61 protein-coding genes, 2 rRNA genes, 1 pseudogene and 1 other annotated feature (2 of these 65 only partly in view) are annotated in these 55,547 nt (G+C 60.6%); of the genes and pseudogenes, 59 read left to right on the forward strand and 5 right to left on the reverse strand.

The features are described 5' to 3' along the window. From HGI30_RS02815 to HGI30_RS02855, 9 genes are all read left to right on the forward strand, one after another. Window positions 1-797: ribosomal RNA gene (locus HGI30_RS02815) — 23S ribosomal RNA — on the forward strand; it begins 2,133 nt to the left of the window's first position. 85 nt (window positions 798-882) lie between these two features. Continuing rightward, window positions 883-999: ribosomal RNA gene (rrf, locus tag HGI30_RS02820) — 5S ribosomal RNA — on the forward strand. 164 nt (window positions 1,000-1,163) lie between these two features. Next, the gene (locus HGI30_RS02825) at window positions 1,164-2,267 is read left to right on the forward strand and encodes a threonine aldolase family protein (RefSeq protein WP_168906300.1); all 1,104 of its coding nucleotides are present in this window, start codon (window positions 1,164-1,166) and stop codon (window positions 2,265-2,267) included. A gap of 191 nt (window positions 2,268-2,458) precedes the next feature. After that, window positions 2,459-3,715 carry a GNAT family N-acetyltransferase gene (locus HGI30_RS02830; protein WP_168906301.1) on the forward strand — a complete coding sequence of 419 codons (1,257 nt, stop codon included), beginning with the start codon at window positions 2,459-2,461 and terminating at the stop codon, window positions 3,713-3,715. Between the two features lie 314 nt (window positions 3,716-4,029). After that, on the forward strand, window positions 4,030-4,494 hold the full coding sequence (locus HGI30_RS02835) for a CtsR family transcriptional regulator (RefSeq protein WP_168906302.1): 465 nt from the start codon (window positions 4,030-4,032) through the stop codon (window positions 4,492-4,494). A gap of 24 nt (window positions 4,495-4,518) precedes the next feature. Continuing rightward, complete coding sequence (locus tag HGI30_RS02840; protein WP_168906303.1) at window positions 4,519-5,052, forward strand: protein-arginine kinase activator protein McsA; 534 nt, start codon at window positions 4,519-4,521, stop codon at window positions 5,050-5,052. Between the two features lie 52 nt (window positions 5,053-5,104). After that, a complete protein-coding gene (locus tag HGI30_RS02845) occupies window positions 5,105-6,190 on the forward strand; it encodes a protein-arginine kinase McsB (RefSeq protein WP_168906304.1) in 1,086 nt (361 codons plus the stop codon). After that, window positions 6,187-8,649, forward strand: a complete 2,463-nt coding sequence (gene clpC, locus HGI30_RS02850) for an ATP-dependent protease ATP-binding subunit ClpC (RefSeq protein ID WP_168906305.1) — start codon at window positions 6,187-6,189, stop codon at window positions 8,647-8,649. The genes HGI30_RS02845 and clpC overlap by 4 nt, the downstream gene beginning before the upstream one ends. A gap of 174 nt (window positions 8,650-8,823) precedes the next feature. Beyond that, window positions 8,824-9,354, forward strand: coding sequence for an antibiotic biosynthesis monooxygenase (locus HGI30_RS02855; protein WP_168906306.1), 531 nt, complete (start codon window positions 8,824-8,826; stop codon window positions 9,352-9,354). Between the two features lie 133 nt (window positions 9,355-9,487). Here the strand turns inward: HGI30_RS02855 and HGI30_RS02860 are convergent, their stop codons facing one another. Then, window positions 9,488-9,661, reverse strand: a complete 174-nt coding sequence (locus tag HGI30_RS02860; protein WP_168906307.1) for a hypothetical protein — start codon at window positions 9,659-9,661, stop codon at window positions 9,488-9,490. A gap of 352 nt (window positions 9,662-10,013) precedes the next feature. Here HGI30_RS02860 and HGI30_RS02865 point away from each other — a divergent pair, with 352 nt between their 5' ends. The 4 genes from HGI30_RS02865 (at window position 10,014) to HGI30_RS02880 (ending at window position 14,549) form a co-directional block, all read left to right on the forward strand. Continuing rightward, on the forward strand, window positions 10,014-11,123 hold the full coding sequence (locus HGI30_RS02865; protein WP_328805228.1) for an ABC transporter substrate-binding protein: 1,110 nt from the start codon (window positions 10,014-10,016) through the stop codon (window positions 11,121-11,123). Window positions 11,124-11,149: 26 nt separating this feature from the next. Then, complete coding sequence (locus tag HGI30_RS02870; RefSeq protein ID WP_235680299.1) at window positions 11,150-12,067, forward strand: ABC transporter ATP-binding protein; 918 nt, start codon at window positions 11,150-11,152, stop codon at window positions 12,065-12,067. Between the two features lie 118 nt (window positions 12,068-12,185). Then, complete coding sequence (locus tag HGI30_RS02875) at window positions 12,186-13,118, forward strand: ABC transporter permease (RefSeq protein ID WP_168906308.1); 933 nt, start codon at window positions 12,186-12,188, stop codon at window positions 13,116-13,118. A 66-nt stretch (window positions 13,119-13,184) separates the two neighbouring features. Beyond that, on the forward strand, window positions 13,185-14,549 hold the full coding sequence (locus HGI30_RS02880; protein WP_168906309.1) for an LLM class flavin-dependent oxidoreductase: 1,365 nt from the start codon (window positions 13,185-13,187) through the stop codon (window positions 14,547-14,549). A 121-nt stretch (window positions 14,550-14,670) separates the two neighbouring features. Here the strand turns inward: HGI30_RS02880 and HGI30_RS02885 are convergent, their stop codons facing one another. The 3 genes from HGI30_RS02885 to HGI30_RS02895 form a co-directional block, all read right to left on the reverse strand. Further along, window positions 14,671-14,829 (reverse strand): hypothetical protein, encoded by a 159-nt coding sequence (locus HGI30_RS02885; RefSeq protein WP_168906310.1) that lies wholly within the window; start codon window positions 14,827-14,829, stop codon window positions 14,671-14,673. An 85-nt stretch (window positions 14,830-14,914) separates the two neighbouring features. After that, the gene (locus HGI30_RS02890; protein ID WP_168906311.1) at window positions 14,915-16,087 is read right to left on the reverse strand and encodes a sensor histidine kinase; all 1,173 of its coding nucleotides are present in this window, start codon (window positions 16,085-16,087) and stop codon (window positions 14,915-14,917) included. After that, window positions 16,084-16,800 carry a response regulator transcription factor gene (locus tag HGI30_RS02895; protein ID WP_168906312.1) on the reverse strand — a complete coding sequence of 239 codons (717 nt, stop codon included), beginning with the start codon at window positions 16,798-16,800 and terminating at the stop codon, window positions 16,084-16,086. The genes HGI30_RS02890 and HGI30_RS02895 overlap by 4 nt, the downstream gene beginning before the upstream one ends. A gap of 129 nt (window positions 16,801-16,929) precedes the next feature. Between HGI30_RS02895 and radA the strand changes: the two genes are divergently transcribed. From radA to pssA, 3 genes and pseudogenes are all read left to right on the forward strand, one after another. After that, window positions 16,930-18,306 (forward strand): DNA repair protein RadA, encoded by a 1,377-nt coding sequence (gene radA / locus HGI30_RS02900; protein WP_168906313.1) that lies wholly within the window; start codon window positions 16,930-16,932, stop codon window positions 18,304-18,306. Window positions 18,307-18,322: 16 nt separating this feature from the next. Continuing rightward, a complete protein-coding gene (disA, locus tag HGI30_RS02905; RefSeq protein WP_168906314.1) occupies window positions 18,323-19,399 on the forward strand; it encodes a DNA integrity scanning diadenylate cyclase DisA in 1,077 nt (358 codons plus the stop codon). Window positions 19,400-19,508: 109 nt separating this feature from the next. Then, window positions 19,509-20,265 (forward strand): annotated as a pseudogene (gene pssA, locus HGI30_RS02910) (CDP-diacylglycerol--serine O-phosphatidyltransferase). 217 nt (window positions 20,266-20,482) lie between these two features. Here the strand turns inward: pssA and HGI30_RS02915 are convergent. Further along, window positions 20,483-20,878, reverse strand: a complete 396-nt coding sequence (locus HGI30_RS02915) for a nucleoside triphosphate pyrophosphohydrolase family protein (protein ID WP_168906315.1) — start codon at window positions 20,876-20,878, stop codon at window positions 20,483-20,485. A gap of 229 nt (window positions 20,879-21,107) precedes the next feature. On the opposite strand from HGI30_RS02915, the gene HGI30_RS02920 reads away from it, so the two are divergent. The 43 genes from HGI30_RS02920 to rplR form a co-directional block, all read left to right on the forward strand. Then, complete coding sequence (locus HGI30_RS02920) at window positions 21,108-22,217, forward strand: PIN/TRAM domain-containing protein (RefSeq protein ID WP_168906316.1); 1,110 nt, start codon at window positions 21,108-21,110, stop codon at window positions 22,215-22,217. A gap of 190 nt (window positions 22,218-22,407) precedes the next feature. After that, window positions 22,408-23,058, forward strand: a complete 651-nt coding sequence (gene ispD / locus HGI30_RS02925) for a 2-C-methyl-D-erythritol 4-phosphate cytidylyltransferase (protein ID WP_235680395.1) — start codon at window positions 22,408-22,410, stop codon at window positions 23,056-23,058. Further along, on the forward strand, window positions 23,055-23,537 hold the full coding sequence (ispF, locus tag HGI30_RS02930) for a 2-C-methyl-D-erythritol 2,4-cyclodiphosphate synthase (RefSeq protein ID WP_168906318.1): 483 nt from the start codon (window positions 23,055-23,057) through the stop codon (window positions 23,535-23,537). Before ispD ends, ispF begins: the two co-directional genes overlap by 4 nt. Before the next feature lie 98 nt (window positions 23,538-23,635). Further along, the gene (gene gltX / locus HGI30_RS02935) at window positions 23,636-25,105 is read left to right on the forward strand and encodes a glutamate--tRNA ligase (RefSeq protein ID WP_168906319.1); all 1,470 of its coding nucleotides are present in this window, start codon (window positions 23,636-23,638) and stop codon (window positions 25,103-25,105) included. Window positions 25,106-25,569: 464 nt separating this feature from the next. Beyond that, window positions 25,570-26,283, forward strand: coding sequence for a serine O-acetyltransferase (gene cysE / locus HGI30_RS02940; protein ID WP_168906320.1), 714 nt, complete (start codon window positions 25,570-25,572; stop codon window positions 26,281-26,283). After that, window positions 26,280-27,752: a cysteine--tRNA ligase gene (gene cysS, locus HGI30_RS02945; RefSeq protein ID WP_168906321.1), complete on the forward strand. Its 1,473-nt coding sequence runs from the start codon at window positions 26,280-26,282 to the stop codon at window positions 27,750-27,752. The genes cysE and cysS overlap by 4 nt, the downstream gene beginning before the upstream one ends. Continuing rightward, window positions 27,749-28,258, forward strand: a complete 510-nt coding sequence (locus HGI30_RS02950) for a Mini-ribonuclease 3 (RefSeq protein WP_407945006.1) — start codon at window positions 27,749-27,751, stop codon at window positions 28,256-28,258. The genes cysS and HGI30_RS02950 overlap by 4 nt, the downstream gene beginning before the upstream one ends. Then, window positions 28,248-29,021: a 23S rRNA (guanosine(2251)-2'-O)-methyltransferase RlmB gene (gene rlmB, locus HGI30_RS02955; protein ID WP_168906322.1), complete on the forward strand. Its 774-nt coding sequence runs from the start codon at window positions 28,248-28,250 to the stop codon at window positions 29,019-29,021. The genes HGI30_RS02950 and rlmB overlap by 11 nt, the downstream gene beginning before the upstream one ends. A gap of 6 nt (window positions 29,022-29,027) precedes the next feature. After that, the gene (locus tag HGI30_RS02960) at window positions 29,028-29,552 is read left to right on the forward strand and encodes an NYN domain-containing protein (protein WP_168906323.1); all 525 of its coding nucleotides are present in this window, start codon (window positions 29,028-29,030) and stop codon (window positions 29,550-29,552) included. A 227-nt stretch (window positions 29,553-29,779) separates the two neighbouring features. After that, window positions 29,780-30,430 (forward strand): RNA polymerase sporulation sigma factor SigH, encoded by a 651-nt coding sequence (gene sigH, locus HGI30_RS02965; RefSeq protein ID WP_168906324.1) that lies wholly within the window; start codon window positions 29,780-29,782, stop codon window positions 30,428-30,430. A gap of 338 nt (window positions 30,431-30,768) precedes the next feature. Continuing rightward, on the forward strand, window positions 30,769-30,918 hold the full coding sequence (rpmG, locus tag HGI30_RS02970; RefSeq protein WP_084136916.1) for a 50S ribosomal protein L33: 150 nt from the start codon (window positions 30,769-30,771) through the stop codon (window positions 30,916-30,918). An 18-nt stretch (window positions 30,919-30,936) separates the two neighbouring features. Continuing rightward, a complete protein-coding gene (secE, locus tag HGI30_RS02975) occupies window positions 30,937-31,146 on the forward strand; it encodes a preprotein translocase subunit SecE (RefSeq protein WP_168906325.1) in 210 nt (69 codons plus the stop codon). Between the two features lie 23 nt (window positions 31,147-31,169). Then, window positions 31,170-31,703 (forward strand): transcription termination/antitermination protein NusG, encoded by a 534-nt coding sequence (gene nusG, locus HGI30_RS02980; protein ID WP_028598185.1) that lies wholly within the window; start codon window positions 31,170-31,172, stop codon window positions 31,701-31,703. Window positions 31,704-31,797: 94 nt separating this feature from the next. Beyond that, on the forward strand, window positions 31,798-32,223 hold the full coding sequence (gene rplK, locus HGI30_RS02985) for a 50S ribosomal protein L11 (RefSeq protein ID WP_021878535.1): 426 nt from the start codon (window positions 31,798-31,800) through the stop codon (window positions 32,221-32,223). A gap of 113 nt (window positions 32,224-32,336) precedes the next feature. After that, complete coding sequence (gene rplA / locus HGI30_RS02990) at window positions 32,337-33,029, forward strand: 50S ribosomal protein L1 (protein ID WP_168906326.1); 693 nt, start codon at window positions 32,337-32,339, stop codon at window positions 33,027-33,029. A gap of 13 nt (window positions 33,030-33,042) precedes the next feature. Then, window positions 33,043-33,179: a sequence feature (ribosomal protein L10 leader region), on the forward strand. Between the two features lie 62 nt (window positions 33,180-33,241). After that, window positions 33,242-33,745 (forward strand): 50S ribosomal protein L10, encoded by a 504-nt coding sequence (gene rplJ / locus HGI30_RS02995; protein WP_168909691.1) that lies wholly within the window; start codon window positions 33,242-33,244, stop codon window positions 33,743-33,745. A gap of 73 nt (window positions 33,746-33,818) precedes the next feature. After that, window positions 33,819-34,181 (forward strand): 50S ribosomal protein L7/L12, encoded by a 363-nt coding sequence (rplL, locus tag HGI30_RS03000; protein WP_028598188.1) that lies wholly within the window; start codon window positions 33,819-33,821, stop codon window positions 34,179-34,181. Between the two features lie 87 nt (window positions 34,182-34,268). Further along, the gene (locus HGI30_RS03005; RefSeq protein WP_168909692.1) at window positions 34,269-34,889 is read left to right on the forward strand and encodes a class I SAM-dependent methyltransferase; all 621 of its coding nucleotides are present in this window, start codon (window positions 34,269-34,271) and stop codon (window positions 34,887-34,889) included. A gap of 376 nt (window positions 34,890-35,265) precedes the next feature. Further along, window positions 35,266-38,811: a DNA-directed RNA polymerase subunit beta gene (rpoB, locus tag HGI30_RS03010; RefSeq protein WP_168906327.1), complete on the forward strand. Its 3,546-nt coding sequence runs from the start codon at window positions 35,266-35,268 to the stop codon at window positions 38,809-38,811. A gap of 31 nt (window positions 38,812-38,842) precedes the next feature. After that, window positions 38,843-42,466, forward strand: a complete 3,624-nt coding sequence (rpoC, locus tag HGI30_RS03015; RefSeq protein ID WP_168906328.1) for a DNA-directed RNA polymerase subunit beta' — start codon at window positions 38,843-38,845, stop codon at window positions 42,464-42,466. 180 nt (window positions 42,467-42,646) lie between these two features. Next, a complete protein-coding gene (locus tag HGI30_RS03020; RefSeq protein WP_328805273.1) occupies window positions 42,647-42,886 on the forward strand; it encodes a ribosomal L7Ae/L30e/S12e/Gadd45 family protein in 240 nt (79 codons plus the stop codon). Between the two features lie 161 nt (window positions 42,887-43,047). Next, window positions 43,048-43,467, forward strand: a complete 420-nt coding sequence (rpsL, locus tag HGI30_RS03025; RefSeq protein ID WP_028598193.1) for a 30S ribosomal protein S12 — start codon at window positions 43,048-43,050, stop codon at window positions 43,465-43,467. A 51-nt stretch (window positions 43,468-43,518) separates the two neighbouring features. After that, the gene (gene rpsG, locus HGI30_RS03030; RefSeq protein ID WP_028598194.1) at window positions 43,519-43,989 is read left to right on the forward strand and encodes a 30S ribosomal protein S7; all 471 of its coding nucleotides are present in this window, start codon (window positions 43,519-43,521) and stop codon (window positions 43,987-43,989) included. Window positions 43,990-44,027: 38 nt separating this feature from the next. Then, complete coding sequence (gene fusA, locus HGI30_RS03035) at window positions 44,028-46,103, forward strand: elongation factor G (RefSeq protein ID WP_168906330.1); 2,076 nt, start codon at window positions 44,028-44,030, stop codon at window positions 46,101-46,103. A 103-nt stretch (window positions 46,104-46,206) separates the two neighbouring features. Then, complete coding sequence (tuf, locus tag HGI30_RS03040) at window positions 46,207-47,397, forward strand: elongation factor Tu (protein ID WP_168906331.1); 1,191 nt, start codon at window positions 46,207-46,209, stop codon at window positions 47,395-47,397. 333 nt (window positions 47,398-47,730) lie between these two features. Then, window positions 47,731-48,039, forward strand: coding sequence for a 30S ribosomal protein S10 (rpsJ, locus tag HGI30_RS03045; RefSeq protein ID WP_017692074.1), 309 nt, complete (start codon window positions 47,731-47,733; stop codon window positions 48,037-48,039). Between the two features lie 46 nt (window positions 48,040-48,085). Beyond that, complete coding sequence (rplC, locus tag HGI30_RS03050; RefSeq protein WP_168906332.1) at window positions 48,086-48,709, forward strand: 50S ribosomal protein L3; 624 nt, start codon at window positions 48,086-48,088, stop codon at window positions 48,707-48,709. A 29-nt stretch (window positions 48,710-48,738) separates the two neighbouring features. Next, window positions 48,739-49,362 (forward strand): 50S ribosomal protein L4, encoded by a 624-nt coding sequence (rplD, locus tag HGI30_RS03055; RefSeq protein ID WP_028598198.1) that lies wholly within the window; start codon window positions 48,739-48,741, stop codon window positions 49,360-49,362. Next, a complete protein-coding gene (gene rplW, locus HGI30_RS03060; protein WP_168906333.1) occupies window positions 49,362-49,652 on the forward strand; it encodes a 50S ribosomal protein L23 in 291 nt (96 codons plus the stop codon). Before rplD ends, rplW begins: the two co-directional genes overlap by 1 nt. 26 nt (window positions 49,653-49,678) lie before the next feature. Continuing rightward, window positions 49,679-50,509 carry a 50S ribosomal protein L2 gene (gene rplB / locus HGI30_RS03065; protein ID WP_168906334.1) on the forward strand — a complete coding sequence of 277 codons (831 nt, stop codon included), beginning with the start codon at window positions 49,679-49,681 and terminating at the stop codon, window positions 50,507-50,509. Between the two features lie 72 nt (window positions 50,510-50,581). Continuing rightward, complete coding sequence (gene rpsS, locus HGI30_RS03070; protein WP_021878327.1) at window positions 50,582-50,860, forward strand: 30S ribosomal protein S19; 279 nt, start codon at window positions 50,582-50,584, stop codon at window positions 50,858-50,860. 46 nt (window positions 50,861-50,906) lie between these two features. After that, complete coding sequence (gene rplV / locus HGI30_RS03075) at window positions 50,907-51,242, forward strand: 50S ribosomal protein L22 (RefSeq protein WP_168906335.1); 336 nt, start codon at window positions 50,907-50,909, stop codon at window positions 51,240-51,242. 13 nt (window positions 51,243-51,255) lie between these two features. Continuing rightward, window positions 51,256-51,921, forward strand: a complete 666-nt coding sequence (gene rpsC / locus HGI30_RS03080) for a 30S ribosomal protein S3 (protein ID WP_168906336.1) — start codon at window positions 51,256-51,258, stop codon at window positions 51,919-51,921. Between the two features lie 2 nt (window positions 51,922-51,923). After that, the gene (rplP, locus tag HGI30_RS03085) at window positions 51,924-52,358 is read left to right on the forward strand and encodes a 50S ribosomal protein L16 (RefSeq protein WP_168906337.1); all 435 of its coding nucleotides are present in this window, start codon (window positions 51,924-51,926) and stop codon (window positions 52,356-52,358) included. Then, window positions 52,348-52,548, forward strand: coding sequence for a 50S ribosomal protein L29 (gene rpmC, locus HGI30_RS03090; protein WP_168906338.1), 201 nt, complete (start codon window positions 52,348-52,350; stop codon window positions 52,546-52,548). The genes rplP and rpmC overlap by 11 nt, the downstream gene beginning before the upstream one ends. A gap of 47 nt (window positions 52,549-52,595) precedes the next feature. Then, window positions 52,596-52,859 (forward strand): 30S ribosomal protein S17, encoded by a 264-nt coding sequence (gene rpsQ / locus HGI30_RS03095; protein ID WP_028598205.1) that lies wholly within the window; start codon window positions 52,596-52,598, stop codon window positions 52,857-52,859. A 38-nt stretch (window positions 52,860-52,897) separates the two neighbouring features. Then, on the forward strand, window positions 52,898-53,266 hold the full coding sequence (gene rplN / locus HGI30_RS03100; RefSeq protein WP_048743599.1) for a 50S ribosomal protein L14: 369 nt from the start codon (window positions 52,898-52,900) through the stop codon (window positions 53,264-53,266). A 37-nt stretch (window positions 53,267-53,303) separates the two neighbouring features. Further along, window positions 53,304-53,657 (forward strand): 50S ribosomal protein L24, encoded by a 354-nt coding sequence (gene rplX / locus HGI30_RS03105; RefSeq protein WP_084136920.1) that lies wholly within the window; start codon window positions 53,304-53,306, stop codon window positions 53,655-53,657. A 31-nt stretch (window positions 53,658-53,688) separates the two neighbouring features. Next, complete coding sequence (gene rplE, locus HGI30_RS03110; RefSeq protein WP_028598208.1) at window positions 53,689-54,231, forward strand: 50S ribosomal protein L5; 543 nt, start codon at window positions 53,689-53,691, stop codon at window positions 54,229-54,231. Window positions 54,232-54,258: 27 nt separating this feature from the next. Further along, window positions 54,259-54,444, forward strand: coding sequence for a type Z 30S ribosomal protein S14 (locus tag HGI30_RS03115; protein ID WP_013312154.1), 186 nt, complete (start codon window positions 54,259-54,261; stop codon window positions 54,442-54,444). A 32-nt stretch (window positions 54,445-54,476) separates the two neighbouring features. Beyond that, window positions 54,477-54,875 carry a 30S ribosomal protein S8 gene (rpsH, locus tag HGI30_RS03120; protein WP_168906339.1) on the forward strand — a complete coding sequence of 133 codons (399 nt, stop codon included), beginning with the start codon at window positions 54,477-54,479 and terminating at the stop codon, window positions 54,873-54,875. A 30-nt stretch (window positions 54,876-54,905) separates the two neighbouring features. Further along, a complete protein-coding gene (rplF, locus tag HGI30_RS03125) occupies window positions 54,906-55,448 on the forward strand; it encodes a 50S ribosomal protein L6 (protein WP_028598210.1) in 543 nt (180 codons plus the stop codon). A 56-nt stretch (window positions 55,449-55,504) separates the two neighbouring features. After that, window positions 55,505-55,547, forward strand: the 5' end (the start) of a protein-coding gene (gene rplR, locus HGI30_RS03130; protein WP_168906340.1) for a 50S ribosomal protein L18. 326 nt of this gene lie beyond the right edge of the window; only the first 43 of its 369 coding nucleotides appear in the window; its start codon is at window positions 55,505-55,507; the stop codon falls past the right edge of the window.

A 55,547-nucleotide genomic window follows, 5' to 3' on the forward strand; every position in this document is an offset into this window, starting at 1 on the left:
CTTTGGTACGATCTGTACAGGATAGGTGGGAGCCTAGGAATCCGGAGCGCCAGCTTCGGAGGAGGCGCCGTTGGGATACCACCCTGATCGTATCGGAGTTCTAACCTGGCACCGTGAAACCGGTGCAGGGACCGTGTCAGGCGGGCAGTTTGACTGGGGCGGTCGCCTCCTAAAATGTAACGGAGGCGCCCAAAGGTTCCCTCAGAATGGTTGGAAATCATTCGCAGCGTGCAAAGGCATAAGGGAGCTTGACTGCGAGACCTACAAGTCGAGCAGGGACGAAAGTCGGGCTTAGTGATCCGGTGGTACCGAATGGAAGGGCCATCGCTCAACGGATAAAAGCTACCCTGGGGATAACAGGCTTATCTCCCCCAAGAGTCCACATCGACGGGGAGGTTTGGCACCTCGATGTCGGCTCATCGCATCCTGGGGCTGAAGTAGGTCCCAAGGGTTGGGCTGTTCGCCCATTAAAGCGGTACGCGAGCTGGGTTCAGAACGTCGTGAGACAGTTCGGTCCCTATCTGTCGTGGGCGCAGGAAATTTGAGAGGAGCTGTCCTTAGTACGAGAGGACCGGGATGGACGTACCGCTGGTGTACCAGTTGTTCCGCCAGGAGCACCGCTGGGTAGCTACGTACGGACGGGATAAGCGCTGAAAGCATCTAAGCGCGAAGCCCCCCTCAAGATGAGATTTCCCAGTATGTAAGACCCCTGGTAGACGACCAGGTTGATAGGCTCGAGGTGGAAGCGCGGCAACGTGTGCAGCTGACGAGTACTAATCGGTCGAGGGCTTATCCTATTCAAGCAAGACACAGCCGGTCAGCACGGCATTTCGTTCGATCCAGTTTTCAGGGCGCAAGCCTACGCCTTGAGCACGCATGACGTTTGGTGGCGATGGCGGAAGGGAACCACGCGTACCCATCCCGAACACGACCGTTAAGCCTTCCAGCGCCGATGGTACTTGGACCGCAGGGTCCTGGGAGAGTAGGACGTCGCCAAGCACGTGCATAGGAGCCGCCGCATCTTCGGATGCGGCGGCTTTTTGCTTTGCTCGGCATGGTGCGGCGTTCTCGGGGATGCCTTGAAGGCAATCCTTTACGCTTGCTTCTTCCCGTCCGATTCTGGTATACCTGCATAAAGGGTTCCATTCGAAAGGAGAATCGGCATGGGGATAACGAACGGCCTGGCAGAGAGCTTCGCTCAGGCCGAGCATATCGTCACCGGCAGCAGCAAGCGCTCGATGCGATTGCTGCTGCGGGCGTTCGAAGAGGTGGACGGCGATCAGGCAAGCGATATGTATGGCAAAGGTGAAGTAATCGAGGCGTTCCAGACGAAAATGGCGAAGCTGCTCGGCAAGGAAACGGCAGTCTTTTTCCCAAGCGGCACGATGGCGCAGCAAATCGCCTTGCGGATCTGGTGCGACCGCAAGGGCATCCGCAAGGCAGCTTACCATCCGCTGTGCCATCTGGAGATTCATGAGGAAAGAGGCTTGCATGAGCTGCACGGCATCCAGCCGGTGCTGCTGGGAGGCGAGGATCGGCTCATCACGCTGCAGGACGTCCAGCAGATGGGGGAGGTCGGCTGCCTGCTGCTGGAGCTCCCGCAGCGGGAGATCGGCGGACAGCTGCCGCCATTCGAGGAGCTGGAGGCGATCTCGGCCTGGTGCCGGGACAAAGGCATTCCGCTTCATCTGGACGGAGCGCGTCTATTCGAGATCGTCCCGTACTACGGGCGTTCGGAGGCTGAAATCTGCCGCTTGTTCGACAGCGTGTATGTCTCTTTCTACAAAGGTCTTGGAGGTATCGCAGGAGCGGTACTGGTCGGGGATGCGGGACTCGCGGGCGAGGCCAAGGTGTGGAAACGGCGGCATGGCGGAGATTTAATCAGCTTGTATCCCTATATCGTCAGCTCCGACTACTACCTGGACCTTCGTCGGCCGAAAATGAGCCGATATTATGATGGCGCGAAAGAGCTGGCCCGCCGGCTGAACGAAGTCGCCGGGCTGCATACCGTGCCGGAGACACCCGTATCAAACATGTTCCATCTCCATGCGGCGCTGCCGGCGGAGCAGGCGGCCCGGCTGTTCGAGCAGGCCGCCCGGGAGACGGGAGTAGCTTTGGTCGGATATGTCCAAGAAAAGACGGCCGATCGCTGCGCGAGCGAGCTGTCGATCGGGGACCGGTACGAGGATTTGCCGCCGGAAAAGCTGGAGCAGGCGCTGGTCCTGCTGGACCGGCTGTTCCGGGAGGCAGGCTGCGGGGATGAATGAGCTAAAGCAGCGAGGCAAGCAGCGAGATGAGGCTGAGCCAAAGTAACGGAGGCAGGCTGCGCGGCGGCATCCGAGGCGAAGGAACCGGCGACATGCCGTGACCGGACCTACATAGGCAGCGGTACGCAAGAGCCGGATTTAAACGAGGATCGTCGTGCAGCAGGACGTTGACCGAAAAAGGAGGAGCTGGCATGGAAATACGCAAGCTGCGGCCGGAGGAAATGGACGAGCATCTGAAGCTGAGCCAGTACGCCTTTCAATATGAAATGTCGCCGGAGGAGCTGGAGCGGGCCCATCGTACGCGCAAGCCCGAGCAGCTGTGGGTAGCGGTAGAGGAAGGCCGGATCCGCTCGCAAACCCTTGTCCTGCCCTTGACGGCGTACGTGCAGGGACGCAAATTTCCCATGGGCGGTGTCGCGGGTGTCGCGAGCTGGCCGGAAGAGCGGCGCAAGGGTCATATCTCGCAGCTTCTGCGCCGATCGCTGGAAGAAATGAAGGAGCGGGGACAGACGCTGTCGATGCTCGCTCCGTTCAGCATCGGGTTCTACCGGCGCTTCGGCTGGGAGCTGTGTGCCGACCGGATCCGGTTCACGATCCCGAAGGACAAGCTGCCCCCGCGCAAGCTGGTGCCGGGCTCCGTCGAGCGGGTCGATCCGGTTCGTCCGGACGTGCGGCAGACGCTGCAGGAGCTCTATGTGACGTATGCCGCCGGCTTTCAGATCGCGCTCTCGCGGGAGGCCGACTGGTGGGATGACTCGGTGCTGCGGCGCAAGCCGGGGCATGCGGCGATCTACCGCTCCGAAGGCGGCGCGGCCGAAGGGTATGCGCTGTACGAGGTCAAGGAGCGCAAGCTGACCGTGCATGAGCTCGTCTACGTGAGCGAGAAGGCGCGGGAAGGGCTGTGGACCTTTTTTGCCCAGCATGACTCGATGATCGACCAGGTGCAGTTCGAAAGCTACAAAGGCGACCCGCTGCCGTTCCTGCTGCCGGATCCGCGCGTCGAGCAGAGCGTGCATCCATACTTCATGGCTCGGATCGTCGATGCGGAGGCTTTCCTGGATGCTTATCCGTTCCTCCCTGGACCCGCAAGGACGTGGACGCTGAACGTGGAGGATGAGCATGCGCCCTGGAATGACGGCAGCTGGGAGCTGACGATCGACGAACAGGGAAAAGGCTCGCTGCGCAAGCTCTCCGGACAGTTGGCGGACAGCGGGGCGACACCTGCCGAGAGCGCAGCAGTGCATGCCGGGAGCGCTGCGGTACATGACGGGAGCGCTGCGGCAACCGCGCTGAGGGGCGGCATCGGCAGCTGGACGGCGCTGTTCACCGGCTACGCCGGGCCGCGGGAGCTGTCGGCGGCAGGCGGCCTGACGGGGCCGTCGGCGGAGCTGAACGCTCTGGCCGAGCGCATCGAGCCGCGGCTGCCGAATCTAATGGACTTTTTCTAGGTATAAAGCGGAGCGACTTGTCCCAAGCTGGTAAAGGCAAGGGACAAGCCGCATCGCCGCAGCGTCGGTTCATGGAGCGCTTGACGTCTCCGGAAAAAAGCGTATAATTAAGTTATAAGTCAAAGAAAGTCAAAGTCAGTTGCGGCGTCTCGCCCTCCCGGAAGCTTCCGGAGAGCCGGCGAAGCTTTCTCGTACCAGCGGATGTTTCGTCACGCTTTCAGGGGAATGCTACAGGGATGCAATTCGGGCATTGGCTTTTTGGCTTACCGCCATTTTTTTAACGTACAGGTGCCAGGCATAGGGAGGTTGGTGATATGCGAAATATTTCCGATGCCCTGGAGCAGCACTTGAAGCAGCTGCTGCAGGAAAGTCCCGAAGGCGCGGTAGAGATCCAGCGCAACGAGCTCGCGGACCGGTTTTCCTGCGTGCCGTCCCAGATCAATTACGTCATCAGCACGCGGTTCACGCTCGAAAAGGGCTATCTCGTCGAGAGCAAGCGAGGAGGCGGAGGCTACATCCGCATCCAGCGCATCGAGCTGCCGGCGATGAAGGCGATCCACGGCCACATCCATCATACGATCGGCTCGCATGTCGACCAGAATGCGGCGGACGGCCTGATCTATCAGCTGGAGGAAGCGACGATCATCTCCAGGCGAGAGGGCAATCTGCTGCGTGCGGCCGTATGCAGGGAGACGATCGCGGTCAAGCTGCCGCAGCGCGACGAGCTTCGGGCCAGGCTGCTCAAGGCGATGCTGATCTCGCTTTTGGGTAAGGAATAGGGAGCGTCAAGGAGGGATGACGGCATGCTTTGTCAGGAATGCGGCAAAAGGCCGGCTACGCTTCATTTTACGAAAATCATCAACGGGGACAAGAACGAGTTCCACATTTGCGAGACTTGCGCCCGGGAACGGGGAGAAGGGCTGCCCGGCGCGCCGAACGGCTTTTCGATCCACAGCCTTCTGTCGGGGCTCATGGACTTCGATCCGGCCGGCAAGGGCAGCGGGCAGGGGCAAGCGCCCGCCCAGCCGCTCCGGTGCGAGGAATGCGGGCTGACCTATCCCCAGTTCAAGAAGCTCGGACGCTTCGGCTGCAGCTCGTGCTACAAGCATTTCGGAGATCGTCTCGATCCGCTGTTCAAGCGGGTGCACGGCAGCACGGCGCATGTGGGCAAAATTCCGCAGCGCTCGGGCGGCCTCATCAAGACCCGGCGCGAAATCGATCGACTGCGGCAGGAGATGCAGAGCTCGATCCAGAAGGAAGAGTTCGAGACGGCAGCCAAGCTTCGGGACGAGATCCGTTTGCTGGAAAAGCAGCTTCAGGGCGCCAGTCCCGACTGAGCGGATAAGCAGGCCGATCCGGGATTCGCTAGATCGAGAGGAGGATGGGAACGTGGCAGCAAGCCGCTTCGCGCAGAACGCGCTGAGTGAATGGATGAAGGGCGAAGGTCCGGACTCCGACATCGTTTTCAGCAGCAGGGTGCGGGTTGCGCGCAACCTCAAAGGCTTTCCCTTCCCGATTCTGGCTACGGGCCAGCATGCGGCGGACGTGAAGAACAAGCTGGCCGCAGTCGCGAAGGAAGGAAAGCTGGATGCCGTCGGCACGTTCGAGACGCTGGATCTGGCCGAGCTGAGCGAGCTGGAGCGCCGAGTGCTCGTGGAGAAGCATCTGATCAGCCCGGCGCTGGCCGGCGATTCGCGAGCCGGAGCCGTCGTCGTAAGCGACAACGAAGCGATCAGCATCATGATTAACGAAGAAGACCATCTTCGCATCCAATGTCTATATCCGGGCTTTCAGGTCCAGGAGGCTTGGCGGCTCGCCAGCCGGATCGACGACATCTATGAAGAGGCAACGGAATATGCTTTCGACGAGAAGCGCGGCTTCTTGACCAGTTGTCCCACGAACGTCGGCACGGGCATCCGGGCGTCCGTCATGATGCATCTGCCGGCGCTGGTCATGACGCAGCAGATCAACCGCATCCTGTCGGCGATCACGCAGGTCGGCCTGGCGGTGCGGGGGCTGTACGGGGAAGGCAGCGAGGCGCTGGGCAATCTGTTCCAGATTTCGAACCAGATCACGCTCGGCCAGTCGGAGGACGAGATCATCGACAACCTGCACGGCGTCGTGCGCCAGATCATCGAGCATGAAAAGGCGGCGAGGCAACGGCTGCTCCAGGAGTCCCGGCTTCGCCTGGAGGATCGCGTGAAGCGCTCCTACGGCATCCTGTCGCATGCGGCGATCATGGATTCCAAGGAATCCGCGCAGCGCCTGTCGGACGTGCGGCTCGGCATCGACCTGGGCCTGATTGGCCACGTATCCCCGCAGGTTATGAATGAGTTGATGGTCATGACGCAACCCGGCTTTCTGCAGCAGGCATTCGAGGAAAAGATGAATACGGAGCAGCGGGACATGCGGCGCGCGGAGCTCATCCGCGGGCAGCTGGCATCCCGATCCCAAGACGGAGGTGCTTACGAATGATGTTTGGACGATTCACGGAACGCGCGCAGAAGGTGCTTGCACTGGCCCAGGAAGAGGCGGTGCGGCTTGGACATAACAATATCGGAACGGAGCACATCCTGCTCGGACTGATCCGCGAGGGCGAGGGCATCGCCGCCAAGGCGCTGATCGCGCTCGGCCTCGGGCTCGAGAAGATCCAGGACGAGGTGGAGTCGCTCATCGGACGCGGCCAGGAGCAGCCGAGCAACATCGCTTATACGCCGCGCGCCAAGAAGGTCATCGAGCTGTCGATGGACGAAGCCCGCAAGCTCGGCCATACGTATGTCGGGACGGAGCATATCCTGCTCGGCCTGATCCGCGAGGGCGAGGGCGTCGCCGCGCGCGTGCTCAACAACCTCGGCATCAGTCTCAACAAGGCGCGCCAGCAGGTGCTCCAGCTGCTCGGCAGCAGCGAGGCCGTCTCCAGCAACCACGGCGCTCCGGCCAACGTGAGCACCCCGACGCTTGACGGCCTGGCGCGCGACCTGACGGCGTCCGCCCGCGAGAACAACCTCGATCCGGTCATCGGCCGCAGCAAGGAGATCGAGCGCGTCATCCAGGTGCTCAGCCGCCGCACGAAGAACAATCCCGTGCTGATCGGCGAGCCGGGCGTCGGCAAGACCGCGATCGCCGAAGGCCTCGCCCAGAAGATCGTGGCCAACGAAATTCCCGAGACGCTGCGCGACAAGCGCGTCATGACGCTCGACATGGGCTCCGTCGTGGCGGGCACGAAATACCGCGGCGAGTTCGAGGACCGGCTCAAGAAGATCATGGATGAGATCCGCCAGGCCGGCAATATCGTGCTGTTTATCGACGAGCTGCATACGCTCATCGGCGCAGGCGGCGCGGAGGGTGCGATCGACGCCTCCAACATCCTCAAGCCGGCGCTGGCGCGCGGCGAGCTGCAGTGCATCGGCGCCACGACGCTGGACGAATACCGCAAGTACATCGAGAAGGACGCCGCGCTCGAGCGCCGCTTCCAGCCGATCACGGTCGACCAGCCGACGCCGGATGAGGCGATCCAGATCCTGCACGGCCTGCGCGACCGCTACGAGGCGCATCACCGCGTGAAGATCACCGACGAGGCGATCGAGGCGGCTGTCAAGCTGTCGGACCGCTACATCACGGACCGCTTCCTGCCGGACAAGGCGATCGACCTGATCGACGAGGCCAGCTCCAAGGTAAGGCTTCACACGTACACGATTCCGCCGGATCTCAAGCAGCTCGAAGGCCGGCTGGACGAAGTGCGCAAGGAGAAGGACGCGGCCGTGCAGAGCCAGGAGTTCGAGAAAGCGGCCGCCCTGCGCGATACGGAGCAGAAGATCCGGGAAGAGCTCGACACGACGAAGAACAGCTGGAAGGAAAAGCAGGGGCGCACCGATTCCGAGGTGACGCCGGACGATATCGCGCAGGTCGTCGCCGGCTGGACCGGCATCCCCGTCGTCAAGCTGGCGGAGGAGGAGACGCAGCGCCTGCTCAAGATGGAAGAAATTCTGCATGACCGCGTCATCGGGCAGTCCGATGCGGTCAAAGCGGTGTCCCGCGCCGTGCGCCGCTCGCGCGCCGGCCTCAAGGATCCGAAGCGGCCGATGGGCAGCTTCATCTTCCTCGGCCCGACGGGCGTCGGCAAGACGGAGCTCGCCCGCGCGCTGGCCGAAGCGATGTTCGGCGACGAGAACGCCGTCATCCGCATCGACATGTCGGAGTACATGGAGAAGCATTCGACCTCGCGCCTGGTCGGAGCGCCTCCGGGCTACGTCGGGTACGAAGAGGGCGGCCAGCTGACCGAGAAGGTGCGCCGCAAGCCGTACTCCGTCGTCCTGCTCGACGAGATCGAGAAGGCGCATCCGGAAGTGTTCAACATCCTGCTGCAGGTGCTTGAGGACGGCCGTCTGACGGACTCCAAGGGCCGTGTCGTCGACTTCCGCAACACGCTCATCATCATGACGTCCAACGTCGGCGCCGATCAGATCAAGCGCAACTCGACGCTCGGCTTCACGGCCAGCCACGACGCGGGCCGCGAGTTCAACCAGATGAGGGACAAAGTGATGGGCGAGCTCAAGAAGAGCTTCCGTCCGGAGTTCCTCAACCGGATCGACGAGACGATCGTGTTCCACTCGCTGGAGCAGGAGCATATCGCCCAGATCGTGACGCTCATGTCCGACGACCTGCGCAAGCGGCTGCGGGAGCAGGAGGTGGACTTCGAGCTGACCGACAAGGCGAAGGAATTCCTCGCCAAGGAAGGCTTCGATCCGGCGTACGGCGCCCGTCCGCTGCGCCGCGCCATCCAGAAGCACATCGAGGACCGTCTGTCCGAGGAGCTGCTGATGGGCACGATCAAAAAAGGCTACATGCTCGTCATCGACGAGGAGGATGGCGGACTAACCGTCAAGCCTCATCCGGAGCATAAGCTGCCGGAGGAGGAGCCGGCCGCCAAGTAAGCGGACGGCATCAAGGGCGGCGTCAGGCGAGGATCTTCCATCCGCTCCTGGCGCGAGAGGCTCTTGCGGAAAGCCCCCGGCCCCTTTTTCGGGTCGGGGGCTTTTGGCTTGGCCGGGCTGATGGGTAAGGAGTAGGGATGCAGCAAGGAACAGACGGAAAAGGAGAGATGGACGATGATCGTGGTGACGAATACGATTCAGATCAAAAGCGGGTACGGGGAGCAGGTATCCGAGCGGTTTAAGCAGGCGCGGGGCGTACAGTCGATGCCCGGCTTCATCGGCATGGAGCTGCTGCTCGCTCGCGCCGAGGAAGCGGACGAGCTCAAGGTCGTGACGCATTGGCAGGACAAGGAGAGCTTCGACGGCTGGGTGGCGAGCGACTCGTTCAAGCAGGCTCATGCGCGGCGAGCGCCGGAGCCGGCAGCCGCGCGAGCGGAGGGCGAGGCGCCGGCCGATCCGGCGCAGCCGATGGGCGGCACGGCGATGGACGGCAACCCGGTCGGTGCGGAAACGGCGGCCGATGCGGCGGAGGGATCCGGCGGCTCTGTCGGCGACGGCGGCCATCCTGCGAGCGGAGGCTCGGAAGCGGCTGGAGCCGGCAGGCATGGTAGCGAGGCGGCGGGACCGGATCCGCGCTCGCTCATGCTGGGAGCGAAGCTGTCCGTGCACGAAGTGCTGTTCGCGCTGAAGCCGGATTCGCTTTAAGACTGCTCGGCAGCTTCAAGCTGGCTCCGCATGCATTCAGGCTGCGAGAAAAAGGCCGCCCTCTTTCCTTCCAAGGAAAGGAGGCGGCCTTTTCATTTGCAGCCGATGACGAGGCGTGCAGGCTCGTTTTCGCCTAGACGAGGAACGGCAGCGCCAGCATGCCGAGGAAGCCGCCGCTGATGCTGAGCCAGAGCAGGGCGTAGCGTTGGCGCAGGACGCCTTTGCGGATGCAGTGAAGCACCAGGCCGGTGAAAAGAAGAGCAAGAGCGATAAGGGCGAGCTGGAGCAGATCGGACATAAGCGGCATGAGCGCAATCCTCCCGGTTCCGCTTCCGGCCGGGACGGCGGAGCGGGTATTTGCTTTCAGCATCGCCCATTCGAAAGCGAAATATTCGTATTGACGGATCGCGGGAGCGATGCTATGATTCTTTTCATAGTAAATATATAGGAATTATATACAATCGACCGGAGCAACCGGAGACGCAAGCCTGCAGCGCCATGTGCCCTGCTGCTATGCGTCTTTTTTGCTTCCTGGAAAAGGAGCCGACCCTATGCTGAGGAGGTCTCCCGGACGTAGCGGCTTCATGTGGCCATGCGCCGTGGAGGCTTCTGCCGTTTCCGGCCGGCCTTGCCAAGAGAGGGGTATGGAGATGGAGCAGATGCAGATGCAATGGAACGTAGCGGCCCGGGGACAATCGTCCGCGAGCCATAGCCGCAGGAGGAGCCGCACGGCTGTCGCGCTGGCGACCGTGCTGTCGGCCGCGGTGCTGCTGGCGGGCTGCGGCAGCGGCAATGAGCCCAAGACGGCAACCGCTTCCGGACAGGACGGCGAGCCGGAGACGCTGGAGCTGAGGTACCAGGGATCGGTCGGAGCGGTGACGTTTCCGGAGCTGGCCGAGGATCTCGGCTATCTCGCCCCGGTCAAGCTCAAGTGGATCGGCAATACGACGAGCGGCCCACAGGATATCCAGACGGCGGCGACGGGCCAGTCCGATTTCGGAGGGGCTTTCAACGGCGCGATCATCAAGCTGATCTCGGCCGGTGCGCCGATCCGCTCGGTCATCAGCTACTACGGCATGGATGAGCTGACCTACAACGGGTACTTCGTGCTGGAGGGCAGTCCGATCCAGAGCGCTCGCGACCTGATCGGCAAGAAGGTCGGCATGAATACGATCGGCGCCCATGCCGAGTTCGTGCTCAAGGAATACTTGAAGCGCGGAGGGCTGAGCGAAGACGAGATCAAGCAGGTGACGCTCGTCGCGCTGCCGCCGGTCAATACGGAACAGTCGCTGCGCGCCGGTCAGATCGACGTCGCCGTGCTTGGCGGCATCCTGCGGGAGCGTGCGCTGGAGCGGGGCGGCATACGCAAGCTGTTCAGCGATTATGAGCTGTTCGGGGCGCAGAGCGCGGGCACGATCGTGTTTACGAAAACGTTCATCGAGAAGAATCCGAATACGGTGCGCAAGTTCGTCGAGGGAACGGCCAAAGCGATCGAATGGGCGCGCACGCAGCCGAGGGAGACGGTCATCCAGCGCGCTCAGGACATCGTGGCCAAGCGCGGCCGGGAGGAAAGCGGAGACAACCTGAAGTTCTGGAAGTCGACGAGCGTCGCCGGCAAGGGCGGCGCGATCCGTCCGGAGGAATTCGAAATCTGGCGCCAGTGGCTGGAAGAGAGCGGCGACGAAAAGGCGGCGGGCGTGAAGCTGGAGGAGCTCTTCACCAACGAGTTCAATCCTTTTGCGGAGGAAGATCGGAAGGCCGGCAAGTAAGCGAGGCAAAGCGGGAGAGGAGCGGGATGAGCATGGGAGAGCGGGGCAGCGGCTTGACGGAAACAGCCCGGAGGGCGGCAGGTCGTCCGGAGGCGGCGACGGGGGCGAAAGGGGAAGCGGCCAAAATCCGGTTCCAGGACGTGACGAAGCGGTTCCGCGTGCGCGAGGGCAAGGAGGTCAAGGAATTCACGGCCGTGGACGGCCTCGATCTCGACGTGCGTCCGGGAGAGTTCATGGCGGTCGTCGGACCGAGCGGCTGCGGCAAGTCCACGCTGCTCGACCTGCTCGCCGGCCTGTCCCGTCCGACGTCGGGGCAGATCCTGCTGGACGGACGGCCCGTGACGGGACCGGGCATGGACCGCGGCATCGTCTTCCAGCAATATGCGCTGTTCCCATGGAGGACCGCGCAGGCGAACATCGAGTTCGGTCTGGAGGCGAAAGGAATCGGCGCCAGGGAGCGGCGCGAGCTGGCCCGACATTATTTGGCGCTCGTCGGCTTGAGCGGCTTCGAGGGCCGCTATCCGCACGAGCTGTCCGGCGGCATGAAGCAGCGGGTGGCGATCGCGCGCAGCCTCGCCTTCGATCCTGAGGTGCTGCTCATGGATGAGCCGTTTGCGGCGCTCGACGCGCAGACGCGGGAGAGCTTGCAGGCGGAGCTGCTCCGCATCTGGGAGCAGACGGGCAAGACGATCCTGTTCATCACGCACGGCATCGACGAGGCGGTCTATCTCGGCCAGCGCGTCGCGGTGATGACGGCGCGGCCGGGACGCATCAAGCGAATCGTCGACATACCGCTGGGACGCCGCTCCGAGGAAGAGGACGTGCGCTCCGCGGCGGCTTTCGGGGAGCTCCGCCATGAGATTTGGAACGAGCTGCGCGAGGAGGTGCGGCTATCGCAGACGCAGGCGGTTCCCTCGGCGGCAGGCGGGCGCGCCGTCCGTTAACCGTTCGCGCGGCGGGGAGCGCCGACGGCTTGGAGCGGATCGGCCGGACGGGCGATGAAGATGGGGATCGGGCGCGGACCTCGCGGACGCGCCGACAAGCGAAGGGAGAGCGATGGAGATGAGCGTGAACAAGGCGGCGGCAAGAGGCATTCCGTCCCGATCGGGAACAGCGTCGGAAGCCGGATCGGCTCCGGTCAGGGAAGCAGCGGCGGCCGGTTGGGCCGCGTCCGCGGTTGGGGCGGCTCGGCCAGCGGCAGCGCCGCGCCGATCGGCGGCATGGACAATCGGCAAGGCGGGCGCGAAAGCGCTGCGGGGGTCGGCGGCGATCCTCGCGCTGGCTCTCGTCTGGGAGACGGCTCCCCGCCTCGGCCTGGTGGACGCGACGTTCCTGCCTCCGCTGTCGGAGGTGCTGCGGGCATGGGGAGAGCTGGCGGTCTCGGGATCGCTGCTGGAAAACTTCCAGGCGAGCATCGCCCGGTCGCTCGGCGGGCTGCTGCTGGCAGTGGCGATCGCGATCCCGCTCGGACTTGCGATCGGCTACTCCCGGACGGCGGCGGCGCTGCTCGGGCCTGTGCTGGAGCTTTTTCGCAACACGGCGGCGCTGGCGCTGCTGCCCGTCTTCATCCTGATCCTCGGCATCGGAGAAACGTCGAAGGTCTCGATCGTGCTGTTCGCCTGCACCTGGCCGATCCTGCTGAATACCGTCAGCGGCGTGCGCGGCGTCGATCCGCTGCTCGTCAAGTCGGCGCGCTCGCTCGGGCTGCCGCCGTTCAAGCTGTTCTATAAGGTCATCCTGCCGGCGTCGCTGCCGTCGGTGTTCACCGGCATTCGGCTCGCGGGCGCATCGTCCATCCTCGTGCTGATCGCGGCCGAAATGGTCGGAGCCAAAGCCGGGCTCGGCTACTTCATCAACTACACGCAGTACAACTTCCAAATTCCCGAGATGTACGCCGGCATCCTGACCATCTCCGCGCTCGGCCTGCTCATCAACCAAGGGCTGGTGCTGCTGGAGCGCCGGTTCTCCGGCTGGAAGGCGAACGCCGAGCGTTGACAGGGAGCGCTTAAGCGCCGCGGCATGTCGGGACACAGGCGGACCAAACGAGGAGGAACGATCGATATGGCGAGAAAAGAGAAGCTGCGCCTCGGCGCATTCCTGATGATTCCGGGCCATCATGTCGCATCATGGAGATACGAGCACAGCAACGCCGAGGGCGTGCTGGACTACGGCTTCTACCGCCAGGCGGCGAAGACGGCGGAGCGGGGCAAGTTCGACATGGTGTTCCTGGCGGACGGCTACGCCGTCCATGAGCGCTTTCCGCAGGCGCTGGAGCAGGCGGTGCAGGTGCGGCTGGAGCCGCTGACGCTGCTGTCGGCGCTGGCGGCGGATACGGAGCATGTGGGGCTTGCGGGCACCGTGTCGACGACCTACAACGAGCCTTTCCACGTCGCGCGCAAGTTCGCCTCGCTCGACTACATCAGCGAAGGTCGGGCGGCTTGGAACGTGGTGACCAGCAACACGGAGGACGAGGCGCGCAACTTCAGCCGCGACAAGCATCTGCTGCATGAGCTGCGCTACGAGCGGGCCGAGGAGTTCGTCGACGTCGTCCGGCGGCTGTGGGACGGCTGGGAGGACGGCGCGCTGCTCGCGGACAAGGAAGGAGCGCGGTTCGCCGACCGCTCCAAAATCCATCGGACCGACCATCAAGGGAAATGGTTCCAGGTGCAGGGGCCGCTCAACGTCGCCCGCCCGCCGCAGGGCCATCCCGTCGTCATCCAGGCAGGCGCTTCGGAGCCGGGCAAGGAGCTGGCCGCCCGTACGGCCGAGGTCATCTTCACCGCCTGGCAGACGCTGGAGGAGGCGCAGGCGTTTTACCGCGACGTGAAAGGACGGCTCGCCCGCTACGGACGGCAGCCGGCGGATTTGAAGATCATGCCGGGCGTCTTTCCGATCATCGGCCGCACGGAGGAGGAAGCCCGGGAGAAGAAAGCCCGGTTCGAGGAGCTGATCCCGGTCGAGGCGGGCGTCGCGCTGCTGTCGGGTCTCATTAGCTTCGACCTGAGCCCCTACCCGGTCGACGGGCCGCTGCCTCAGCTGCCCCAGCTGGAGCAGGTGAACGGCGGCAAGAGCCGCTTCCAGCTGCTGCAGAGCCTCGCCGACCGCGAAGGGCTGACGATCCGCCAGCTGTATCAGCGCGTCGCCGGAGCGCGCGGCCATCGCGAGATTCTCGGCACCCCGACTCAGATCGCCGACCAGCTCCAGGAATGGTTTGAGAACGGAGCGGCGGACGGCTTCAACATCATGCCGCCGTATTTGCCGGGCGGGCTCGAGGATTTCGTCGACCTCGTCGTGCCGGAGCTGCAGCGTCGGGGCCTGTTCCGGACGGAGTACGAGGGCAAGACGCTGCGCGACCGCCTCGGCCTGAGAAGGCCGGACAACGGCTTCGCCGCCAAGCCGGCCGGCAGCAGCGCGACCGCGGGCTGAGGGCTGGGCGGGGAGTTCCATGACGATGGAGCTCCCTGTCCAGCCTTTTGGCGTTGTCCGGGAATTAGCCATTCGCCATCCATTCGCCATTCGCCATCCATCCGCCATCCGGCTTCTGGCGTCAGCCCGCCAGCCACAGCGGAGACAAGGCTCCGAGCAGCTGCGCGGCGGCGACGGCGGCCCAGAGCAGGCCGGCCTTGAGCGGGCGGCGCCGGCTGCGCAGCTGCAGCGCCGCGCCGACTCCGAGCAGGATGGCGCTCAAGAGCAGGAATACTTGCATGCAGAAAACCTCCCGGGAAGAAGTCGATAGAGGTAGTCTAATCGGCGCTTCTTAACGGGAGGCTTTTGAAGTTCTTAGGAAATTCTTAAAGCGGCAGGCGCACGACGAATTCGGTCTTGCGCTTCGAGCTGCTGACCTCGATCGCTCCGCCGTGCAGATCGACGATGCTTTTGACGATGGCAAGGCCGAGGCCGCTGCCGCCGGTCTGCCGCGAGCGCGAGGCGTCGACGCGATAGAAGCGGTCGAACAGCCGCGGCAGGTGGCTCGGAGGGATCGGCTCTCCGTAATTGCGAAAGACGACTTCAGCCATCGCGGCCTCGTTCCCGCTCGGCGGCGATGGCTGCGGCGCCTGCACGGCATCCTCTTCTGCATCCGGCGAAGCCGATCCGGCTGCCGGACGTACATAAATATCGACCGCGCCGCCGGACGCCCCGTAGCGGATGGCGTTGGTCAGCAGATTTTCGAACACGCGCAGCAGCAGCTCCGGATCGGCCTGGGCGAGCAGCGGCGGATCGGAGGGATGGACCCGGCAGGTCAGGCCGGCCTCCTCCAGCAGCGGCTCGTACTCGTCGGCAAGCTGGCCGAGGAACGGATTCAGGTCGACCGGCTCCGTCTGCAGCGGCAGGCCTCCGCCGGCGACGCGCGTATACTCGAACAGATCGTCGATCAGCTTGCGCAGCGCGAGCGCCTTGTCGTAGGCGATGTCGACATACTGGCGCAGCTCCAGCTCGTCGCGATAGCGGTCCTTCTGGATGTATTCGAGGAAGCCGAGAATCGATGTGAGCGGGGTGCGCAGGTCATGCGAGACGCCGGTGATGAGGTCGTTCTTGGCCTGCACGGCCGCGCGCTCCTCCTGCTGGGCGATCGCCAGCCGGCGGGCCATCTCGTTGACGCTGCGGGAGACGGCTCCGAGCTCGTCGGCGCTGCCGTCCTCGATGCGATGCGCCAGGTTGCCGCCGGCGATCTGCTGCAGCCCCTCCGTAATGGCGTCGAACCGCTGGAGGAAGCGCCGCGACATCCAGAAGAACAAGCCGAGGAACAGCGCGGTCCCGGCGGCGAGCATGATCGGCAGCGATCCGATTCCGTTGATGGCGGCGACGAGCAGGCGGGTAAGAGGAAAGGAGCGGCTCGGATTGTAGCGCAGCAGCAGCTCCGAGAGGAAGTAGCCGAGCCAGACGAGCGCGGCCATCGCCGCCAGGCTGAGCGCGAAGCGCAGCAGCAGCTTCCACAGGAACGTCTGCAGCATGCGGGTCATCATCGGCCGAGCTTCTCCAGCTTGTAGCCGACGCCCCAGACAGTCTTGATGTAGCGGGGCTGACGCGGATTCTCCTCGATCTTCTCGCGCAGCTTGCGGATGTGCACCATCACGGTGTTGGCCGACTCGTAAAACGGCTCCTGCCAGACCAGCTCGTACAGCTGCTCCATGCTGTAGACGCGGCCGGGGTGGCGCAGCAGCAGCTCGAGGATGCTGAATTCCCGCGGTGTCAGGCGGATCTCCGCGTCCTCGACGGTCACCTCTCGCGTCAGCGTATCCAGCGCGATGCCGTCGTGGCGGAGCACCGAGGACGGCATCGCCGCCGCTCCAGGTGCGGCCGGGCGGAGGGCCGCATAGCGCCGCAGCTGGCTCTTGATGCGCGCGACGAGCTCGAGCGGGCTGAACGGCTTGGTCACGTAGTCGTCCGCGCCGACGCTGAGGCCGTGGATCTTGTCGATCTCCTCGCTTTTGGCCGATAGGAAGATGATCGGCATCTGCCGGCGCTCGCGGATGGCGAGGCAGACCTCGATGCCGCTGACGCCGGGCATCATGATGTCCAGCACGACGAGGTCGATCGGCTCGCTCTCGATGATCGCCAGCGCTTCCTCCCCGCTCGCGGCGGTACGCAGGCGCACTTTCTCCGACTGGAGATAAAGGCTGATGAGCTTGATGATCTCGGCCTCGTCGTCGACCATCAGCACCGTTTGCTCGTTCACAGGCGTTCGACTTCCTTTCCGTTGTAGGCCTTCTGCCGGCGCGATCAGGTTTTTTGCCCGTTCGCCTTTATGGAAGAGGCTCGAAATGGTAAACTTTGAAGGATACGTCTTACGTTCAAGGAGCCTGATGTGGCCAAGGTAAAAATCAAGTTCGCCTGCACGGAGTGCGGCACGGAATCGCCCAAGTGGCTGGGCAAATGTCCCGGCTGCGGCGAATGGAACACGATGGTAGAGGAAAAGGAAACGGTTGTCAAGACGGCCGGGGTCGGCTTGTCCGCCCCGATGTCGCGCGGGACGAAAGAAAAGCCGCGTTCCATCATAGATATCAATACGGGACAGGAGCCGCGGATCGAGAGCAGCATCGGCGAGCTGAACCGCGTGCTCGGCGGCGGCGTCGTGCCGGGCTCGCTCATCCTCGTCGGAGGCGACCCCGGCATCGGCAAGTCGACGCTGCTGCTGCAGGCCTCCCATGCCCTGGCCTCGGCCGGACTCAAGGTGCTGTACATCTCGGGCGAGGAGTCCGTCCGCCAGACCAAGCTGCGCGCCGACCGGCTCGGCGCGCTCGCCGAGTCGCTGTATGTACTGTGCGAGACCAATATGGAGCATATTAACGAGGCGATCGAGTCGGTAGGACCGGATTTCCTCGTCATCGACTCCATCCAGACGGTCTACGATCCGGGCGTGCAGTCGGCTCCAGGCAGCGTCGCCCAGGTGCGCGAGTGCACGGCGCACTTCATGCGCAAGTCCAAGATCGACGGCATCGCGACGGTGCTTGTCGGCCACGTGACCAAGGAAGGCGCCATCGCCGGCCCGAGGCTGCTGGAGCATATGGTGGACTGCGTCCTTTATTTCGAGGGAGAGAGGCATCATTCCTACCGGCTGCTGCGCGCGGTCAAGAACCGCTTCGGCTCGACCAACGAGATCGGCATCTTCGAAATGGGCGAGGACGGCCTGCGCGAGGTCGCCAATCCGTCCGAGCTGTTCCTGTCGGAGCGCCCGCTCGGCGTCTCCGGCTCGACCGTCGTCGCCAGCATGGAGGGGACGCGTCCGGTGCTCGTGGAGCTGCAGGCCCTGGTGGCGCCGACGCATTTCCCTTCTCCGCGGCGCATGTCGACCGGCTTCGACCATCATCGGATGGCGCTCATCATCGCCGTGCTGGAGAAGCGGATCGGCCTGTTCCTGCAGACGCAGGACGCCTATCTGAACGCCGCCGGCGGCGTGCGGCTCGACGAGCCGGCGGTCGATCTGGCCGCGGCGGTCGCCCTCGCCTCCAGCTTCAAGGACGCGCCGACCAAGCCGGACGACGTCATTTTCGGAGAAGTCGGCCTGACCGGCGAGGTGCGGGCCGTCTCGCGGGCGGAGCAGCGGGTCAAGGAAGCCCAGAAGCTCGGCTTCAAGCGGGTCATCCTGCCGGAGAAGAGCCTCAAGGGCTGGAAGCCGCCGGACGATATCAAGATCGTTGGCGTCAATACGGTTGCCGAAGCGCTCCGCGCGGCGCTTGAATAGGGGGACTACCATACCGATGAAGGAAACCAAGGAGAACGAAATCACGAACCAGCTGCTGCAGCTGGTCGCGCCCGGCACGGCGTTCCGCGACGGGCTCGACAACGTGCTGCGGGCCAAGACCGGCGCCTTGCTCGTCGTCGGCTACAGCCCCGAGGTGATGGAGGTCGTCGACGGCGGCTTTTCGATCAATTGCGAGTTCTCGCCCAACTATCTGTATGAGCTGGCCAAGATGGACGGCGCGATCATCCTCAGCGAGGACCTCAAGCGCATCCTCTATGCCAATACGCAGCTCATCCCCGACTCGTCGATCCCGTCGATCGAGACGGGCATCCGCCACCGGACCGCGGAGCGGGTCGCCAAGCAGACCGGACGCCTCGTCGTCTCGATCTCGCAGCGGCGCAACATCATCACGCTGTACATGGGCAGCCTGCGCTACTCGCTCAAGGACATGGGCGTCATCCTGACCAAGGCGAACCAGGCGATCCAGACGCTGGAGAAATACAAGGCGGTGCTCAAGCAGTCGTTCACGAACCTGTCGGCGCTGGAGTTCGAGGAGCTCGTCACGCTCCAGGAGGTCGCGCATGTCATCCACCGCGTCGAGATGGTGCTGCGGATCAAGATGGAGATCAAGCGCTACGTCAACGAGCTCGGCACGGAAGGACGTCTCATCAGCATGCAGATGGAGGAGCTGATCGGCGGCGTCGAGGAGGATGCGTGGTTCCTGCTCAAGGACTACGCCCGCGACAACAGCGACGAGCGGCTGCGTGACATTCGCGCGGGACTCAAGAAGCTGAGCAACGATGAGCTGATGGACGCGCCGCACGTCATCCGGCTGCTCGGCTATCCGCAGGGAGCTTCCATCGCCGACGAGGCGGTGCAGCCGAGGGGATACCGCCAGATGTACCGCATTCCCCGCCTGCCGCTGGTCATCATGAACAACCTGATCGAGCGCTTCGGCAACCTGCCGAGCATCGTCATGGCGACGATCGCGGAGCTGGACGAAGTGGACGGAATCGGCGAGGTGCGGGCCCGCGCCATCAAGGAAGGACTGCGCCGCATTCAAGATCAAATGTTCATTGACAGGCAAATCTGATTCCCCTAGAATGGGGGAATGCCATGCGGAAGAAATGGATGAAGGTGGAAAATATTCCATGCCTGACTTCACGCTTCGCCGGGCATAGTAGAGATGAGGTGGAACCACAGTGTTTGCAAAATCGTTGCCGAGTCTTTTTACGATCGGAAATCTGTTCCTCGGGATTGTATCCATCATTCTCGTGTTCAATGATAAACCGGAGATGGCGGCCATGATGGTCATCATCGCCATGCTGCTCGACGGCGTAGACGGACGCGTCGCGCGAGCGCTCGGAGTCTCGAGCGAGTTCGGCAAGGAGCTCGACTCCTTGTCCGACGTCATTTCCTTCGGTGTCGCCCCGGCCTTCATCATGTATGTCGTCGCCTTCCAGGAGCTGAACTCCGACGCCGCCTCATGGATCGTCACCGCGATCTTCCCGATCTGCGGCGCTCTTCGCCTGGCTCGCTTCAACGTCGTCAGCAGCGTCGCGCCGGGCTATTTCATCGGCCTGCCGATTCCGGCCGCAGGCGGCATCCTGGCGACGCTGGCGCTGTTCCATCACGACATCCAGCCGTGGGTGCTCATGGCGAGCACGCTCGGCCTGGCGCTGCTGATGGTCAGCACCGTGAAGTACCCGAACTTCAAAAAATTCGGCCTGCCCAAGAGCGCGATCTGGAGCATCCCGATCGTCGTCGGCATCGCCGTCGTGCTGGGCATCGCGTTCCCGGACCAGCTGAGCAAGATCATCTTCGTGCCGCTGCTGCTGTACGCGCTCTACGGCCTAAAAAAAAAACGTTAATGTGCAGGGCCGCCTTCGCCGCCGCAAACGGCGCGCCCAGGAGGGCGAGGAGCAGGAGGAGCGCCGCCGCAAGCGGCGCAGCGTCTAGCAAATATGGTGTTCGAAACGCAGAAACATCCAGGCAACCGCTGCTCGCGGACGGCCTGGATGTTTTTGGCTTTCTTCGTGCCGATTTTGTCTTTGTTCGTATCTTCATCGTCTCGTGGAGCCTTCCGGATCCCCGGAACCCCCGGAAGTCGAAGCGAACGCGAACAGGCCCGCATCCTCGGGGAGGAGCGGGCCTATCTGTTGTCGGGCGAAGGCGTCTAGGTGAGGTTGAATACGCCAAGCGTGGAGCATTTGTCCGATTCGGCCTTGACGACCTCGTCGAGGTCGATCTCCAGCAGGTTGCAGAGGGCGGACATGTAGAACAGATTGCGTCCCAGCTCCGCCTTGAGCACGTCGCGGCAATTCTCGCATACGGCGCCGTCCATATGGGACTCCAGCAGCTGCTTGGCCGTCTCCAGCTCCGGCTCCTCGGAATAATGCTGCTTGGACGCTTGGATCTCGATGCAGCCGCATTCCGTGACGGCCTTGGCCACGGCGCGGTTCACCGCCGCTCCAGTCTGGCCGAACTTGGACAGCACGTCCAGCACGCTGCGGTGGCGCAATATCAGTTCCGATACCTGCTCCTGAAAATCATGAAGCGTTGGTGCGCTCATCGTACCCACCTCTTTCGCGAAGGTTTCGTTTTTTTAGTAAAGGCTACTCCCATTATACAGCCCCGCCTCCCGAAAACAAAAAGCATTTGCCCATTATGAGAAATCCTTCATGACGCTTGGGAAACGGGCGCTTCCCGCCCCTGGCCGGGCCGTCGGCAGCCGGTGCGCCCGGGCGGTTTAGCCTTCGGCGAATTGGAACATACTGGCTAATGGAGGTGGCGAACAAGCTATGGTAAAACGGATTCTGCAATTACTTGGACTCGTATTTGGCGGCATGCTGGGCTCCCAGGCGGGCATCGGCACCGGAGGCAGCCTCCCGGCAGGCATGGGCTACAGCGCTCTTGCCGGGGGCTACGGCTCCTTCGGCTACTACTTGGGACTGGCGGTCGGAGCGTTCTGCGGCCTGCTGCTCGCGACCGCGCTCGCCGGACAGGCGCAGCGCCTGCTCGGCGAAGGCGCGCGGCGCGCCGCTGAGCTGCCTGCGGCCGATCTGCTCGCCGGGGCGGCCGGACTGACCTGCGGCCTCGTGCTGTCGGCGCTGCTCTACCCGTCGGTCTCGCGCCTGCCGGAGTCGGCGGCGATGATCGCGCCGGCGCTGCTGACGCTCGGCCTCGGCTACGTCGGCCTGACGGTCGGCCTTCGCAAGAAGGAGGAGCTGGCCGCCGGCCTGACGGCGCTGCTGCAGCCGAAAGCGGCTCCGGAGCCGGAGAAAGTCGAGCCGGTCAATTTCGAGGAGCACAAGATCATGGACACGAGCGTCATCATCGACGGCCGGATCGCGGACATCTGCAAGACCGGCTTCATCGAGGGCACGCTCGTCATTCCGGAGTTCGTCCTGGAGGAGCTGCAGCATATCGCGGATTCGTCGGATCTGCTCAAGCGCAACCGGGGCCGGCGCGGCCTGGACATCCTGAACAAGATCCAAAAGGAGCTCGACGTGAAGGTGCTCATCTACGAGGGCGACTTCGAGGACGTGAGCGAGGTGGACAGCAAGCTCGTGAAGCTGGCCAAGCTGCTGCGGGGCAAGGTGCTGACCAACGACTTCAACCTCAACAAGGTATGCGAGCTGCAGGGCGTGTCGGTGCTGAACATCAACGATCTGGCCAACGCCGTCAAGCCCGTCGTGCTGCCGGGCGAGGAGATCGTCGTGCAGATCATCAAGGACGGCAAGGAGCATGGCCAAGGCGTCGCGTATCTCGACGACGGCACGATGATCGTCGTCGAGGGCGGGCGCGACTACATCGGCATGACGATGGAAGTGCTGGTGACGAGCGTGCTGCAGACGTCGGCGGGACGGATGATCTTCGCCAAGCCCAAGCTGTTGGAAAAAGCGCTGTAACGAGGTATGATAAGGAAAGGAACGTTACGGCGGGATGTGAACAGGAATGAGTGACGGCAAGGAGCCGGCGGAGCCGAATTCGGCTTTTCGTCCGCGGAGCGCGGCGAACGCCGGCGCAGCGGAAGCGGAGCTTCGCGCCTCGGAGCCCCGTTGGGGAGCCGTCGTCGTGGCGGCCGGACGCGGCACGCGCATGGGCACGGCCGAGAGCAAGCAGTTTCTGGAGCTTGGCGGCAAGCCCGTGCTGATCCATTCGCTGGAGCTGCTGCAGGGGATGGACGAGGTTGCCGAGATCGTGCTCGTGACCGGAGCTTCGGATGTGGAGCGGTGCCGCGACTGGTGCCGCTCCTATCGCTTGTCCAAGGTGACGGCGGTGCTGGAGGGCGGCAGCGAGCGGCAGCACAGCGTGCGGCTCGGGCTGCGCGGACTTGCGACGGAATGGGCGCTCGTCCACGACGGCGTGCGTCCGCTCGCGACGGAGGCGGCCGTGCGGGCCTGCCTGCGGCGGGCCGAGGAGACGGGAGCGGCCGTGCTGGCCGTGCCGGTCAAGGACACGATCAAGCAGGCGGACGAGCACGGAGTCATCGTCGCCACGCCGGACCGAAGCAGCTTGTGGGCGATTCAGACGCCGCAAGCTTTTCGCCGTGTCCGGCTGCTGGAAGCCCACGAGCAGGCGCTCGCGAGCGGCTTCCTCGGCACGGACGACGCGATGGCCGTGGAGCGGCTGGGCGATCCGGTGTCGGTCGTCGAGGGCGAGTATACGAACATCAAGATCACGACGCCGGAGGATCTGCCGTACGCGGAGTTCCTGCTGGCGCAGCGGGAGAGGGGAACGGATTCATGATTCGGATCGGACAAGGCTTTGACGTGCACCAGCTGGTGGAGGGACGTCCGTGCATCATCGGCGGAGTGACGATTCCGTTCGAAAAGGGGCTGCTCGGACATTCCGATGCGGACGTGCTTCTGCATACGGTGGCGGACGCGCTGCTCGGCGCGCTTGCGCTCGGCGACATCGGCAAGCATTTTCCCGATACGGATCCGGCGTTCAAGGACGCGGACAGCCTGAAGCTGCTGGAGCGGGTATGGGAGCTCATCAAGGAGCGGGGCTGGCGCCTCGGCAACCTCGACTGCACGATCATCGCCCAGGCGCCCAAGATGGCGCCGCATATCCCGGCGATGGTCGAGATCATCGCCCGCGCGCTCGAGGCGCAGCCCGACCAGGTGAACGTCAAGGCGACGACCACCGAGAAGCTCGGCTTCCCGGGTCGGGGCGAGGGCATCGCCGCGCAGGCGGTTGTCTGCCTCGTGCAGGGTGTGCTATGATGGCACTTATTTCAAAAACCTGACCGGGGATCGATCGCATCCATAACGAACGTGCCGGGAGGAGAGCCCGGCGCGGAGAACGAAAAGGGGAAACCGACATGGCACAAAACGAAGTCCGCGTCCGCTACGCTCCGTCGCCGACGGGACATCTGCATATCGGCAATGCACGCACCGCGCTGTTCAACTATCTGTATGCCCGCCGCCACGGAGGCAAGTTCGTCGTCCGCATCGAGGATACCGACGTCAAGCGCAACGTGGCCGGCGGGGAAGAGAGCCAGCTCAAGTTCATGGCCTGGCTCGGCATCTCTTGGGACGAAAGCGTCGACGTCGGCGGCGGCTACGGCCCGTACCGGCAGACGGAGCGCCTCGACATCTACCGCGAGTATTGGCAGGATCTGCTCGACCGCGGCCTCGCTTACCGCTGCTACTGCACGGAGCAGGAGCTGGAGCAGGAGCGCGAGGAGCAGACCGCCCGCGGCGAGACGCCGCGCTACTCGGGCCGCCATCGGAACCTGACGCCGGAGCAGCAGGCGGCGTTCGAGGCGGAGGGCCGCGTCGCCAGCATCCGCTTCCGCGTGCCGGACAGCCGGACCTACGAGTGGAACGATATGGTCAAGGGCATGATCCGCATCGATACGAGCGAGACGGGCGACTTCGTCATCGTCAAGAAGGACGGCATCCCGACGTACAACTTCGCGGTGGCGGTCGACGATCATTTGATGAAGATTTCCCATGTGCTGCGGGGCGAGGACCACATCTCCAACACGCCGCGCCAGCTCATGATCTACGAGGCGCTCGGCTGGGAGCCGCCGCTGTTCGCGCACATGACGCTGATCGTCAACGAGCAGCGCAAGAAGCTGAGCAAGCGCGACGAGTCGATCATCCAGTTCATCGAGCAGTACGAGCAGCTCGGCTACCTGCCGGAGACGCTGTTCAACTTCATCGCGCTGCTCGGCTGGTCGCCGGAGGGCGAGCAGGAGCTGTTCACGCGCGAGGGACTGGTCGAGGCGTTCGATGCCGATCGGCTGAGCAAGAGCCCGGCGGTATTCGACACGAACAAGCTCGCCTGGATGAACGGCGAATACATCAAGCAGCTGGAGCTGCCGCGCCTGGTCGACCTGTGCCTGCCGCATCTGCAGCAGGCCGGCCGCGTCAGCGCGGAGCCGGACGCGCGCGAGCGCGAATGGGCGGCTGACCTGATCGCCCTGTACCGCGAGAAGCTGCGCTGGGGCGCGGAGATCGTGCCGCTGACCGAGCTGTTCTTCCTCGATGCCTTCGAGGACGAAGCGGAGGCGCGCGAGGTGCTGGCGGAGGAGACGGTGCCGCAGGTGCTGTCGGCGTTCCTCGCGGGCATCGGCACGCTCGATCCGGAGAGCTGGAACGAGGAGGGCGTCAAGGCGCTCATCAAGTCCGTTCAAAAGGAGACCGGCTGCAAAGGCAAGACGCTGTTCATGCCGATCCGCGCCGCCGTCACCGGCCACACGCACGGACCGGACCTGAACCGCACGATCGTGCTGCTCGGGCAGGAAAAAGTGGAAAGCCGCCTGCGCGCGCGCCTGCAGGGCTGAGCCGGGCGCGGACACCTTGCGCTTTGCCGCTTATGGAGTATACTAAAGGTAATTCAAGCACCGATACCGAAAGGCTTTGAACAGGATCGGAACGCCATGCCCGGGATTGCAGAGAGGACCTCCGCCATGCATCCGGCACGCCGACTTCGCGGCGCCGCCGAATGCCAGGCGGCTGCGAGAGCGTCCATCCCGGCGGCGCATCCGCTGCACCTGCGAGCCTTGCTCCGAGCCCGCTCCCCGCGGTCCGCGCCTCGCGCGTCCGCCGCAGGGAATCCGGGGGTAGGCGGCAACGTCCGGCCTTCGTTACAGGCCCATGAGTCAGGACCGCCCGCGCTGCGGACGGCCCTGAACCGCAGAGTGGAACCGCGCCATCGACGCCTCTGCAGCCTTTCGGCTGCAGGGGCTTTTTATATCCAGACGCATCTCCGATCCGCAAGGCAAGGCTCAAGTGGGGGGCTAGAGACATGATTCGCCATATCAAGTCCGATATCCGGGCGGTATTCGACAACGATCCCGCCGCGCGCAGCGTCTTTGAGGTCGTCTTCACCTACTCGGGCCTGCACGCGATCTGGGCGCACCGGATCGCGCACGCGCTGTTCAAGCGCCGGCTGTTCACGCTGGCGCGCATCGTCTCGCAGGTCAGCCGCTTCATGACCGGCATCGAGATCCATCCCGGCGCCCGCGTCGGCGATCGGCTGTTCATCGACCACGGCATGGGCGTGGTCATCGGGGAGACCTGCGAGATCGGCGACGATGTCGTCATTTATCAGGGAGTCACGCTCGGGGGCACGGGCAAGGAGAAGGGCAAGCGGCATCCGACGATCGGCAGCAACGTCGTCATCGGCTCCGGCGCCAAGGTGCTCGGCTCGTTCCGGGTCGGAGACAACTGCAACATCGGCTCCAACTCGGTCGTGCTGAGGGAAGTGCCGGACAACAGCACCGTCGTCGGCAATCCGGGACGGATCGTCAAGCGCAACGGCCTCAAGGTCGGGGACCGGCTGGACCATGCGAAGCTGCCCGATCCGGTCATCGAGATGTTGCGAAGCATGCAGAACGAAATCAATCTCCTGAGGGCGCAAGTAGGCGAGCTGCGCGAGAGCGCGGCGGAGCGGGAAGTCCGGGAGCATCAAGAGCGGCAGGTCAAGCTGCCGGTCGGCGGAGGGGAGCAGCAGCGATGAGTCTGCATATCTACAATACGATGAGCCGGAAGCAGGAGGAGTTCATCCCTCAGCAGCCGGGTAAAGTAAAGATGTACGCGTGCGGTCCGACCGTATACGACTATATCCACATCGGCAACGCGCGTCCGGCGATCTTTTTCGACGTCGTTCGCCGCTACTTGGAGGCCGTCGGGTACAAGGTCGACTACCTCGTCAACTTCACGGATGTCGACGACAAGCTGATCCGCAAGGCGGAGCAGCTCGGATCGACGGTGCCGGAGGTGGCGGAGCGCTTCATCGAGGCGTTCTACGAAGACACGGAGGGGCTGGGCGTCCGCCGGGCGACGCGCAATCCGCGCGTCATGGAGCACATTCCGCAGATCATCGCCTTCATCGGCGAGTTGGTCGAGCAGGGCTCGGCCTATCCGAGCGGCGGCGACGTGTATTTCCGCACCAAGTCGTTCGCCGCGTACGGCCAGCTCTCCCATCAGAACCTGGAGGAGCTGCAGTTGGGCATCCGTATCGGCATCGACGAGCGCAAGGAGGACCCGCAGGACTTCGTGCTCTGGAAAGGCGCCAAGCCGGGAGAGATCAGCTGGGACAGCCCATGGGGACCGGGACGGCCGGGCTGGCATATTGAATGCTCGGCGATGGCCCGCGAATACTTGGGCGATACGCTCGACATCCACGGCGGCGGCAACGACCTGCAGTTCCCTCACCACGAATGCGAGTGCGCGCAGTCGGAGTCGCTGACGGGAAAGCCGCTGGCGCGCTACTGGATGCATAACGGCTTCATCAACATCGACAACCAGAAAATGTCGAAATCGCTCGGCAACGGCATCACCGTGAACGAGCTGCTGAAGCGCATCAAGCCGGAGGCGATCCGCTACTTCATGCTGTCGGGCCACTACCGCGCTCCGCTCAACTTCAGCGACGACACGGTGGAGCAGGCGCTCGGCAGCGTGGAGCGCATCGCCAACTGCCGCATCAACCTGGAGCATCGGCTCGGCGCCGTCGCTCCGGACGGCGCCGGCGCAGCAGGCTGGCATGCGCGCGAGGGCGCTCCGATCGGCGTGCTCCGCTATGAGCCGCTAACCGGCGACGAGGCGCTTGACGAGCGCCTGCGCGGACTGCGCGACCGCTTCGCCGCCAAGCTGGACGACGATTTCAACACGCCGGACGCGATCACGGCCTGGTTCGAGCTCGTCGCCGAGGCGAACGCGCTGCTCCAGCTGCCGGTCGCCCCGGCCCCGGCGCTGCGCGCGCTGCTCGGCCTGATGGACGTCATGGATGGCGTGCTCGGCCTGCTGCCGCAGCCGGACCTAGCGGCCGGGCTGCTTGATGACGAGGTCGACGCGCTTATCGCCGAGCGGACGCAGGCGCGCGCGGACAAGAACTGGAAGCGGGCGGACGAGATCCGCGACCAGCTCGCCGAGCAGGGCATCCTGCTGGAGGATACGCCGCAGGGCATCCGGTGGCGGCGCAAATGAGCGGCGCCATCGATCCGAAGCCTGCCGCCGCATCCCCTGCCGCCGCATCCCATGCCGGGGAGCAGCCGTTCCAGCCGATGCCGTACGAGGCGCCTTCCAAGCGTCCCGAGCTGCTGAATCCGGTCGTGCTCGCCTATGCCGGAGACGCGGTGTTCGAGCTGCTCGTCCGCCAGCATCTCGTCGCCGGCGAGCGGCTCAAGCCCCAGCAGCTGCACCGCGCCGCGACCGGCATCGTCTCGGCCAAGGCGCAGCGCCGCTGGCTCGAGCTGTGGGCCCCGCTGCTGAACGAGGAGGAGCAGGACATCGTGCGCCGCGCGCGCAACGCCAAGTCCGGCCAGCCTCCGCGCAATGCCGATCCGCATGACTATCGTTTGGCCACCGCCCTCGAAGGGCTGGTCGGCTATCTATACTACCAAGGCCGGACCGAGAGGCTCCGGGAATTGATGGCGGCCGTATTCGCAGCGCTCGAGGCGGACCGCCAGAAGGAGACCATGCATGAGCACTAACAGACCGAATCAAGAAACCGAGCCGGCGCAGGATTGGATCGCCGGCAAGCACCCCGTGCTCGAGGCGCTCCGCTCCGGGCGCGAGCTCAACAAGATCTGGATCGCCGATACGGTGCAGAAGCCGTCGGTCGGCCCGATCCTCGCCGAGGCGAAAAACGCCGGCATCGTCGTGCAGTTCGTCGACAAGCGCCGGCTCGACCAGCTCGGCCTCGGCGTCGCGCATCAAGGCGTCGTCGCTCAAGCGGCGGCGTACCGCTACGCGGAAGTGGACGAGCTGCTCTCGCGGGCCAAAGGGAGCGGACGTCCGCCGCTGCTGCTGATCCTCGACGAGATCGAGGACCCTCACAACCTCGGCTCGATCCTCCGCACCGCGGAGTGCACCGGCGTGCACGGCGTCATCATCCCGAAACGCCGCGCCGCAGGCTTGACCGCCACGGTCTGGAAGACTTCCGCCGGAGCGGCCGAGCATGTGCCGGTGGCGCGCGTGACCAATCTGGCGCAGACGATCGAGTCGCTCAAGGAAGAGGGCATCTGGATCGCCGGCGCGGACGTGAGCGCGAGCCAGGACGTGTACCGGACCGACTTCAACCTGCCGCTTGCGCTTGTCATCGGCAACGAGGCCAAGGGCATGGGGCGCCTCATTCGCGAGAAATGCGACTTCCTCGTGAAGCTGCCGATGCTCGGCCAGCTCAACTCCCTCAACGCCTCCGTCGCCGCCGGCGTGCTGATGTACGAGGTCGTGCGGCAGCGCGGGAGCGTCTAGTCCGCCGTGGCACGTCAGCCGGACGTCCTGCTGGTGGACGGCTACAACATCATCGGGGCCTGGCCCGAGCTGGAGCGCCTCAAGGAAACGAATCTCGAGGAGGCGAGGGAGCGGCTGCTCCATCTGCTGGCCGACTATCAAGGCTTTACCGGCATGGAAGTCTATGTCGTGTTCGACGCCCATCAGGTGGCGGGCAGCCGCTCGGCTTACAAGCAGCATAAGCTCACGGTCGTCTTCACCAAAGAAAAAGAGACGGCCGACGAGTGCATCGAGCGCCTGTCCGGAGAGCTGCGCAAGCGCAGCCGCAGCATCTACGTGGCGACGTCGGACTCGGTCGAGCAGCATGTCGCCTTCGGCAAGGGCGCGCTCCGGCTGTCCGCGCGGGAGCTGCAGCTCGAGCTCGACCAGAACCGGCGGCAGATCGCGCGATCGCTGAAGGACGATGCGCCCAAGAGCCGCAACACGATCGACGGGAATCTCAGCCTGGACGCCCGAATGAAGCTCGAACGGATGAGGCGGGGCGAGAAATAATCGCCATAGTGTTAAAAACATGTAAACAATATTGCCGCCAAGATAGCGGTTTCAACCCATCGGAGCCCAATTCTAGGCACTTTTATCCATTATAGAACGCTCGTTTGCGTTGACGATGTCAAGAGACGTCTTGTATACTTGGCTTATTCTTTTTTTGGGAAATATGACCGCATCGACTGCTACTAATAGACTAGCTGTGCACGCTTTGCAGGCCGGAGGGATTGTTTGTGAGCATCGACCTCAGAGAATGGAGTACGCATGATTATGACTGCCGGACGGATGAGGACGTCGTCGAGGCGGTGCGACTGGGCGACAGCGAGGCGCTGGAATACCTGATCAACAAATACCGGAATTTCGTCCGGGCCAAAGCCCGCTCGTACTTCCTCATCGGCGCCGACCGGGAGGACATCGTGCAGGAGGGCATGATCGGGCTCTACAAGTCGATCCGCGACTTCCGCGGGGACAAGCTCGCTTCCTTCAAGGCTTTCGCCGAGCTATGCATCACCCGGCAGATCATTACGGCCATCAAGACCGCGACCCGCCAGAAGCATATTCCGCTCAACTCCTACGTGTCCTTGGACAAGCCCATCTATGACGAGGACTCCGACCGCACGCTGCTCGACGTCATATGCGGCACGCGCGTCAGCGATCCCGAGGAGCTGCTCATCAACCAGGAGGAGTTCGTCGGCCTGGAGGACAAGATGTCCGAGATTCTCAGCGATCTCGAGCGCAAGGTGCTCATGCTGTATCTCGACGGGCGCTCGTACCAGGAGATCGCCGTCGACCTGGACCGCCACGTCAAGTCCATCGACAATGCCCTGCAACGGGTCAAGCGCAAGCTGGAGAAGTACCTGGAGCTGCGCAACGTCAGCATCTGAACGGCCGGCCTTCGAGCCGGCATCGACCCTGCGGGGTCTTTTTTTGGTTTTAGAATCCAACGAGGCTGTCGATACTGGTACGGCGAGGAACCGCTCCCGAGGAGCGGAGCTGGAAAACCCGATGCTTCCAATCCGCTTCCGAAGCGAGCACGGACGAGAGGCTGACTTCGCGCTTGCGGCGCGGCTTCCCGGCTCTTTTGACCCCTAGGAATTGCATTGACATGCAAGAATCTCGTATGATAAGGTACTTAGAGTGACTCGGATCAGGCCTGAGGCCTCTTTGAGTCCGTTCGCACGTTGTGCGTCTTTTCATTATTCTCAATCGGGAGGTGACTTTAATGCGGGTTATCATTACCCTGGCTTGCACGAGCTGCAAGCAGCGGAATTACACCAACACCAAGAACAAGCGCAATCACCCCGACCGTATGGAGATGAGGAAGTTCTGCAAGTTCTGCAACGAACATACTCCTCACCGCGAGACGAGATAGTCATGGAGGTGGGACCAGATGGCTTTTCTTGCTAAGATCAAGCAGAACTTCGGGTCAACATTCGGTTTCTTCGCAGACAGCTGGGCTGAGCTTAAGAAAGTACGCTGGCCAAACCGTAAAGAGTTGACAAGCTATACGCTCGTCGTTCTCGTGACGATCGTGTTTGTGACGATTTACTTTTGGCTTCTTGACATCGGGATCTCGTCATTGGTTGAACTGATTGTTTAAGAAGGGTCCAAAGGTGGATTGGAATGGAAAAACGATGGTATGTGGTTCATACTTACTCGGGCTATGAGAACAAGGTGAAGGCCAACCTCGAGCGCCGCGTCGAATCCATGGGCATGGAGGACAAGATCTTCCGCGTGCTTGTTCCGATGGAAGAAGAGATCGTGAACAAGGACGGCAAGAAGAAGACCGTCATGCGCAAAGTCTATCCAGGCTACGTCCTGGTGGAGATGATTCAGACCGACGATTCGTGGTATGTCGTCCGCAATACGCCTGGCGTAACGGGATTCGTAGGCTCGACCGGATCCGGCTCCAAGCCGACCGCGCTGCTTCCGGAGGAAGTGGACGCGATCCTCAACCATATGGGGATGTCGGAACCGAAGCCGAAGATGGAATTCGAGCTCAAGGAAACCGTGCGCGTGACCGTAGGTCCGTTCGCCAATTTTGTCGGAGTCATCGAAGAGATTCAGCTCGACAAGAACAAGCTCAAGGTGCATGTCAACATGTTCGGACGGGAAACCCCGGTTGAACTTGACTACACGCAGGTCGAGAAGGTATAATGAACCGGTTGTTTCCGGCTATCCGGGGGTTCTCTGGAGGTCGGGGCGCGAGCAATCGCGCTGCGTTATAGTTGGATCGCAGGAGGTGTAACTCATGGCAAAAAAGGTCATCAAGCTGGTCAAGCTGCAAGTTCCGGCAGGCAAAGCCAACCCGGCTCCGCCAATCGGTCCTGCACTCGGTCAAGCAGGCGTCAACATCATGGCGTTCTGTAAGGAATTCAACGCGCGTACGGCGGATCAAGCCGGCCTGATCATTCCGGTCGTCATCACCGTATTCGAAGACCGCTCCTTCACGTTCGAGACGAAGACTCCTCCAGCTGCCGTACTGCTCCGCGTAGCAGCAGGCATCGAGAAGGGCTCCGGCGAGCCGAACAAGAAGAAGGTCGCTACGGTCAACCGTTCCAAGGTTCGCGAGATCGCGGAACAGAAAATGCAGGATCTCAACGCTGCATCCGTAGAAGCTGCAATGCGCATGGTCGAAGGCACCGCCCGCAGCATGGGCGTCACGATCGTCGACTAATCGCGCCATGGCGACTCGCGTCGCCGCCCTGAGTGAAACGATCGGTTTCGCCGTGGGAGGAACGTTTGCACGAAGAGCGTTCCGCTAATGACCACACAAGGAGGAAGTTCAACATGGCCAAGCATGGCAAGAAGTACCTGGAAGCCGCCAAGCTGATCGACAGCGAAGCGACTTACGAGCCGGCCGAAGCGATCGAGCTCGTGAAAAAAGCTGCAACCGCCAAGTTCGACGAGTCCGTCGAAGTGGCAGTCCGTCTGGGCGTAGACCCGCGGAAACAAGACCAGGCCGTACGCGGTGTCGTCGTACTCCCGCACGGTACCGGCAAAACGAAGCGCGTCCTCGTATTCGCCAAAGGCGACAAAGCGAAGGAAGCCGAAGCTGCAGGCGCTGACTACGTCGGCGATGCAGACATGATCAACAAAATCCAGCAAGGCTGGTTCGAATTCGATGTCTGCGTGGCTACGCCTGACATGATGGCCGAAGTCGGCAAGCTCGGACGTATCCTCGGCGGCAAGGGCCTCATGCCTAACCCGAAAGCCGGTACGGTAACGTTCGACGTGACGAAGGCTGTCCAGGAGATCAAAGCCGGTAAGATCGAATACCGCCTTGACCGTGCAGGTCAAATCCATGCTCCAATCGGAAAGGTATCGTTCGATGCGGAAAAGCTGAACGAGAACCTCAAGGCGCTGCTTGACGCGCTGAACCGTGCAAAGCCGGCTTCGGCCAAAGGGATTTACCTGAAAAACATCGCTGTATCTTCGACGATGGGACCTGGCGCTCGCGTCAACGTGTCCAACTTCCGCTAAGAGCTGCGATTCCAACTTCAGAACACGCATGCCTAAGACAGTAGGCGCCCTCCGGGCTTAATCTCCTACCGAGGTGTTATGATAAACGTTTCTCGGAAACGGACCATCATGGCCTTCGCTGTCTTGGCGGAGGCCTTTATTCATGCCCGGCATGATGAAGGTCGACCGATCGAAGGATGCATCAGATATTACTACGGGAGGTGTACACCAAAATGGCAAATGCAAAAGTAATCGAGTCCAAGCAGCAGCAGGTGGAAGAGATCTCCTCCAAGCTGAAGGCAAGCACGACGACGGTTGTAGCTGACTACCGCGGACTGAACGTGGCTCAAGTAACGGAACTGCGCAAGCAGCTCCGCGAAGCGGGCATCGAGTTCCAGGTTCTCAAAAACTCCCTCGTCCGCCGCGCGACGGAATCGGCTGAAATGGCTGCGCTGAACGAAGTTCTGACCGGCCCGACGGCAATCGCCTTCGGCGGCGACGACGTTGTCGCTCCAGCCAAGATCCTCAACGATTTCGCCAAAAAGAACGACGCCCTGAAACTGAAAGGCGGCGTGCTCGAAGGTCAAGTCGTCGGCGCGGACCAAATCAAGGCGCTGGCTGAGCTTCCGTCCCGCGACGGTCTCCTGTCCATGCTCCTCAGCGTCCTCCAAGCTCCTGTGCGCAACTTCGCCCTCGCGGTCAAAGCTGTCGGAGAAAAGCAAGAGGCGCAAGCGTAAGCGAAAGCAGAACCAGGCCGGCCTAGCCGGCATCGGATAAACCCAAAACTAAAACCCCAATGGAGGTTCAACCATGAGCAAAGAGCAAATCCTTGAAGCCATCAAAGGCATGAACGTTCTGGAACTGAACGATCTCGTTAAAGCAATCGAAGAAGAATTCGGCGTAACGGCTGCTGCACCTACGGTTGTTGCTGCTGGCGGCGGCGCTGCAGAAGTGGCCGAGCAATCCGAGTTCGACGTCATCCTGACGAGCGCAGGCGCTTCCAAGATCAACGTCATCAAAGTCGTTCGCGAACTGACGGGCCTGGGCCTGAAAGAAGCGAAAGAAGTCGTTGACAACGCTCCGAAAGCGATCAAAGAAAAAGTGTCCAAAGAAGACGCTGAAGCAGTTAAAGCCAAGCTCGAAGAAGCAGGCGCAGCTGTAGAAGTGAAGTAATTTCTGCTCCTTGCAGTACGGAACCCCTTGGAACCTTACCGGCTCCAAGGGGTTCTCTTTCTAATTAACGCGAAGGGAGCCATCGGCATGGCGGACCATTACTACTCCAAAACGCCCGATGCCAAACCAAACCGGCAGCGGCATGAGACGTCGCTGCGCGGTTTTTCGTTCCAATTTTGGACGGACAACGGCGTGTTTTCCAAAGGGGGCATCGATTACGGGAGCCGTTTTCTCATTGAAGAAATGCAGATCGGAGAAGCGGACCGGGTGCTCGATGTCGGTTGCGGCTACGGTCCGATCGGACTCACCGCGGCCCGTCTCGCTCCCAAAGGGCTGGCGGTGTTACTCGATATCAACGAGCGTGCGATCGAGCTGGCTCGGGACAATGCGCGCAGCAACGGCATTTCGAACGTTGAGATTCGGCAGAGCGATTTATATGAGGCCGCTGCCGGCATGGAAAAGTTCGACGTCATCCTGACGAACCCGCCGATTCGCGCCGGCAAGGCGGTCGTGCACCGAATCTTCGAAGAAGGCGCAGAGCTGCTGAGGCCAGGCGGCAGCATGTGGGTCGTCATTCAGAAAAAGCAGGGAGCTCCATCCGCGGAAGCCAAGCTCCAGCAGCTGTTCGCCAAAGTCATCGAGGTCGGCAAAGACAAGGGCTTTCGTATTTTCAAAGCGATCAAGGGACCTGATTCTCATTTTTCTTGACTCGCCCAAACCGTTGTGTTAATATTATAAAATGTCAGCATTAAAATAGGCGGATTCTCTTTAGTCCGCTAAAATGTCAAGAATTTTTTATTTGATGCCGTGCGCATACAAATCTGGTTTTTGACGTATAATGTTTAGATTTTGGGCAAAATTACATGATAGGAGACCGTCTCTCCTGCGGTGGCTCATCCGTGGAGAGGCCGAGGTTCCAGGCCGGATGCATGCTCTTTTTTCGAACCCTATTCGATAAGGGCTTTTCTTTATTTACCACGCCGATCCTTGATTTCAAGCAGGGAGATCGCGGTGAACGGGCTGTGCGGTCTAGTCATGAGTGCGCTTATCAAGCTGAGAAGCAGACATGAGGGGTGAGGTTAAGTTGGCAGGACAACTTGTTCAGTATGGTCGACGCACGCGTAGGAGCTATAACCGGATTCACGAAGTGCTCGAGGTTCCGAACTTGATTGAAATCCAACAAAAGTCTTACGAGAAGTTTTTGGAAAGCGATCTGCTGGAGCTCTTCCAGGACATTTCGCCGATCCAGGACTTCACGGGAAATCTTTCGTTGGAATTCATCGACTACAGTCTCGGAGAGCCGAAGTATTCGGTCGATGAGTCAAAAGAACGCGACGTTACGTATGCCGCGCCGCTGCGCGTTAAGGTAAGGCTCCTTAACAAGGAAACGGGCGAGGTCAAGGAACAGGAAGTGTTCATGGGCGATTTTCCGCTGATGACCGATACGGGCACCTTCATCATCAACGGTGCGGAGCGCGTCATCGTCAGCCAATTGGTACGCTCACCCAGCGTCTACTTCAGCACGAAGGTCGACAAGAACGGCAAGCGCACCTACACGGCTACCGTCATCCCGAACCGCGGCGCGTGGCTGGAGCTCGAGACCGACGCCAAGGACATCATCTATGTGCGCATCGACCGTACCCGGAAGATCCCGGTAACGGTGCTTCTTCGCGCCCTCGGCTTCGGTACCGATGCCGAGATTCTGGACTTGCTCGGTCAGGACGAGTACATCAAGAACACGCTGGACAAGGACAACACCGACTCGACGGAAAAAGCTCTGATCGAGATCTACGAGCGCCTTCGTCCGGGCGAGCCGCCGACGCTGGACAACGCCAAAAGCTTGCTCGTCGCGCGCTTCTTCGACCCGAAACGCTATGATCTGGCCAATGTCGGCCGGTACAAGATCAATAAAAAGCTCCATATCAAGAACCGCCTCTTCAATCAGCGTCTGGCCGAGACGCTCGTTGACACGTCTACGGGCGAGATTCTGGCTGAAGCCGGCCAGATGATCGATCGCCGCCTGCTTGACGAGCTGCTGCCGCACTTGGAGAACAAGCTCAGCAGCAAGGTCCATCAGGTCGCCGGCGGCGTCATGGATGCCAATAGTATCCCACTCCAGACGATCAGCGTATTCGCGCCGAACGAAGATGGCAAAATCATCAAAGTCATTTCCAACGACGTCATCGACAAGTCCGTCAAGCACATCACGCCGGCGGACATCATTTCGTCGATCAACTACTTCATCAACCTGCTGCACGGCGTAGGCAGCACGGACGACATCGACCATCTCGGCAACCGCCGCCTGCGTTCCGTAGGCGAGCTGCTGCAGAACCAGTTCCGCATCGGCCTCTCCCGCATGGAGCGCGTCGTGCGCGAACGCATGTCGATTCAAGACGCCAACGCCATCACGCCGCAGGCGCTCATCAATATTCGTCCGGTCATCGCGTCGATCAAGGAGTTCTTCGGCTCCTCGCAGCTGTCGCAGTTCATGGACCAGACGAACCCGCTTGCCGAGCTGACGCACAAGCGCCGCCTCTCCGCTCTCGGACCGGGCGGCCTGACGCGCGAGCGCGCCGGCATGGAAGTTCGCGACGTCCACCATTCCCACTATGGCCGGATGTGCCCGATCGAGACGCCGGAGGGTCCGAACATCGGACTCATCAACTCCCTCTCCAGCTTCGCCCGGATCAACGAGTACGGCTTCATTGAAGCGCCGTACCGCTGGGTCGATCCGAAGACGGGCGTCGTCACGGAGCAGATCGCGTACCTGACAGCCGATGAAGAGGACAACTATGTCATCGCCCAGGCGAACGCGCTGCTCGGCGAAGACAGCCGCTTCATCGACGACCAGGTCATCGTCCGCTACAACAAGCAGGCCGACAACATCCTGACGATGCCGACGGAGCGCGTCGACTACATGGACGTCTCGCCGAAGCAGGTCGTATCGGTCGCCACGGCGCTCATTCCGTTCCTTGAGAACGATGACTCCAACCGCGCGCTCATGGGATCCAACATGCAGCGTCAAGCGGTGCCGCTCCTCATTCCGAAGGCGCCGCTCGTCGGCACCGGCATGGAGCACAAGTCGGCCAAGGACTCGGGCGTCTGCATCGTGTCCAAGCACGACGGGGTCATCGAACGTGCCTCGGCCAACGAGATTTGGGTGCGCCGCGTCGAGAACGTCGACGGCAAGCCGGTGACGGGCGACCTCGTGAAGCACAAGCTCCATAAGTTCACCCGCTCCAACCAGGGCACGTGCATCAACCAGCGTCCGCTCGCCCGCAAAGGCGATATCGTCAAAAAAGGCGACATCCTCGCGGACGGCCCGTCCACGGAACAGGGCGAGCTGGCGCTCGGCCGCAACGTCGTCGTCGCGTTCATGACGTGGGAAGGCTACAACTACGAGGATGCGATCCTGCTCAGCGAGAAGCTCGTCAAGGAAGACGTGTACACGTCCATCCATATCGAGGAATATGAGTCGGAGGCGCGCGACACGAAGCTCGGACCCGAAGAGATCACTCGCGACATCCCGAACGTCGGCGAAGAGGCGCTCAAGAATCTCGACGAGCGCGGCATTATCCGCGTCGGCGCGGAAATCAGCGCCGGAGACATCCTCGTCGGCAAGGTTACGCCGAAGGGCGTGACGGAGCTGACGGCGGAAGAGCGCCTGCTGCACGCCATCTTCGGCGAGAAGGCGCGCGAGGTCCGCGACACGAGCCTGCGCGTGCCGCACGGCACCGACGGCATCGTCGTCGACGTCAAGGTATTCACCCGCGAGAACGGCGACGAGCTGCCGCCGGGCGTCAACCAGCTGGTGCGCGTCTACATCGCGCAGAAGCGGAAGATTTCCGAAGGCGACAAGATGGCCGGACGCCACGGCAACAAGGGCGTCATCGCCCGCATCCTGCCGGAAGAAGACATGCCGTTCCTGCCGGACGGCACGCCGGTCGAAGTCGTCCTCAACCCGCTGGGCGTTCCTTCCCGGATGAACATCGGCCAGGTGCTCGAAGTCCACCTCGGCATGGCGTGCAAGCGCCTCGGCATCCACGCGGCTACGCCGGTATTCGACGGCGCCCGCGAGTACGACGTATTCGATACGATGGAAGAGGCCGGCATGCAGCGCAACGGCAAGACGATCCTGTACGACGGCCGTACCGGCGAGCGCTTCGAACGCGAAGTCACGGTCGGCGTCATGTACATGATCAAGCTGGCGCACATGGTCGACGACAAGATCCACGCCCGCTCCACCGGTCCGTACTCCCTCGTCACGCAGCAGCCGCTCGGCGGCAAGGCCCAATTCGGCGGCCAGCGCTTCGGCGAGATGGAAGTGTGGGCGTTGGAGGCCTACGGCGCGGCGTATACCCTGCAAGAGATTCTTACGGTCAAGTCCGATGACGTCGTCGGCCGCGTCAAGACCTACGAGTCGATCGTCAAGGGCGAGAACGTGCCGGAGCCAGGCGTTCCGGAGTCGTTCAAGGTCCTCATCAAGGAACTGCAGTCCCTCGGCATGGACGTCAAGATCCTCAACGAGAACGAGGACGAGATCGAGATGAAGGAAATCGACGACGAGGAAGAGGGCACGGGCGACAAGCTCAACCTCAACCTGGAAGGCGCCGAAGCAGGCGTGGAATAAGAGCCATACTTGAATGAAGGAGGGTTGCTCCTTGTTGGACGTGAACAACTTCGAGTACATGAAGATCGGCCTCGCATCGCCGGAAAAGATTCGCTCTTGGTCCCGCGGAGAAGTCAAGAAGCCGGAGACCATTAACTATAGGACGCTCAAGCCGGAGAAAGAAGGTCTTTTCTGCGAGAAGATCTTCGGACCGACCAAGGACTGGGAATGCCACTGCGGCAAGTACAAGCGCGTCCGCTACAAAGGCGTCGTCTGCGACCGCTGCGGCGTCGAAGTGACGCGCGCCAAGGTGCGCCGCGAGCGCATGGGCCATATCGAGCTCGCCGCTCCGGTATCCCACATCTGGTACTTCAAAGGCATCCCGAGCCGGATGGGGCTGGCGCTCGACATGTCGCCCCGTTCGCTCGAGGAGATCATCTACTTCGCCAGCTACGTCGTCACCGATCCGGGCGAGACGCCGCTGGAGAAGAAGCAGCTGCTCTCCGAGAAGGAATACCGCAGCTACCGCGAGAAGTACGGCTACGGCTTCCATGCCGGCATGGGCGCCGAGGCGGTCAAGAAGCTGCTTCAGGACATCGACGTGGAACGCGAGCTGGACCAGCTGAAGGAAGAGCTGCGCACGGCCCAAGGCCAGCGCCGCAACCGCGCCATCAAGCGCCTGGAAGTCATCGAGGCGTTCCGCCACTCCGGCAACAAGCCGGACTGGATGATCCTTGACGTGCTCCCGGTCATCCCGCCGGAGCTTCGTCCGATGGTCCAGCTCGACGGTGGACGCTTCGCGACCTCCGACCTCAACGACCTGTACCGCCGGGTCATCAACCGCAACAACCGTCTGAAGCGCCTGCTCGACCTGGGCGCGCCGGACATCATCGTGCAGAACGAGAAGCGGATGCTGCAGGAAGCCGTCGATGCCCTCATCGACAACGGCCGCCGCGGCCGCCCGGTCACCGGACCGGGCAACCGTCCGCTCAAATCGCTCAGCCACATGCTGAAGGGCAAGCAAGGCCGTTTCCGGCAGAACCTGCTCGGCAAGCGCGTCGACTACTCCGGCCGTTCGGTTATCGTCGTCGGCCCGAACCTGAAGATGTACCAGTGCGGCCTCCCGAAAGAGATGGCGCTGGAGCTGTTCAAGCCTTTCGTCATGAAGGAGCTCGTGAACAAAGGCCTCGCGCACAACATCAAGAGCGCGAAGCGCAAAGTCGAGCGCGTCAGCGCCGAGGTCTGGGATGTGCTCGAGGAAGTCATCAAGGAGCATCCGGTCCTGCTGAACCGCGCCCCTACGCTTCACCGTCTCGGCATCCAGGCGTTCGAGCCGATCCTTGTCGAAGGCAAGGCGATCAAGCTTCATCCGCTCGTATGTACGGCCTACAACGCCGACTTCGACGGCGACCAGATGGCCGTCCACGTGCCGCTGTCCGCCGAGGCTCAAGCCGAAGCGCGCCTGCTCATGCTGGCCGCCGGCAACATCCTCAACCCGAAGGACGGCAAGCCGGTCGTCACGCCTTCGCAGGATATGGTCCTGGGCTCCTTCTATCTGACGATGGACAACAAGGAAGCTCTCGGCTCCGGCTCCGTGTTCGGCACGGTCAACGAAGCGATCTCCGCGTATCAGCGCGGCATCGTCTCGCTGCATGCGCGCATCTTCATTCCGGCCAAGGTGCTTCGTAAGGACGCCTTCACGGAAGAGCAGAACCGCTCGCTCATCTCGACGACGGTCGGCAAGGTCATCTTCAACGAGATCTTCCCGAGCTCGTTCCCGTACATCAACGAGGCGACCAAGACCAACCTGATGGATGGAACGCCGGATAAATATTTCGTCTACGAAAAAGGCGCGGACCTGAACTCGTTCCTGGAGAACGTGCCGCAGATGGGCGCTGTCGGCAAAGAGTATCTCGGCCTGCTCATCGCCGAATGCTTCCGCCTGTACCATACGACGCGGACGTCCATAATCCTCGACAAGATCAAGGAGCTTGGCTTCACCTACTCCACCCGCGCGGGCATCACGGTCGCCGTCTCCGACGTCATCGTGCCGCCGGAGAAGGTCGAGATCCTCAAGGAATCCGACGAGAAGGTCAAAATCGTCACGAATCAGTACCGCCGCGGCCTGATTACGAACGAAGAGCGCTACGACCGCGTCATCGAGATTTGGAGCAAGACGAAGGACCAGATCACGGATATCCTCATGAAATCGATGGACCGCTACAACTCCATCATGCTCATGGTCGATTCCAAGGCGCGGGGTAACAAATCGCAGATTACCCAGCTCGGCGGCATGCGCGGCCTGATGGCGAACCCGTCCGGACGGATCATCGAGCTCCCGATCAAGTCGAACTTCCGCGAAGGCCTGACCGTCCTTGAGTACTACATCTCGACTCACGGCGCGCGCAAAGGTCTCGCCGATACGGCTCTTCGTACCGCTGACTCGGGCTACCTGACCCGTCGCCTCGTCGACGTCGCGCAGGACGTCATCGTCCGCGAGGACGATTGCGGCACGGACAAAGGCATCACCGTCTCCAAGATCCAGGACGGCAAGGAAGTCATCGAGGACCTGTTCGACCGCATCGAGGGCCGCTACTCGTTCGAGACCGTCCGCCATCCGGAGACAGGCGAAGTCATCGTCGCCCGCAACGATCTGATCGATGCGACGAAAGCCGATGCGATCGTCAACGCCGGCATCGAGAAGCTGCAGATCCGCTCCGTGCTGAGCTGCCGCGCCCGCCACGGCGTCTGCAAGATCTGCTACGGCCGCAACCTGGCGACCGGCAAGCATGTCGAGATCGGCGAAGCGGTCGGCATCATCGCGGCGCAATCGATCGGCGAGCCGGGAACCCAGCTCACGATGCGTACGTTCCACACCGGCGGCGTTGCCGGAGACGACATCACGCAAGGTCTGCCGCGTATCCAGGAGCTGTTCGAGGCCCGCAATCCAAAAGGCCAAGCGATCATCAGCGAGCTGGACGGCGTCGTCAAGAGCATCCGCGAGACGAAGGACCGCCGCGAAATCGAGGTTCAAGGCGAAGCCGAGTCGAAAGTCTACCCGGTCAGCTACGGTTCCCGCATCCGCGTCATCGAAGGCCAGCACCTGGAAGCCGGCGACGAGCTTACCGACGGCTCCATCGATCCGAAGGAAATGCTGCGCATCAAAGGCATCCGCGGGGTACAGAACTACATCCTGCAGGAAGTCCAGCGCGTTTACCGGAACCAGGGCGTAGAAATCAACGACAAGCACGTCGAGGTCATGATCAAGCAGATGCTCCGTAAAATCCGTATCGTCGATGCGGGCGACACGAAACTTCTGCCGGGAGCCTTCGTCGACGTGCACGAATACGAGGCAGCCAACCGCGAGGTGCTGCTGTCCGGCCGCGAGCCGGCGGTCGCCAAGCCAGTGCTGCTCGGCATCACCAAAGCCTCCCTGGAGACAGACTCCTTCCTCTCCGCAGCTTCCTTCCAGGAGACGACCCGCGTCCTTACCGACGCCGCCATCAAAGGCAAGGTCGACCAGCTGCTTGGACTCAAGGAGAACGTCATCATCGGCAAGCTGATTCCAGCGGGAACGGGCATGAACCGGTACCGCAGCATCCGCTTCGTCGGCCAGGAAGACGAGATCGAGACGACCGGCGAGGAAGTCGGCGAGTCCGTAGCGGTCGAGTCTTAAGGCAAGGCTCCAAGCTTCTCCAGAGCGGCAGCTGACCGGATATCGGTCAGCTGCCGCTGCTGCGAGGCTTCAAGGCTGGAGGGGCGGAAGAATGGCCAAGTCTTCTTGACACGGACATTCGACTAGTGGTAGTATATCGAAGTGTGCCTGTGGCTTATCTCTTGTACTTGGTTAAGGATGGTGAATCCCTTGGCTTACAAGATTGGCACCAAGCAGACGGCCAGGACGTTGGAATCGCGTCAAGCGATCTGCGTTTATGTGGCTCGGGATGCGGATCCGAAGCTTACTCGCGGCATTGTCGCGCAGAGCGAGAAGGATGGCATACCGATCAAGTGGTTCGACAGCATGGCGGATCTCGGCAAGGAATGCGGGATCGACGTCGGAGCTGCGATGGCCGCGGTCGTACTGGATGAAAAGTAGGAACGATGTTTTTGTCGGCAGGGAGATCGATTGATCGAGCGACTTGCGCAGGCAAAAACTTTTGTTTGTCCAAAGATGAACCGCCTGGACCTGTGGGCTTAAATAATGAGCAGAATGCAGTTCAGCGTTTCATGAATTATGGGAAGGGGGTGGCAACCGACATGCCAACTATCAACCAACTGGTCCGCAAAGGCCGTCAAGCAAAAGTGGTCAAGTCCAAATCGCCAGCACTGCAACGGGGCTTCAACGCCCTGAAACGTGAGGCTACGGAAATCAGCGCTCCTCAAAAACGTGGTGTCTGCACCCGTGTAGGTACGATGACTCCGAAAAAACCGAACTCCGCGCTTCGTAAGTATGCCCGTGTTCGTCTGACGAACAAAGTAGAGGTAACGGCTTACATTCCGGGTATCGGTCACAACCTCCAGGAGCACAGCGTCGTGCTGATTCGCGGCGGACGTGTAAAAGACCTTCCAGGCGTACGTTATCACATCGTTCGCGGCGCGCTCGATACAGCAGGCGTGAACAACCGCAAGCAAGCTCGCTCCAAGTACGGCGCGAAGCGTCCGAAAGTGAAGAAATAAGATTCGCTTCATCTATACCAATAAAACTGAGGGAAAGGGGGACTTGCTCCAATGCCACGCAAAGGTCCTGTAACAAAACGCGACGTACTGCCGGATCCGATTTACAACAGCAAGCTCGTTACGCGTCTCATTAATCGCATCATGATCGACGGCAAACGCGGTGTTGCTGCAACACTGCTGTACGATGCCTTCAAGCTGATTCAAGAACGTTCCGGTAAAGATCCTATGGAAGTGTTCGAAGCAGCCCTGAAGAACATCATGCCTGTACTGGAAGTCAAAGCTCGCCGCGTAGGCGGCTCCAACTACCAGGTGCCGATCGAAGTCAAGCCTGAGCGCCGTACCGCTCTCGGTCTCCGCTGGCTCGTGAACTACTCCCGCAATCGCGGCGAGAGAACGATGGAAGAGCGTCTGGCGGCTGAAATCCTCGACGCTTCCAACAACACGGGCGCTGCGGTTAAGAAGCGCGAAGACACGCACAAGATGGCAGAAGCGAACAAAGCGTTCGCCCACTACCGCTGGTAGAATTCTAAAGCAGCACCAATTTGAAAGGAGACATTCCAATGGCAAGAGAGTTCTCCTTGGCAAATACGCGTAACATCGGGATCATGGCGCATATCGATGCGGGCAAGACCACGACCACGGAACGGATCCTGTTCTACACAGGCCGTACCCACAAAATCGGCGAAGTGCACGAAGGCGCAGCGACGATGGACTGGATGGAGCAGGAACAAGAGCGCGGCATTACGATTACGTCTGCCGCGACGACGGCTCAGTGGAAGGGCAACCGCATCAATATTATCGACACCCCGGGACACGTCGACTTCACCGTTGAAGTCGAGCGTTCCCTGCGCGTATTGGACGGGGCGGTTGGCGTATTCAGTGCGAAAGAAGGCGTAGAACCTCAGTCCGAAACCGTATGGCGTCAGGCTGACCGTTACAACGTTCCTCGGATTGCATACATCAACAAAATGGACATCATCGGCGCAGACTTCCTGAATGTCATCAAGGACATGCGGGAACGCCTGCAAGCCAATGCTGTTGCGATCCAACTGCCGATCGGCGCCGAGAACGATTTCGTCGGCGTGGTCGACCTGGTGGAGCGCGTCGCCTACAAATACAAAGACGACCTCGGCAAGGATCCGGAGCAAGTTGAGATTCCAGCCGATCTGGTCGAGCAAGCCGAAGTGCTCCGTGCGGAACTGGTTGAGAAAGTAGCCGAGCTGGACGAAGAACTCATGATGAAGTATCTGGAAGGCGAAGAAATCTCCATTCCAGAACTTAAAGCAGCGCTCCGCAAGGGCGTTGTCGAAGTGAAGATCTTCCCAGTCATCGCCGGCTCTTCTTACCGGAACAAAGGCGTGCAAATGATGCTGGATGCCGTAGTCGACTACCTGCCGGCTCCGATCGACGTTCCAGCGATCAAAGGTACCCTTGAAGACGGAACCGAGACGACTCGCGAGTCTTCCGACGAAGCGCCGTTCGCGGCTCTCGCATTCAAAATCATGACGGATCCTTTCGTCGGAAAACTGACCTTCTTCCGCGTTTACTCCGGCGTATTGAACTCCGGTTCCTACGTTGTCAACGCGACGAAGGACAAGCGCGAGCGGGTCGGCCGTATTCTTCAAATGCACGCGAACAGCCGTCAGGAGATCAATTCGGTCTACGCCGGCGACATTGCCGCAGCCGTAGGCCTCAAGGATACGACGACGGGCGACACGCTTTGCGACGAGAAGAATCCGGTCATCCTTGAATCCATGAACTTCCCTGAGCCTGTCATCCAGCTCGCGGTCGAGCCGAAAACCAAGGCTGACCAAGACAAGATGGGCATCGCTCTGCAGAAGCTCTCGGAAGAGGATCCGACGTTCCGCGCTCATACGGACGAAGAAACGGGTCAAACGATCATCGCGGGCATGGGTGAGCTTCACCTGGAGATCCTCGTTGACCGTATGCTCCGCGAATTCAAAGTTGAGACGAACGTAGGCAAACCGCAAGTCGCTTACCGTGAGACCTTCCGTCAAGCGGCTAAGGTCGAAGGCAAATTCGTTCGTCAATCCGGCGGCCGCGGTCAGTTCGGCCACGTATGGATCGAATTCGAGCCGCTCGAGCCAGGCAGCGGTTTTGTCTTCGAAAACAAAGTCGTCGGTGGCGTCGTGCCTCGCGAATTCATCGGCCCGACTCAAGCGGGTATCGAAGAGTCCATGAAAAACGGTGTCATCGCTGGCTTCCCGCTGGTTGACATCAAAGCGACGATCTTCGACGGATCCTATCATGACGTCGACTCCTCGGAGATGGCGTTCAAGATTGCAGGCTCCATGGCCCTCAAAGCTGCGAAAGACAAATGTAAGCCTGTCATTCTCGAGCCGATCATGAAGGTCGAAGTCACGATTCCGGAAGAGTACATGGGCGACGTCATGGGCATGCTGAACTCCCGTCGTGGACGCATCGAAGGCATGGATTCGCGCGGAGGCGCGCAAATCGTTCGTGCCAAGGTGCCGCTTGCCGAGATGTTCGGATACTCCACGACCCTGCGTTCCGGTACCCAAGGACGCGGCGTGTTCTCCATGGAACTTTCGCACTACGAAGAAGTTCCAAAATCGATCCAGGAAGAGATTGTCTCCAAGAGCAAATCGGAGTAATCTCAAGATAGGTTCGCTGTGACAGGCCGTGCCTGCCGCTCAAGCGGTGAACGGTCTGTCACCTAACATAAACTTTCCTGACCTTGAAGGAGGATTAAGTTCAATGGCAAAGGCTAAATTTGAACGTACTAAACCCCACGTTAACATTGGCACCATCGGTCACGTCGACCACGGCAAAACGACGCTGACGGCTGCCATCACGACGGTTCTTTCCAAAAAATACGGCGGCGCGGCAATCGCGTTCGACCAAATCGACAAAGCTCCAGAAGAGCGCGAGCGCGGCATCACGATCTCGACGGCACACGTCGAGTACGAGACGCCAAACCGCCACTACGCTCACGTTGACTGCCCAGGCCACGCCGACTATGTTAAAAACATGATCACCGGCGCAGCTCAAATGGACGGCGCGATCCTGGTTGTATCCGCAGCTGACGGCCCTATGCCGCAAACGCGCGAGCACATCCTGCTCTCCCGCCAAGTCGGCGTTCCTTACATCGTCGTATTCCTGAACAAATGCGACATGGTTGAAGACGAAGAGCTCCTCGAGCTGGTTGAGATGGAAGTACGCGACCTGCTGAACGAGTACGAGTTCCCAGGCGACGACACGCCGATCATCCGCGGCGCTGCTCGTGAAGCCCTGCAAAACCCAGACGGCCCTTGGGCTGAAAAAATCGTCGAGCTCTTCGAGCAAATCGACACGTACATCCCGACTCCTGAGCGCGACACGGCGAAGCCTTTCCTGATGCCAGTCGAGGACGTGTTCACGATCACGGGCCGCGGTACGGTTGCTACCGGCCGTATCGACCGTGGTACGGTCAAAGTCTCCGACGAGATCGAAATCATCGGTCTTGCCGAAGAATCCCGCAAATCCGTCGTTACGGGCGTTGAAATGTTCCGTAAGCTGATGGATTCCGCACAAGCTGGCGACAACATCGGCGCCCTGCTGCGCGGCGTTGACCGTAAAGACATCGAGCGCGGACAAGTTCTGGCCAAGCCAGGCTCCGTTAAGCCGCACACGAACTTCACGGCTCAAATCTACGTCCTGACCAAAGAAGAGGGCGGACGCCACAAGCCTTTCTTCACGGGCTACCGTCCACAGTTCTACTTCCGCACGACGGACGTAACGGGCATCATCAACCTGCCGGAAGGTACGGAAATGGTTATGCCTGGCGACAACATCACCGTTACGGTTGAGCTGATCGCTCCAATCGCAATCGAAGAAGGCACGCGCTTCTCGATCCGCGAAGGCGGCCGTACGGTTGGTGCCGGCGCCGTTGCAACGATCCAAAAATAAGCTCTCTGCAGCGTTAGCTGCGGACGGCAAGAGCCTCTGCCTCCGGCAGAGGCTTTTTTAGTTCTTATTCTATAGAAGAAACTCGATCAACCGAATGGATAGAGGGCGAAACAACTCACGGAACTAGTCGGTACATCAAATGCAGCTCGTTCATTTGGCATTTCCATGTTGCAATCGCCCATGCAACGTGATAAACTATTGTCTGTTGGTCTGTGACGTTGCGATGATGCGGGAGGTTGCTGACACACCCGGCTCCTTTGCCATGGAGCGTGTGGGAGGAGTTCTCGCGGAGTATGTCCGATACTAAATTGGGCGATAGAAGGAGGGACTTATATGGCAAAGCAAAAGATTCGTATTCGCTTGAAAGCATACGATCACCGCATTCTTGACCAGTCTGCAGAGAAAATCGTGGAAACCGCAAAACGTTCCGGAGCAGGTGTTTCTGGACCGATTCCGCTTCCGACGGAAAAGCAAATCATCACCATTCTCCGTGCAGTACACAAGTACAAGGATTCGCGCGAGCAGTTCGAGCAGCGTACGCACAAGCGTCTGATCGACATTGTGAACCCGACTCCGCAAACGGTTGATGCGTTGATGCGTCTGGACCTGCCGTCCGGTGTCGATATCGAAATCAAACTGTAAGTTATCCACAAGCGAAAGCTAAGTGAGAACGAAAAGAGGTGTCAACATGAAGGGTATCTTAGGCAAAAAGATCGGTATGACGCAAGTGTTCACAGCTGAAGGTAACGTCGTGCCAGTCACGGTTATCGAAGCCGGTCCATGTGTCATCCTGCAGAAGAAAGACCAAGAGAACGACGGCTATGAGGCGGTTCAACTCGGCTTCTCCGACAAAAAGGAGAAGAACGCGACGAAACCTGCAATCGGCCACGCGAAAAAAGCCAATACGGCTCCTAAGCGCTACATTCGTGAAATTCGCGGCATTAACCTGGGCGAATATGAAGTTGGCCAAGAAATTAAAGCCGACGTATTCACGGAAGGCGAATTCGTTGACGTAACTGGCGTATCCAAGGGCAAAGGCTTCCAAGGCGTTATCAAGCGCTGGGGACAAAGCCGCGGCCCGATGGCGCACGGTTCCCGCTATCATCGCGGACCTGGTTCGATGGGCTCCATCCAAGCGAACCGCGTTCCTAAAGGCAAGCGCCTGCCAGGCCACATGGGCCACGAGACGATTACGATTCAAAAGCTTGAAGTCGTACGCGTCGATGCAGAGCGCAACGTCCTGCTGGTTAAAGGCTCCATTCCGGGTCCTAAAAACAGCTTCGTAAAAATCAAACAAACGGTGAAGAAATAAGCACCGCCTGAAGAAAGGAGGAACAAGCTATGCCTAAAGTAGCTATCTTCAACGTGAGCGGCTCCCAAGTCGGCGACATCGAGCTTTCCGAGCATGTCTTCGGCATCGAGCCTAACTCGCATGTCCTGCATAGCGCCGTTCTGCTTCAGCAAGCAGCCGAGCGCGCTGGCACGCACAAGACGAAAGGACGCTCCGAAGTACGCGGCGGCGGACGCAAGCCTTGGAAACAAAAAGGCACCGGCCGTGCTCGTCAGGGTTCGATCCGCTCCCCGCAATGGGTTGGCGGCGGCACTGTCTTCGGACCGACTCCGCGCAGCTACAGCTTCAAGCTGCCTAAGAAAGTTCGCCGTCTGGCGATCCGTTCGGCACTGTCTTCCAAAGTCATCGCAAGCGAGCTGATCGTTCTGGATCAACTGAGCTTCGAAGCTCCGAAGACGAAGGAATTCAAAGCCGTGCTGAACAACCTCAAAGTCGGCCGCAAAGCGCTCGTCGTTACGGCTGAATTCGAGAACAACGTGGCTCTGTCCGCCCGCAATATCCCTGGCGTGAAGTTCGTCGCAGCTGATGGCATCAATGTTCTGGATGTGCTGTCGCACGACCAACTCATCATCACCAAGGATGCGGTCGAGAAAGTACAGGAGGTGCTTGCGTAATGAAGGATCCACGCGATATTATCAAGCGCCCGGTCATCACGGAACAATCGACGGAGCTCATGGCCTCGAAGCGCTATGTGTTCGAAGTCGATATCCGTGCCAATAAAACCGAGATCAAATCTGCTGTCGAGCAGATCTTCAATGTAAAGGTCAGCAGCGTTAACACGCTTCGCGTACCGGCTAAGCCGAAGCGCTACGGCCGTCATTCCGGTTATACGTCCGAGTGGAAGAAAGCCTTCGTTCAACTGAGCGAGGACAGCAAAGAGCTGGAATTCTTCGAGTCGGTCTAATCTGACGAGACAAGGAGGGAAACAAAGTGCCAATCAAGAAGTACAAACCGACTTCCCCGGCCCGTCGCGGCATGTCGGTCTCGACATTCGAAGAGATCACAACGAACGTACCGGAGAAATCGCTCCTGGCGCCGCTCTTCAAAAAAGCCGGCCGCAACAACCAGGGCAAGATCACGGTTCGCCACCACGGCGGCGGACATAAGCGCAAATACCGCATCATCGACTTCAAGCGCAACAAAGATGGCATCGCAGGCCGCGTAGCGACGATCGAGTACGATCCGAACCGCACCTCGAACATCGCGCTGATCCACTATGTCGATGGCGAGAAGCGTTACATCATCGCACCTAAAGGCCTGAAGGTCGGCGACCAGATCGTTTCCGGTCCATCCGCTGACATCAAAGTGGGCAACGCTCTTCCACTGGAGAACATCCCAGTCGGTACGCTGATCCACAACATCGAGATGAAGCCTGGCAAAGGCGGACAACTCGTTCGCGCTGCCGGTACGGAAGCTCAGCTCCTCGGTAAAGAGGATGCATACGCGGTCATCCGCTTGAGTTCCGGCGAAGTTCGCCGCATCCTCAAAACTTGCCGTGCTACGATCGGTTCTGTCGGCAACGAGGATCACGAGCTCGTGAAAATCGGTAAAGCCGGCCGTTCCCGTTGGCTGGGCAAGCGTCCTGAAGTTCGCGGCGTCGTCATGAACCCGAACGATCACCCGCACGGTGGTGGTGAAGGCCGCGCTCCAATCGGACGCAAATCGCCTATGTCTCCTTGGGGCAAACCGACCCTCGGCGCCAAAACGCGGAAGAAGAAAAAAGCATCGAGCCAATATATTATTCGTCGCCGTACGAAATAATAATCGCTTGAGCGACTGTGCGTGACGTCGTCTGCGTCACGCTAACGTCTTGAGGAAGGGAGGAACCAATTCATGGGTCGTAGTTTGAAAAAAGGTCCTTTCATCGATGGGTACCTGCTGAAGAAAGTTGAAGAACTCAACGCTGCGAACAAAAAGACGGTGATCAAAACCTGGTCCCGCCGTTCCACGATCTTCCCGCAATTCATCGGACACACGCTGGCTGTTTACGATGGCCGCAAGCACGTGCCGGTTTATGTGACGGAAGACATGGTCGGACATAAGTTCGGCGAATTCGCACCGACTCGTACCTACAAAGGTCACGACGACGACAAGAAAACGGGCAGACGCTAAGCCGCTGCCTTTCCATAATCAAGCTGTTTGAGAGGAGGTACCTGTCATGGCAGAAGCAAGAGCACATGCTAACCAAATTCGCATCGCGCCTCGCAAGGCTCAACTCGTCGTTGACTTGATCCGCGGCAAGCAAGTCGGTGAAGCGATCGCGATCCTGCGTCACACACCACGTGCTGCATCGCCGATCATCGAGAAGCTGCTGAATTCGGCTATCGCCAACGCAGAGCACAACTACCAGATGGACGTGAACAATCTGGTCGTATCCCAGGTATTCGTCAACCAAGGTCCGACGATGAAACGGTTCATGCCGCGCGCTATGGGACGTGCAAGCCGCATCAACAAACGTACTAGCCACATCACGCTGGTCGTATCCGAAAAATAAGGAGGGATAACGAGTGGGTCAAAAGGTAAATCCGGTTGGTCTTCGGATCGGAGTCATCCGGGACTGGGAATCCAAATGGTACGCGGGTAAAGACTTCGGCACTCTTCTGATGGAAGATGTTCGAGTTCGCGAATTCCTTAAAGGAAAACTGAAGGACGCTTCTGTATCCCGCATCGAGATCGAGCGCGCAGCAAACCGCGTCAACGTCACGATCTACACGGCGAAGCCGGGCATGGTCATTGGCAAGGGCGGTTCCGAGGTGGAGAACCTCCGCAGCGAGCTGACTCGCATTACGGGCGGCAAGAAAGTCCACATCAACATCTCCGAAATCAAGCAAGCGGATCTGGATGCAACGCTCGTTGCTGAAAGCATCGCTCAGCAGCTGGAGCGCCGGACTTCGTTCCGCCGTGCCATGAAGCAAGCTCTGCAGCGCTCCATGCGCGCAGGCGCAAAAGGAATCAAGACTTCGGTCAGCGGCCGTCTCGGCGGCGCAGAGATCGCTCGTCAAGAAGGATACAGCGAAGGCACCGTTCCGCTTCATACGCTCCGCGCCGATATCGACTACGGCACGGCTGAAGCCCATACGACTTACGGCCGCATCGGCGTAAAAGTGTGGATCTACCGCGGTGAAATCCTTCCTTCTAAAAAGAAAGCAGCCGTCCAGGAAGGAGGCAACTAATCATGTTGGTACCTAAACGCGTCAAACACCGCAAAGAACAACGCGGTCACATGAAAGGTCGCGCTAAAGGCGGCACGGAAGTTCACTTCGGTGAATACGGCCTGCAGGCGCTTGAGCCGGGTTGGGTCACCAACCGTCAGATCGAGTCCGCCCGTATCGCCATGACCCGTTACATCAAGCGTGGCGGTAAGGTTTGGATTAAAATCTTCCCTTCCAAGCCGATCACACAAAAGCCTCTCGAGGTGCGGATGGGTAGCGGTAAAGGTAACGTCGAGAAATGGGTTTCCGTCGTGAAGCCTGGCAAAGTGATGTTCGAGCTTGCCGGAGTCTCCGAGGAAATCGCTCGCGAAGCCATGCGCCTTGCGGCCCACAAGCTCCCGGTTAAAACGAAGTTTGTGAAACGCGAAGAAGTGGGTGGTGAAGCAAATGAAAGCTAGTGAATTCCGCAACCTGACCACTGACGAACTCAACCAAAAGGTTGCCGGCTTTAAAGAAGAGCTGTTCAACCTCCGCTTCCAACTGGCTACGGGCCAGCTGGACAACCCGACGCGTATCAGCGTTGTTCGGAAAGAAATCGCACGTGCCAAAACGGTACTGCGCCAAAGAGAACTGGGAATCAGCAGCTAAATCAGCCGCGTGCCTATACACGCCCAGCCTGAGGAAGGAGGAAGAACATGAGCGAACGCAACAACCGCAAAGTTCAGATTGGCAAAGTGGTCAGCGACAAAATGGATAAAACGATCGTGGTGGCTGTAGAAACCTACAAAAAACATGATCTGTACCATAAACGCATCAAGTACACGAAGAAATTCAAGGCCCATGACGAAAACAACACCGCCAAAATCGGCGATACGGTTAAAATCATGGAAACTCGCCCGCTGTCCAAAGACAAGCGCTGGAGATTGGTTCAAGTCGTAGAAGAAGCCGTAATCCTCTAATACGATTCGACCATCAAGTTTGAAAGGAGGACATTTCAATGATTCAACCTTTTACACGCCTTGCGGTTGCTGACAACTCCGGCGCGAAAGAACTGATGTGCATCCGCGTACTGGGTGGTACGGGACGCCGTGTAGGACACATCGGAGACCTGATCGTATGCTCGGTCAAACAAGCAACACCCGGTGGCGTTGTCAAAAAAGGCGATGTAGTCAAAGCGGTTATCGTTCGTACGAAGCGTACGGTTCGCCGCAAGGACGGTTCCTACATCGCATTCGATGAGAACGCAGCTGTAATCGTGAAGGAAGACAAATCCCCTCGCGGTACTCGTATCTTCGGACCGGTTGCGCGCGAGCTTCGTGAGAAAGACTTCATGAAGATCGTATCGCTTGCACCGGAAGTTATCTAATCTAGCTGCGTGATTCAAGGAGCAGGAGGTGTAACACATGCCAAAGGTTAAAAAAGTTCTGGAATCCCACAACAACAAGCTGCACGTGAAGAAAGACGATACCGTTATCGTCATCACGGGCAAAGATAAAGGCAAAAAAGGCCGCGTCATCGCAGCTTACCCTCGTGAGAACCGCGTTCTGGTCGAAGGTGTGAACATGGTGAAGAAGCATTCGCGTCCTTCCCAAGCGAACCCTCAGGGCGGCATCATCGAGCAAGAGGCTCCGATCCATGTATCCAACGTGATGCACGTGGATCCAAAGAGCGGCAACGTAACCCGCATCGGCTACAAAGTGCTGGACAACGGCAAGAAAGTCCGCGTTGCGAAGCGCTCCGGCGAGGTTATCGACTAATTATTCTTTACGGAAAGGAGGACCCTTTACCATGGCAGCAAGAATGAAAGAGCGTTTCCTGAACGACGTAACTCCTGCTCTGATGCAGAAGTTCAACTATTCGACTGTAATGCAGGTGCCGAAGATCGAGAAGGTCGTCATCAACATGGGCGTAGGCGAAGCAGTCGCCAACTCCAAAGTGCTTGACACGGCTGTCGAAGATCTCCGCCTCATCTCGGGTCAAAAGCCGGTCATCACGCGCGCGAAGAAGTCGATCGCAGGCTTCAAGCTTCGTGAGAACATGCCGATCGGGGTAAAAGTAACGCTGCGGGGCGACCGCATGTACTACTTCCTCGACAAACTGTTCAACACCGCGCTGCCGCGCGTACGTGACTTCCGCGGCGTATCGACCAAAGCTTTCGACGGTCGCGGCAACTACACCCTCGGTCTTAAAGAGCAGCTGATCTTCCCGGAGGTCGAATACGACAAAGTCGATAAAGTCCGCGGCATGGACGTCGTTATCGTAACGACGGCGAAGTCGGACGAAGAATCCCGTGAGCTGCTGACCCAACTGGGAATGCCGTTCGCGAAGTAATCGCGAATCAGGAGGTGTAATACCAAAGTGGCTAAAACTTCGATGAAAGTTAAGCAACAACGCACGCCGAAGTTCAAGGTTCGCGCCTACACGCGCTGCGAGCGCTGCGGACGTCCTCACTCGGTTCTGCAGAAGTTTAAAATTTGCCGGATTTGTTTCCGTGAATTAGCATACAAAGGCCAGATTCCTGGCGTGAAAAAAGCCAGCTGGTAATTCGTCTTAGTTAGGGAAGGAGGTACACAAGAATGGTTATGTCTGATCCGATCGCAGATATGCTTACCCGTATCCGCAATGCGAATCTCGTCCGTCATGAAACCGTTGAAATGCCCGCTTCGAAAATCAAGAAGCAAATCGCTGATATTCTCAAGCGCGAGGGCTTCATTCGTGACGCTGAATATATCGAGGACAACAAGCAAGGGATGATCCGTATCTTCCTGAAGTACGGCTCCAACAACGAGCGCGTCATCACCGGCCTCAAGCGCATCAGCAAGCCTGGCCTGCGCGTCTACACGAAATCGGGCGAAATCCCGCGCGTCCTCGGCGGCCTCGGCATCGCGATTATCTCCACGTCCAAGGGAGTTATGACCGACAAGGAAGCTCGTCAAGGCAAAGCTGGCGGCGAAGTCGTCTGCTACGTCTGGTAATCTAAAGCTACAACGATAGGAGGTGCAACAATGTCCCGTATTGGTCGCAAACCCATTACTGTCCCTAGCGGAGTGAACGTCTCCCTGGACGATACGGTGATCACGGTAAAAGGACCGAAAGGTTCCCTTAGCCGTCCGGTCCATAAAGATATGAAAGTTAACCTGGAAGAAGGCACGATCCTCGTGGAGCGTCCTTCCGACAACAAGCTGCACCGCTCCTTGCACGGAACGACCCGCAGCATCATCGCGAACATGGTCAGCGGTGTAACGGATGGCTTCTCCAAAAACCTTGAGCTCGTGGGTGTCGGCTACCGCGCTTCGAAGCAAGGCGAGAAGGTCGTCCTCAACGTCGGCTACTCCCACCCGGTTGAAATCGTGCCTGCTCAAGGCATCGAGTTCGAAGTCGTGGGCAACAACAAGATCACCGTTCGCGGCATCGACAAGGAGCTTGTCGGCGCGACGGCTGCAAAAATCCGTGCCGTACGCGAGCCGGAGCCTTACAAAGGCAAAGGCATCAAGTACGAAGGCGAGCGGATCATCCGCAAGGAAGGCAAGGCCGGCAAGAAAAAGTAAGCATGATCGCATGCTGACGATAGCAGCATTACGAACGAAGAAGGGAGGATCCCTCAATGATCACCAAAGGCGACAAGAACAAAGCCCGTCTGAAACGCC

It is taken from the genome of Paenibacillus albicereus (assembly GCF_012676905.1).
GTDB classification, from domain to species: domain Bacteria; phylum Bacillota; class Bacilli; order Paenibacillales; family Paenibacillaceae; genus Paenibacillus_O; species Paenibacillus_O albicereus.

Excerpts from the sequence above, each read along its gene's own strand:
- HGI30_RS02855 (WP_168906306.1), top strand. The coding sequence starts at position 8,824 with ATGATCGTGGTGACGAATACGATTCAGATCAAAAGCGGGTACGGGGAG.
- HGI30_RS02950 (WP_407945006.1), top strand. The coding sequence starts at position 27,749 with ATGAGCGGCGCCATCGATCCGAAGCCTGCCGCCGCATCCCCTGCCGCC.
- rplX (WP_084136920.1), top strand. The coding sequence starts at position 53,304 with ATGCCAAAGGTTAAAAAAGTTCTGGAATCCCACAACAACAAGCTGCAC.
- HGI30_RS02830 (WP_168906301.1), top strand. The coding sequence starts at position 2,459 with ATGGAAATACGCAAGCTGCGGCCGGAGGAAATGGACGAGCATCTGAAG.
- rplK (WP_021878535.1), top strand. The coding sequence starts at position 31,798 with ATGGCAAAAAAGGTCATCAAGCTGGTCAAGCTGCAAGTTCCGGCAGGC.
- cysE (WP_168906320.1), top strand. The coding sequence starts at position 25,570 with ATGATTCGCCATATCAAGTCCGATATCCGGGCGGTATTCGACAACGAT.
- HGI30_RS02835 (WP_168906302.1), top strand. The coding sequence starts at position 4,030 with ATGCGAAATATTTCCGATGCCCTGGAGCAGCACTTGAAGCAGCTGCTG.
- rplL (WP_028598188.1), top strand. The coding sequence starts at position 33,819 with ATGAGCAAAGAGCAAATCCTTGAAGCCATCAAAGGCATGAACGTTCTG.
- HGI30_RS02915 (WP_168906315.1), bottom strand. The coding sequence starts at position 20,878 with ATGAGCGCACCAACGCTTCATGATTTTCAGGAGCAGGTATCGGAACTG.
- rplJ (WP_168909691.1), top strand. The coding sequence starts at position 33,242 with ATGGCAAATGCAAAAGTAATCGAGTCCAAGCAGCAGCAGGTGGAAGAG.
- rplW (WP_168906333.1), top strand. The coding sequence starts at position 49,362 with ATGAAGGATCCACGCGATATTATCAAGCGCCCGGTCATCACGGAACAA.
- nusG (WP_028598185.1), top strand. The coding sequence starts at position 31,170 with ATGGAAAAACGATGGTATGTGGTTCATACTTACTCGGGCTATGAGAAC.
- gltX (WP_168906319.1), top strand. The coding sequence starts at position 23,636 with ATGGCACAAAACGAAGTCCGCGTCCGCTACGCTCCGTCGCCGACGGGA.
- HGI30_RS02885 (WP_168906310.1), bottom strand. The coding sequence starts at position 14,829 with ATGCAAGTATTCCTGCTCTTGAGCGCCATCCTGCTCGGAGTCGGCGCG.
- rpsG (WP_028598194.1), top strand. The coding sequence starts at position 43,519 with ATGCCACGCAAAGGTCCTGTAACAAAACGCGACGTACTGCCGGATCCG.
- rplP (WP_168906337.1), top strand. The coding sequence starts at position 51,924 with ATGTTGGTACCTAAACGCGTCAAACACCGCAAAGAACAACGCGGTCAC.
- rplV (WP_168906335.1), top strand. The coding sequence starts at position 50,907 with ATGGCAGAAGCAAGAGCACATGCTAACCAAATTCGCATCGCGCCTCGC.
- cysS (WP_168906321.1), top strand. The coding sequence starts at position 26,280 with ATGAGTCTGCATATCTACAATACGATGAGCCGGAAGCAGGAGGAGTTC.
- rpsJ (WP_017692074.1), top strand. The coding sequence starts at position 47,731 with ATGGCAAAGCAAAAGATTCGTATTCGCTTGAAAGCATACGATCACCGC.
- rplC (WP_168906332.1), top strand. The coding sequence starts at position 48,086 with ATGAAGGGTATCTTAGGCAAAAAGATCGGTATGACGCAAGTGTTCACA.
- rplE (WP_028598208.1), top strand. The coding sequence starts at position 53,689 with ATGGCAGCAAGAATGAAAGAGCGTTTCCTGAACGACGTAACTCCTGCT.
- disA (WP_168906314.1), top strand. The coding sequence starts at position 18,323 with ATGAAGGAAACCAAGGAGAACGAAATCACGAACCAGCTGCTGCAGCTG.
- tuf (WP_168906331.1), top strand. The coding sequence starts at position 46,207 with ATGGCAAAGGCTAAATTTGAACGTACTAAACCCCACGTTAACATTGGC.
- HGI30_RS02875 (WP_168906308.1), top strand. The coding sequence starts at position 12,186 with ATGAGCGTGAACAAGGCGGCGGCAAGAGGCATTCCGTCCCGATCGGGA.
- HGI30_RS02825 (WP_168906300.1), top strand. The coding sequence starts at position 1,164 with ATGGGGATAACGAACGGCCTGGCAGAGAGCTTCGCTCAGGCCGAGCAT.
- HGI30_RS02920 (WP_168906316.1), top strand. The coding sequence starts at position 21,108 with ATGGTAAAACGGATTCTGCAATTACTTGGACTCGTATTTGGCGGCATG.
- rplF (WP_028598210.1), top strand. The coding sequence starts at position 54,906 with ATGTCCCGTATTGGTCGCAAACCCATTACTGTCCCTAGCGGAGTGAAC.
- HGI30_RS02865 (WP_328805228.1), top strand. The coding sequence starts at position 10,014 with ATGCAGATGCAATGGAACGTAGCGGCCCGGGGACAATCGTCCGCGAGC.
- rpsS (WP_021878327.1), top strand. The coding sequence starts at position 50,582 with ATGGGTCGTAGTTTGAAAAAAGGTCCTTTCATCGATGGGTACCTGCTG.
- rpsQ (WP_028598205.1), top strand. The coding sequence starts at position 52,596 with ATGAGCGAACGCAACAACCGCAAAGTTCAGATTGGCAAAGTGGTCAGC.
- rpsH (WP_168906339.1), top strand. The coding sequence starts at position 54,477 with ATGGTTATGTCTGATCCGATCGCAGATATGCTTACCCGTATCCGCAAT.
- rpmG (WP_084136916.1), top strand. The coding sequence starts at position 30,769 with ATGCGGGTTATCATTACCCTGGCTTGCACGAGCTGCAAGCAGCGGAAT.
- ispD (WP_235680395.1), top strand. The coding sequence starts at position 22,408 with ATGGGCACGGCCGAGAGCAAGCAGTTTCTGGAGCTTGGCGGCAAGCCC.
- fusA (WP_168906330.1), top strand. The coding sequence starts at position 44,028 with ATGGCAAGAGAGTTCTCCTTGGCAAATACGCGTAACATCGGGATCATG.
- rlmB (WP_168906322.1), top strand. The coding sequence starts at position 28,248 with ATGAGCACTAACAGACCGAATCAAGAAACCGAGCCGGCGCAGGATTGG.
- HGI30_RS02870 (WP_235680299.1), top strand. The coding sequence starts at position 11,150 with ATGAGCATGGGAGAGCGGGGCAGCGGCTTGACGGAAACAGCCCGGAGG.
- HGI30_RS02890 (WP_168906311.1), bottom strand. The coding sequence starts at position 16,087 with ATGATGACCCGCATGCTGCAGACGTTCCTGTGGAAGCTGCTGCTGCGC.
- secE (WP_168906325.1), top strand. The coding sequence starts at position 30,937 with ATGGCTTTTCTTGCTAAGATCAAGCAGAACTTCGGGTCAACATTCGGT.
- rplD (WP_028598198.1), top strand. The coding sequence starts at position 48,739 with ATGCCTAAAGTAGCTATCTTCAACGTGAGCGGCTCCCAAGTCGGCGAC.
- HGI30_RS02840 (WP_168906303.1), top strand. The coding sequence starts at position 4,519 with ATGCTTTGTCAGGAATGCGGCAAAAGGCCGGCTACGCTTCATTTTACG.
- ispF (WP_168906318.1), top strand. The coding sequence starts at position 23,055 with ATGATTCGGATCGGACAAGGCTTTGACGTGCACCAGCTGGTGGAGGGA.
- clpC (WP_168906305.1), top strand. The coding sequence starts at position 6,187 with ATGATGTTTGGACGATTCACGGAACGCGCGCAGAAGGTGCTTGCACTG.
- HGI30_RS02880 (WP_168906309.1), top strand. The coding sequence starts at position 13,185 with ATGGCGAGAAAAGAGAAGCTGCGCCTCGGCGCATTCCTGATGATTCCG.
- HGI30_RS03005 (WP_168909692.1), top strand. The coding sequence starts at position 34,269 with ATGGCGGACCATTACTACTCCAAAACGCCCGATGCCAAACCAAACCGG.
- rpmC (WP_168906338.1), top strand. The coding sequence starts at position 52,348 with ATGAAAGCTAGTGAATTCCGCAACCTGACCACTGACGAACTCAACCAA.
- HGI30_RS02860 (WP_168906307.1), bottom strand. The coding sequence starts at position 9,661 with ATGCCGCTTATGTCCGATCTGCTCCAGCTCGCCCTTATCGCTCTTGCT.
- rpsL (WP_028598193.1), top strand. The coding sequence starts at position 43,048 with ATGCCAACTATCAACCAACTGGTCCGCAAAGGCCGTCAAGCAAAAGTG.
- rplN (WP_048743599.1), top strand. The coding sequence starts at position 52,898 with ATGATTCAACCTTTTACACGCCTTGCGGTTGCTGACAACTCCGGCGCG.
- rplA (WP_168906326.1), top strand. The coding sequence starts at position 32,337 with ATGGCCAAGCATGGCAAGAAGTACCTGGAAGCCGCCAAGCTGATCGAC.